General features: G+C 48.3%; 49 protein-coding genes, 1 tRNA gene, 3 rRNA genes, 2 pseudogenes and 1 riboswitch (1 of these 56 running past the window's edge). Of the genes and pseudogenes, 36 read left to right on the forward strand and 19 right to left on the reverse strand.

Going from position 1 to position 57,671, the window contains the following annotated elements; all coding sequences use genetic code 11:
- Positions 1 to 178 precede the first annotated feature (178 nt).
- The 13 genes from QMK20_RS00005 (at position 179) to QMK20_RS00065 (ending at position 14,102) form a co-directional block, all read left to right on the forward strand.
- Positions 179 to 1,736, forward strand: a 16S ribosomal RNA gene (locus tag QMK20_RS00005).
- A gap of 363 nt (positions 1,737 to 2,099) precedes the next feature.
- Positions 2,100 to 5,026, forward strand: a 23S ribosomal RNA gene (locus tag QMK20_RS00010).
- 154 nt (positions 5,027 to 5,180) lie between these two features.
- Positions 5,181 to 5,297 (forward strand): 5S ribosomal RNA (gene rrf / locus QMK20_RS00015).
- The 16S, 23S and 5S rRNA genes sit together here, the layout of an rRNA operon.
- A 347-nt stretch (positions 5,298 to 5,644) precedes the next feature.
- Positions 5,645 to 7,102 (forward strand): IMP dehydrogenase, encoded by a 1,458-nt coding sequence (gene guaB, locus QMK20_RS00020; protein ID WP_283654087.1) that lies wholly within the window; start codon positions 5,645 to 5,647, stop codon positions 7,100 to 7,102.
- 319 nt (positions 7,103 to 7,421) lie between these two features.
- Positions 7,422 to 8,810 carry a D-alanyl-D-alanine carboxypeptidase family protein gene (locus QMK20_RS00025; RefSeq protein ID WP_283654088.1) on the forward strand — a complete coding sequence of 463 codons (1,389 nt, stop codon included), beginning with the start codon at positions 7,422 to 7,424 and terminating at the stop codon, positions 8,808 to 8,810.
- Between the two features lie 142 nt (positions 8,811 to 8,952).
- A complete protein-coding gene (gene pdxS / locus QMK20_RS00030) occupies positions 8,953 to 9,834 on the forward strand; it encodes a pyridoxal 5'-phosphate synthase lyase subunit PdxS (protein ID WP_014279080.1) in 882 nt (293 codons plus the stop codon).
- A gap of 16 nt (positions 9,835 to 9,850) precedes the next feature.
- On the forward strand, positions 9,851 to 10,417 hold the full coding sequence (gene pdxT / locus QMK20_RS00035; RefSeq protein ID WP_283654089.1) for a pyridoxal 5'-phosphate synthase glutaminase subunit PdxT: 567 nt from the start codon (positions 9,851 to 9,853) through the stop codon (positions 10,415 to 10,417).
- Between the two features lie 36 nt (positions 10,418 to 10,453).
- Complete coding sequence (gene serS, locus QMK20_RS00040) at positions 10,454 to 11,737, forward strand: serine--tRNA ligase (protein ID WP_149096305.1); 1,284 nt, start codon at positions 10,454 to 10,456, stop codon at positions 11,735 to 11,737.
- Between the two features lie 90 nt (positions 11,738 to 11,827).
- A tRNA-Ser gene (locus QMK20_RS00045) sits at positions 11,828 to 11,916 on the forward strand.
- Between the two features lie 145 nt (positions 11,917 to 12,061).
- Positions 12,062 to 12,403: a hypothetical protein gene (locus QMK20_RS00050; RefSeq protein WP_283654090.1), complete on the forward strand. Its 342-nt coding sequence runs from the start codon at positions 12,062 to 12,064 to the stop codon at positions 12,401 to 12,403.
- 27 nt (positions 12,404 to 12,430) lie between these two features.
- Positions 12,431 to 12,601 (forward strand): hypothetical protein, encoded by a 171-nt coding sequence (locus QMK20_RS00055; RefSeq protein WP_283654091.1) that lies wholly within the window; start codon positions 12,431 to 12,433, stop codon positions 12,599 to 12,601.
- A 71-nt stretch (positions 12,602 to 12,672) separates the two neighbouring features.
- Positions 12,673 to 12,828 (forward strand): small acid-soluble spore protein P, encoded by a 156-nt coding sequence (locus tag QMK20_RS00060; protein WP_137061028.1) that lies wholly within the window; start codon positions 12,673 to 12,675, stop codon positions 12,826 to 12,828.
- A 197-nt stretch (positions 12,829 to 13,025) separates the two neighbouring features.
- A complete protein-coding gene (locus tag QMK20_RS00065; RefSeq protein ID WP_283654092.1) occupies positions 13,026 to 14,102 on the forward strand; it encodes a hypothetical protein in 1,077 nt (358 codons plus the stop codon).
- Between the two features lie 86 nt (positions 14,103 to 14,188).
- Here the strand turns inward: QMK20_RS00065 and QMK20_RS00070 are convergent, their stop codons facing one another.
- Positions 14,189 to 14,788 (reverse strand): GNAT family N-acetyltransferase, encoded by a 600-nt coding sequence (locus tag QMK20_RS00070; RefSeq protein ID WP_283654093.1) that lies wholly within the window; start codon positions 14,786 to 14,788, stop codon positions 14,189 to 14,191.
- 91 nt (positions 14,789 to 14,879) lie between these two features.
- Positions 14,880 to 15,380 (reverse strand): tRNA adenosine(34) deaminase TadA, encoded by a 501-nt coding sequence (gene tadA / locus QMK20_RS00075; protein WP_283654094.1) that lies wholly within the window; start codon positions 15,378 to 15,380, stop codon positions 14,880 to 14,882.
- A 328-nt stretch (positions 15,381 to 15,708) separates the two neighbouring features.
- On the opposite strand from tadA, the gene QMK20_RS00080 reads away from it, so the two are divergent.
- Together QMK20_RS00080 and rluF are read left to right on the forward strand one after the other, a co-directional pair.
- On the forward strand, positions 15,709 to 18,012 hold the full coding sequence (locus tag QMK20_RS00080; protein WP_283654095.1) for a PAS domain S-box protein: 2,304 nt from the start codon (positions 15,709 to 15,711) through the stop codon (positions 18,010 to 18,012).
- A gap of 24 nt (positions 18,013 to 18,036) precedes the next feature.
- Entirely contained in the window at positions 18,037 to 18,738 is a 702-nt protein-coding gene (rluF, locus tag QMK20_RS00085) for a 23S rRNA pseudouridine(2604) synthase RluF (protein ID WP_283654096.1), read from the forward strand.
- A 134-nt stretch (positions 18,739 to 18,872) separates the two neighbouring features.
- Here rluF and motB read toward each other — a convergent pair whose 3' ends face one another.
- Both motB and motA read right to left on the reverse strand, forming a co-directional pair.
- Positions 18,873 to 19,700, reverse strand: a complete 828-nt coding sequence (motB, locus tag QMK20_RS00090) for a flagellar motor protein MotB (protein WP_283654097.1) — start codon at positions 19,698 to 19,700, stop codon at positions 18,873 to 18,875.
- Complete coding sequence (motA, locus tag QMK20_RS00095) at positions 19,693 to 20,487, reverse strand: flagellar motor stator protein MotA (RefSeq protein WP_044646838.1); 795 nt, start codon at positions 20,485 to 20,487, stop codon at positions 19,693 to 19,695. The genes motB and motA overlap by 8 nt, the downstream gene beginning before the upstream one ends.
- 187 nt (positions 20,488 to 20,674) lie before the next feature.
- On the opposite strand from motA, the gene QMK20_RS00100 reads away from it, so the two are divergent.
- Both QMK20_RS00100 and QMK20_RS00105 read left to right on the forward strand, forming a co-directional pair.
- On the forward strand, positions 20,675 to 20,968 hold the full coding sequence (locus tag QMK20_RS00100; protein ID WP_283656162.1) for a hypothetical protein: 294 nt from the start codon (positions 20,675 to 20,677) through the stop codon (positions 20,966 to 20,968).
- 118 nt (positions 20,969 to 21,086) lie between these two features.
- Positions 21,087 to 21,386 (forward strand): 4a-hydroxytetrahydrobiopterin dehydratase, encoded by a 300-nt coding sequence (locus tag QMK20_RS00105; protein ID WP_007428083.1) that lies wholly within the window; start codon positions 21,087 to 21,089, stop codon positions 21,384 to 21,386.
- A gap of 75 nt (positions 21,387 to 21,461) precedes the next feature.
- On the opposite strand, the gene QMK20_RS00110 is transcribed toward QMK20_RS00105, so the two are convergent.
- The 4 genes from QMK20_RS00110 to QMK20_RS00125 all read right to left on the reverse strand — a co-directional run bounded on the left by QMK20_RS00110 (position 21,462) and on the right by QMK20_RS00125 (position 26,052).
- Positions 21,462 to 21,968 (reverse strand): GNAT family N-acetyltransferase, encoded by a 507-nt coding sequence (locus QMK20_RS00110; RefSeq protein ID WP_283654098.1) that lies wholly within the window; start codon positions 21,966 to 21,968, stop codon positions 21,462 to 21,464.
- Positions 21,969 to 22,272: 304 nt separating this feature from the next.
- A complete protein-coding gene (locus QMK20_RS00115) occupies positions 22,273 to 22,773 on the reverse strand; it encodes a C40 family peptidase (RefSeq protein WP_044646841.1) in 501 nt (166 codons plus the stop codon).
- 4 nt (positions 22,774 to 22,777) lie between these two features.
- A riboswitch (cyclic di-AMP (ydaO/yuaA leader) is annotated at positions 22,778 to 22,915 on the reverse strand.
- Positions 22,916 to 23,200: 285 nt separating this feature from the next.
- Positions 23,201 to 24,028, reverse strand: a complete 828-nt coding sequence (locus QMK20_RS00120) for a hypothetical protein (RefSeq protein WP_283654099.1) — start codon at positions 24,026 to 24,028, stop codon at positions 23,201 to 23,203.
- 11 nt (positions 24,029 to 24,039) lie between these two features.
- Positions 24,040 to 26,052, reverse strand: coding sequence for a M1 family metallopeptidase (locus tag QMK20_RS00125; RefSeq protein WP_283654100.1), 2,013 nt, complete (start codon positions 26,050 to 26,052; stop codon positions 24,040 to 24,042).
- Between the two features lie 124 nt (positions 26,053 to 26,176).
- On the opposite strand from QMK20_RS00125, the gene QMK20_RS00130 reads away from it, so the two are divergent.
- The 3 genes and pseudogenes from QMK20_RS00130 to QMK20_RS00140 all read left to right on the forward strand — a co-directional run bounded on the left by QMK20_RS00130 (position 26,177) and on the right by QMK20_RS00140 (position 27,872).
- Positions 26,177 to 26,683 (forward strand): YwhD family protein, encoded by a 507-nt coding sequence (locus tag QMK20_RS00130; protein ID WP_283654101.1) that lies wholly within the window; start codon positions 26,177 to 26,179, stop codon positions 26,681 to 26,683.
- 7 nt (positions 26,684 to 26,690) lie between these two features.
- Positions 26,691 to 26,867: pseudogene (locus tag QMK20_RS00135) on the forward strand (helix-turn-helix domain-containing protein); the annotation flags it as partial.
- Positions 26,868 to 27,365: 498 nt separating this feature from the next.
- Positions 27,366 to 27,872 carry a PTS sugar transporter subunit IIA gene (locus QMK20_RS00140; protein ID WP_283654102.1) on the forward strand — a complete coding sequence of 169 codons (507 nt, stop codon included), beginning with the start codon at positions 27,366 to 27,368 and terminating at the stop codon, positions 27,870 to 27,872.
- 118 nt (positions 27,873 to 27,990) lie between these two features.
- On the opposite strand, the gene QMK20_RS00145 is transcribed toward QMK20_RS00140, so the two are convergent.
- Positions 27,991 to 28,740 carry an MBL fold metallo-hydrolase gene (locus tag QMK20_RS00145; protein WP_283654103.1) on the reverse strand — a complete coding sequence of 250 codons (750 nt, stop codon included), beginning with the start codon at positions 28,738 to 28,740 and terminating at the stop codon, positions 27,991 to 27,993.
- A gap of 225 nt (positions 28,741 to 28,965) precedes the next feature.
- Between QMK20_RS00145 and QMK20_RS00150 the strand changes: the two genes are divergently transcribed.
- Positions 28,966 to 29,511, forward strand: coding sequence for a histidine phosphatase family protein (locus QMK20_RS00150; protein ID WP_283654104.1), 546 nt, complete (start codon positions 28,966 to 28,968; stop codon positions 29,509 to 29,511).
- Positions 29,512 to 29,547: 36 nt separating this feature from the next.
- Here the strand turns inward: QMK20_RS00150 and QMK20_RS00155 are convergent.
- Both QMK20_RS00155 and QMK20_RS00160 read right to left on the reverse strand, forming a co-directional pair.
- A pseudogene (locus QMK20_RS00155) lies at positions 29,548 to 29,862 on the reverse strand (WYL domain-containing protein); the annotation flags it as partial.
- A gap of 1 nt (position 29,863) precedes the next feature.
- Positions 29,864 to 30,256, reverse strand: a complete 393-nt coding sequence (locus tag QMK20_RS00160; RefSeq protein WP_283654105.1) for a VOC family protein — start codon at positions 30,254 to 30,256, stop codon at positions 29,864 to 29,866.
- A gap of 122 nt (positions 30,257 to 30,378) precedes the next feature.
- On the opposite strand from QMK20_RS00160, the gene QMK20_RS00165 reads away from it, so the two are divergent.
- Positions 30,379 to 30,513, forward strand: coding sequence for a hypothetical protein (locus tag QMK20_RS00165; RefSeq protein ID WP_283654106.1), 135 nt, complete (start codon positions 30,379 to 30,381; stop codon positions 30,511 to 30,513).
- Between the two features lie 357 nt (positions 30,514 to 30,870).
- A complete protein-coding gene (locus QMK20_RS00170; protein WP_283654107.1) occupies positions 30,871 to 31,368 on the forward strand; it encodes a transporter in 498 nt (165 codons plus the stop codon).
- A gap of 144 nt (positions 31,369 to 31,512) precedes the next feature.
- Here QMK20_RS00170 and QMK20_RS00175 read toward each other — a convergent pair whose 3' ends face one another.
- Complete coding sequence (locus tag QMK20_RS00175; protein ID WP_283654108.1) at positions 31,513 to 33,570, reverse strand: transglycosylase domain-containing protein; 2,058 nt, start codon at positions 33,568 to 33,570, stop codon at positions 31,513 to 31,515.
- Between the two features lie 317 nt (positions 33,571 to 33,887).
- Here QMK20_RS00175 and speE point away from each other — a divergent pair, with 317 nt between their 5' ends.
- Positions 33,888 to 34,715, forward strand: coding sequence for a polyamine aminopropyltransferase (gene speE, locus QMK20_RS00180; RefSeq protein WP_283656163.1), 828 nt, complete (start codon positions 33,888 to 33,890; stop codon positions 34,713 to 34,715).
- Between the two features lie 334 nt (positions 34,716 to 35,049).
- Positions 35,050 to 36,342, forward strand: a complete 1,293-nt coding sequence (locus tag QMK20_RS00185) for an MFS transporter (RefSeq protein WP_283654109.1) — start codon at positions 35,050 to 35,052, stop codon at positions 36,340 to 36,342.
- 180 nt (positions 36,343 to 36,522) lie between these two features.
- Here QMK20_RS00185 and QMK20_RS00190 read toward each other — a convergent pair whose 3' ends face one another.
- The 4 genes from QMK20_RS00190 to QMK20_RS00205 all read right to left on the reverse strand — a co-directional run bounded on the left by QMK20_RS00190 (position 36,523) and on the right by QMK20_RS00205 (position 41,368).
- Positions 36,523 to 37,104: an LOG family protein gene (locus tag QMK20_RS00190; protein WP_283654110.1), complete on the reverse strand. Its 582-nt coding sequence runs from the start codon at positions 37,102 to 37,104 to the stop codon at positions 36,523 to 36,525.
- Positions 37,105 to 37,116: 12 nt separating this feature from the next.
- On the reverse strand, positions 37,117 to 37,431 hold the full coding sequence (locus tag QMK20_RS00195) for a MazG nucleotide pyrophosphohydrolase domain-containing protein (protein WP_014279118.1): 315 nt from the start codon (positions 37,429 to 37,431) through the stop codon (positions 37,117 to 37,119).
- Between the two features lie 455 nt (positions 37,432 to 37,886).
- The gene (locus QMK20_RS00200) at positions 37,887 to 39,626 is read right to left on the reverse strand and encodes an ABC transporter ATP-binding protein (RefSeq protein ID WP_283654111.1); all 1,740 of its coding nucleotides are present in this window, start codon (positions 39,624 to 39,626) and stop codon (positions 37,887 to 37,889) included.
- Complete coding sequence (locus QMK20_RS00205) at positions 39,623 to 41,368, reverse strand: ABC transporter ATP-binding protein (RefSeq protein WP_283654112.1); 1,746 nt, start codon at positions 41,366 to 41,368, stop codon at positions 39,623 to 39,625. Before QMK20_RS00205 ends, QMK20_RS00200 begins: the two co-directional genes overlap by 4 nt.
- Before the next feature lie 150 nt (positions 41,369 to 41,518).
- Between QMK20_RS00205 and QMK20_RS00210 the strand changes: the two genes are divergently transcribed.
- The 3 genes from QMK20_RS00210 to argS all read left to right on the forward strand — a co-directional run bounded on the left by QMK20_RS00210 (position 41,519) and on the right by argS (position 44,620).
- Positions 41,519 to 42,409 (forward strand): LysR family transcriptional regulator, encoded by an 891-nt coding sequence (locus tag QMK20_RS00210; protein ID WP_283656164.1) that lies wholly within the window; start codon positions 41,519 to 41,521, stop codon positions 42,407 to 42,409.
- Between the two features lie 94 nt (positions 42,410 to 42,503).
- The gene (locus tag QMK20_RS00215; RefSeq protein ID WP_014279122.1) at positions 42,504 to 42,944 is read left to right on the forward strand and encodes a YwiB family protein; all 441 of its coding nucleotides are present in this window, start codon (positions 42,504 to 42,506) and stop codon (positions 42,942 to 42,944) included.
- Entirely contained in the window at positions 42,941 to 44,620 is a 1,680-nt protein-coding gene (gene argS / locus QMK20_RS00220; protein ID WP_283654113.1) for an arginine--tRNA ligase, read from the forward strand. The genes QMK20_RS00215 and argS overlap by 4 nt, the downstream gene beginning before the upstream one ends.
- An 84-nt stretch (positions 44,621 to 44,704) precedes the next feature.
- Here the strand turns inward: argS and QMK20_RS00225 are convergent, their stop codons facing one another.
- Positions 44,705 to 45,565 (reverse strand): hypothetical protein, encoded by an 861-nt coding sequence (locus QMK20_RS00225; RefSeq protein ID WP_283654114.1) that lies wholly within the window; start codon positions 45,563 to 45,565, stop codon positions 44,705 to 44,707.
- Positions 45,566 to 45,693: 128 nt separating this feature from the next.
- Entirely contained in the window at positions 45,694 to 46,587 is an 894-nt protein-coding gene (locus tag QMK20_RS00230; RefSeq protein ID WP_283654115.1) for a LysR family transcriptional regulator, read from the reverse strand.
- Between the two features lie 201 nt (positions 46,588 to 46,788).
- On the opposite strand from QMK20_RS00230, the gene QMK20_RS00235 reads away from it, so the two are divergent.
- The 4 genes from QMK20_RS00235 to QMK20_RS00250 are packed head-to-tail and all read left to right on the forward strand — an operon-like array spanning position 46,789 to position 51,969.
- A complete protein-coding gene (locus QMK20_RS00235; RefSeq protein WP_283654116.1) occupies positions 46,789 to 47,793 on the forward strand; it encodes an ABC transporter ATP-binding protein in 1,005 nt (334 codons plus the stop codon).
- A 21-nt stretch (positions 47,794 to 47,814) separates the two neighbouring features.
- Positions 47,815 to 48,885 (forward strand): ABC transporter substrate-binding protein, encoded by a 1,071-nt coding sequence (locus tag QMK20_RS00240; protein WP_283654117.1) that lies wholly within the window; start codon positions 47,815 to 47,817, stop codon positions 48,883 to 48,885.
- 4 nt (positions 48,886 to 48,889) lie between these two features.
- Positions 48,890 to 50,560: an ABC transporter permease gene (locus tag QMK20_RS00245; protein WP_283654118.1), complete on the forward strand. Its 1,671-nt coding sequence runs from the start codon at positions 48,890 to 48,892 to the stop codon at positions 50,558 to 50,560.
- Complete coding sequence (locus QMK20_RS00250; RefSeq protein ID WP_283654119.1) at positions 50,557 to 51,969, forward strand: MBL fold metallo-hydrolase; 1,413 nt, start codon at positions 50,557 to 50,559, stop codon at positions 51,967 to 51,969. Before QMK20_RS00245 ends, QMK20_RS00250 begins: the two co-directional genes overlap by 4 nt.
- A gap of 23 nt (positions 51,970 to 51,992) precedes the next feature.
- On the opposite strand, the gene QMK20_RS00255 is transcribed toward QMK20_RS00250, so the two are convergent.
- Positions 51,993 to 53,153: a S8 family peptidase gene (locus QMK20_RS00255; RefSeq protein ID WP_283654120.1), complete on the reverse strand. Its 1,161-nt coding sequence runs from the start codon at positions 53,151 to 53,153 to the stop codon at positions 51,993 to 51,995.
- 405 nt (positions 53,154 to 53,558) lie between these two features.
- Here QMK20_RS00255 and rpoE point away from each other — a divergent pair, with 405 nt between their 5' ends.
- From rpoE to fba, 4 genes are all read left to right on the forward strand, one after another.
- A complete protein-coding gene (gene rpoE, locus QMK20_RS00260) occupies positions 53,559 to 54,107 on the forward strand; it encodes a DNA-directed RNA polymerase subunit delta (RefSeq protein ID WP_044646873.1) in 549 nt (182 codons plus the stop codon).
- 401 nt (positions 54,108 to 54,508) lie between these two features.
- The gene (locus tag QMK20_RS00265; protein ID WP_014279132.1) at positions 54,509 to 56,110 is read left to right on the forward strand and encodes a CTP synthase; all 1,602 of its coding nucleotides are present in this window, start codon (positions 54,509 to 54,511) and stop codon (positions 56,108 to 56,110) included.
- Between the two features lie 213 nt (positions 56,111 to 56,323).
- A complete protein-coding gene (locus tag QMK20_RS00270) occupies positions 56,324 to 56,710 on the forward strand; it encodes a response regulator (RefSeq protein WP_283654121.1) in 387 nt (128 codons plus the stop codon).
- Positions 56,711 to 56,939: 229 nt separating this feature from the next.
- Positions 56,940 to 57,671, forward strand: partial view of a class II fructose-1,6-bisphosphate aldolase gene (gene fba, locus QMK20_RS00275; protein ID WP_044646876.1) — the 5' portion only. The gene runs 123 nt beyond the window's last position; 732 of the gene's 855 nt are visible here — the first part of the coding sequence; the start codon lies at positions 56,940 to 56,942; its stop codon lies off the right edge, out of view.

The following is a 57,671-nucleotide window of genomic DNA, read 5'->3' on the forward strand; positions in this document are numbered from 1 at the left end:
GTTTGATCTTTGAAAACTGAACAACGAGTGAGTACGGATTTTGCTTGCAAAATCCAACGCTGAGATTTTGGTACATGCCGTCAGGCTGTATAAAATGGAAGCGAACAATGAGATATTTTATCTCGTCAGTTTCAAAATGAGCATATCGCTCTTTCTATAAACCAGCTTTGGTTGGTCTTTAATGGAGAGTTTGATCCTGGCTCAGGACGAACGCTGGCGGCGTGCCTAATACATGCAAGTCGAGCGGGGTTGTTTTAAAAGCTTGCTTTTAAAACAACCTAGCGGCGGACGGGTGAGTAACACGTAGGCAACCTGCCTATCAGACTGGGATAACTACCGGAAACGGTAGCTAATACCGGATACATCCTTTCCCTGCATGGGGAGAGGAGGAAAGACGGAGCAATCTGTCGCTGATGGATGGGCCTGCGGCGCATTAGCTAGTTGGTGGGGTAAAGGCCTACCAAGGCGACGATGCGTAGCCGACCTGAGAGGGTGATCGGCCACACTGGGACTGAGACACGGCCCAGACTCCTACGGGAGGCAGCAGTAGGGAATCTTCCGCAATGGGCGAAAGCCTGACGGAGCAACGCCGCGTGAGTGATGAAGGTTTTCGGATCGTAAAGCTCTGTTGCCAGGGAAGAACGTCTTGTAGAGTAACTGCTACAAGAGTGACGGTACCTGAGAAGAAAGCCCCGGCTAACTACGTGCCAGCAGCCGCGGTAATACGTAGGGGGCAAGCGTTGTCCGGAATTATTGGGCGTAAAGCGCGCGCAGGCGGCTCTTTAAGTCTGGTGTTTAATCCCGAGGCTCAACTTCGGGTCGCACTGGAAACTGGGGAGCTTGAGTGCAGAAGAGGAGAGTGGAATTCCACGTGTAGCGGTGAAATGCGTAGATATGTGGAGGAACACCAGTGGCGAAGGCGACTCTCTGGGCTGTAACTGACGCTGAGGCGCGAAAGCGTGGGGAGCAAACAGGATTAGATACCCTGGTAGTCCACGCCGTAAACGATGAATGCTAGGTGTTAGGGGTTTCGATACCCTTGGTGCCGAAGTTAACACATTAAGCATTCCGCCTGGGGAGTACGGTCGCAAGACTGAAACTCAAAGGAATTGACGGGGACCCGCACAAGCAGTGGAGTATGTGGTTTAATTCGAAGCAACGCGAAGAACCTTACCAGGTCTTGACATCCCTCTGATCGGTCTAGAGATAGATCTTTCCTTCGGGACAGAGGAGACAGGTGGTGCATGGTTGTCGTCAGCTCGTGTCGTGAGATGTTGGGTTAAGTCCCGCAACGAGCGCAACCCTTATGCTTAGTTGCCAGCAGGTCAAGCTGGGCACTCTAAGCAGACTGCCGGTGACAAACCGGAGGAAGGTGGGGATGACGTCAAATCATCATGCCCCTTATGACCTGGGCTACACACGTACTACAATGGCCGGTACAACGGGAAGCGAAAGAGCGATCTGGAGCGAATCCTAGAAAAGCCGGTCTCAGTTCGGATTGCAGGCTGCAACTCGCCTGCATGAAGTCGGAATTGCTAGTAATCGCGGATCAGCATGCCGCGGTGAATACGTTCCCGGGTCTTGTACACACCGCCCGTCACACCACGAGAGTTTACAACACCCGAAGTCGGTGGGGTAACCCGCAAGGGAGCCAGCCGCCGAAGGTGGGGTAGATGATTGGGGTGAAGTCGTAACAAGGTAGCCGTATCGGAAGGTGCGGCTGGATCACCTCCTTTCTATGGAGAATCGTTTCCTGCAACGGAAACATTCAAATATGAAGCGTAAGCTTCAAAACTCAGGTTTAGGCCTGTTACTCACTCGTTGCTCAGTTTTGAGAGCTCAAACTCTCAATATACTGCATGAATATCATCCACTCGGTTGAGTTGGACCGATATTCACACAGGCTACAGTTTCGATGAAACTGTATTGCACCTTGAAAACTGGATACCGAAACGAAATTGCGTTTTAGAATATTCCTTTACTCTGATCTTGTGTAAACAAGTGAAATAAAGGTAGCAGGTAAGGAAAGATATTTTGCCTTTGGTAAACATCATTCTTTATCGAACATCGATATTTTCTTTCTTTGAAAGAAAAATCTAGGTTAAGCTACAAAGAGCACACGGAGGATGCCTAGGCGCCAGGAGCCGACGAAGGACGTGGCGAACAACGATAAAGCCTCGGGGAGCTGTAAGCAAGCTTTGATCCGGGGATGTCCGAATGGGGAAACCCGGCTGTCTTCATCGACAGTCACTTTCTGCTGAATACATAGGCAGAACAGAGGCATACCAGGGGAACTGAAACATCTAAGTACCCTGAGGAAGAGAAAACAATAGTGATTCCGTCAGTAGCGGCGAGCGAACGCGGATTAGCCCAAACCAAGGAGCTTGCTCCTTGGGGTTGTGGGACGTCTCACATGGAGTTACAAAGGAACCGGTTAGATGAAGAGGTCTGGAAAGACCCGCCAGAGAAGGTAAAAGCCCTGTAGTTCAAAACCCGTTCCCTCCGAGACGGATCCCGAGTAGTGCGGGGCACGTGAAACCCCGTATGAATCCGGCAGGACCATCTGCCAAGGCTAAATACTCCCTGGCGACCGATAGTGAAGCAGTACCGTGAGGAAAGGTGAAAAGCACCCCGGAAGGGGAGTGAAATAGATCCTGAAACCGTGTGCTTACAAGAAGTCAGAGCCCTATTGATGGGTGATGGCGTGCCTTTTGTAGAATGAACCGGCGAGTTACGTTCCCGTGCAAGGTTAAGGTGAAGAGCTGAAGCCGCAGCGAAAGCGAGTCTGAATAGGGCGAGTTAGTACGTGGACGTAGACCCGAAACCGGGTGATCTACCCCTGTCCAGGGTGAAGGTGCGGTAACACGCACTGGAGGCCCGAACCCACGCATGTTGAAAAATGCGGGGATGAGGTGGGGGTAGCGGAGAAATTCCAATCGAACCCGGAGATAGCTGGTTCTCCCCGAAATAGCTTTAGGGCTAGCCTCGGAATAAGAGTCGTGGAGGTAGAGCACTGATTGGGTGCGGGGCCCGCAAGGGTTACCAAGCTCAGTCAAACTCCGAATGCCATAGACTTGGTTCCGGGAGTCAGACAGTGAGTGCTAAGATCCATTGTCGAAAGGGAAACAGCCCAGACCATCAGCTAAGGTCCCCAAGTGTGTGTTAAGTGGGAAAGGATGTGGAGTTGCACAGACAACCAGGATGTTGGCTTAGAAGCAGCCACCATTGAAAGAGTGCGTAATAGCTCACTGGTCGAGTGACTCTGCGCCGAAAATGTAACGGGGCTAAACACGCCACCGAAGCTATGGCTTGATATTTAGGTATCAGGGGTAGGGGAGCGTTGAATGCGGGTTGAAGGTGTACCGTAAGGAGCGCTGGACTGCATTCAAGTGAGAATGCCGGTATGAGTAACGAAAAGATCTGTGAGAATCAGATCCGCCGAAAGCCTAAGGGTTCCTGAGGAAGGTTCGTCCGCTCAGGGTAAGTCGGGACCTAAGGCGAGGCCGATAGGCGTAGTCGAAGGACAACAGGTCGAAATTCCTGTACCACCGTAATCCGTTATGAGCGATGGGGTGACGCAGTAGGGTAGTGACGCGGACTGATGGATGTCCGTCTAAGCAGTGAGGCTGGTGTGTAGGCAAATCCGCACATCGTAAGGCTGGGCTGTGATGGGGAGCGAAAATTACAGTAGCGAAGGTCATGATCTCAGACTGCCAAGAAAAGCCTCTAGCCAGGAGAAGGTGCCCGTACCGCAAACCGACACAGGTAGGCGAGAAGAGAATTCTAAGGCGCGCGGAAGAACTCTCGTTAAGGAACTCGGCAAAATGACCCCGTAACTTCGGGAGAAGGGGTGCCTCGGTAGGGTGAATAGCCCGAGGGGGCCGCAGTGAAAAGGCCCAAGCGACTGTTTAGCAAAAACACAGGTCTGTGCGAAGCCGCAAGGCGAAGTATACGGGCTGACGCCTGCCCGGTGCTGGAAGGTTAAGGGGAGTGGTAAGTCCTTTGGGGCGAAGCTATGAACCGAAGCCCCAGTAAACGGCGGCCGTAACTATAACGGTCCTAAGGTAGCGAAATTCCTTGTCAGGTAAATTCTGACCCGCACGAATGGCGTAACGACTTGGGCGCTGTCTCAACGAGAGATCCGGTGAAATTTTAATACCTGTGAAGATGCAGGTTACCCGCGACAAGACGGAAAGACCCCATGGAGCTTTACTGCAGCTTGATATTGAATTTGGGTACGATCTGTACAGGATAGGTGGGAGCCTAAGAGACTTGAGCGCCAGCTTGAGAGGAGGCATCCTTGGGATACCACCCTGATCGTATCTAGGTTCTAACTTGGTACCGTGATCCGGTACGAGGACAGTGTCAGGTGGGCAGTTTGACTGGGGCGGTCGCCTCCTAAAGAGTAACGGAGGCGCCCCAAGGTTCCCTCAGAATGGTTGGAAATCATTCGAAGAGTGCAAAGGCAGAAGGGAGCTTGACTGCGAGACCTACAAGTCGAGCAGGGACGAAAGTCGGGCTTAGTGATCCGGTGGTACCGCATGGAAGGGCCATCGCTCAACGGATAAAAGCTACCCTGGGGATAACAGGCTTATCTCCCCCAAGAGTCCACATCGACGGGGAGGTTTGGCACCTCGATGTCGGCTCATCGCATCCTGGGGCTGAAGTAGGTCCCAAGGGTTGGGCTGTTCGCCCATTAAAGCGGTACGCGAGCTGGGTTCAGAACGTCGTGAGACAGTTCGGTCCCTATCTGTCGTGGGCGTAGGAAATTTGAGAGGAGCTGTCCTTAGTACGAGAGGACCGGGATGGACGTACCGCTGGTGTACCAGTTGTTCCGCCAGGAGCACCGCTGGGTAGCTATGTACGGAAGGGATAAGCGCTGAAAGCATCTAAGCGTGAAGCCCCCCTCAAGATGAGATTTCCCAAATAGTAAGACCCCTTGAAGACGACGAGGTAGATAGGTTGGGGGTGGAAGTGCAGTAATGCATGGAGCTGACCAATACTAATCGGTCGAGGGCTTATCCTAAGTATAAGACGCAATGGAGTTTCGGATCCAGTTTTCAGGGTGTAACACCTTGAAGGTATGTAGAAGATACATACGATAAGCGCATGGCTATTCATTTACACGATTAGTGATGAACTGAATATCCATACGGAAGAATTTGTTTTACAAATTCATGTTTGGTGGCGATAGCGGAGGGGTTCCACACGTACCCATCCCGAACACGACCGTTAAGCCCTCCAGCGCCGATGGTACTTGGACCGCAGGGTCCTGGGAGAGTAGGACGTCGCCAAGCAAAAGAAAGAAGGACCATGATCTCCTTGAGATTGTGGTTCTTTTTTTGTATATTACGTTCTAGAACCTTATATGTAATCTCTAATCTGCTATTTTCCAAGCGGGTTATTTTTTATAAAAGGGTCGACTTCATTTCTGGAAACGCTTAATTATAAAGGATGTCCTCCCTGCGAGTACACTTGTTTGTACAGGGGAATACTAAAAGTTATGGCTGCTGAGGAAGGCTTGACACCCCTATACCGCTTTGCTAAGATTGCAATAATATATTTTCAGAGAGCCTTGATTTGTCCATGTCGGACAGACAACAAGACCAATACAGACTAAACAATTTGAAGGAGGATCATTTTGGTGTGGGAAGATAAATTCGGTAAGGAAGGCCTTACCTTTGACGATGTTTTGCTGGTACCTCGCAAGTCGGTGGTTCTGCCGAAAGAAGTAAGTGTAGCGACCCGTTTGAGTGATAACGTAAAGCTGAATATTCCTTTGATGAGTGCTGGTATGGATACTGTTACTGAGGCAGTTTTGGCAATTGCTATGGCTCGTGAAGGCGGTATCGGTATTATTCATAAGAATATGTCGATCGAACAGCAAGCAGTAGAGGTAGATAGAGTAAAACGTTCAGAGAGCGGTGTTATCACCAATCCATTTTCATTGACTCCAGATCACTTGGTATCCGATGCTGAAGCTGTTATGGGTAAATATCGTATTTCTGGCGTACCTGTTGTAAACGAGGAAAATAAGCTGGTGGGTATTATTACGAACCGCGATCTTCGTTTTATTCACGATTTTAATCTTAAAATTAGTGAAGTTATGACGAAGGAAAATCTGGTAACTGCACCTGTAGGTACGACCTTGCAGGAAGCTGAAGGCATTTTGCAAAAGCATAAAATTGAAAAGCTTCCTTTGGTCGATGATGAAAATTACCTCAAAGGGCTTATCACTATTAAAGATATTGAGAAGGCTATTCAATTTCCAAACGCAGCGAAAGATGCACAAGGGCGTCTTCTGGTCGGTGCGGCTGTAGGTATTTCCAAAGATACGTTTGATCGGACTGAAGCACTCGTAAATGCAGGTGTGGATCTGATTGTTGTGGATTCTGCTCACGGTCATCATATTAACATTATTGAAGCGGTTCGCAAATTGCGTGATGCTTATCCTGATCTGACAATTGTAGCAGGTAATGTGGCTACTGGTGACGGAACGCGTGAACTGATTGAAGCGGGGGCTTCGGTTGTAAAAGTCGGCATTGGTCCAGGCTCTATCTGTACAACGCGCGTGATCGCCGGAATCGGTGTTCCGCAAGTAACAGCTATTTATGATTGTGCGACAGTAGCACGGGAATATAATATTCCGATTATTGCAGACGGTGGCATTAAATATTCCGGTGAAATTACGAAGGCCATTGCGGCGGGAGCTTCTGCGGTAATGCTGGGTAGTCTTTTTGCTGGTACGGAAGAAAGTCCAGGCGAATCCGAGATTTATCAAGGACGTCGTTTTAAAGTATATCGTGGTATGGGTTCCATGGCTGCGATGAAGCAAGGAAGTAAGGATCGTTATTTCCAAGATGATGATAAGAAATTGGTACCGGAAGGCATTGAAGGACGTGTCGCTTATAAAGGGCCACTTTCCGATACAGTTCATCAGCTGTTGGGCGGTCTTCGTTCCGGTATGGGATATTGCGGTACTGCTAATATCGAGGAGCTTCGTAATGATACGAGCTTTATCCGTATTACGGGTGCAGGCCTACGTGAAAGCCATCCGCATGATGTGCAAATTACGAAAGAAGCACCAAACTATTCATTATAAAGTTCGACTGTAGCAGACTTGACGACAGGCAGGGCGTATTTCGCTCTGCCTGTCTTTTTTTAGAGATACCCCTGTGATAGAATAGACAAGTGTCTGCCTTTTACAAATGGGTTGATGAAGTAAGGACACCTTAGGACATAAGGCTTACTTAGTACCTGCTCATTCCAGGATAAGAGCAGAGAATGTTGATCATTGGCTCCAACTGACGAAACAAAGCGGAAATTCAATACATTAATTACATTGGCCTAGTAGAGGCTTTATCCACCGTTTCGTTATATATAGCGGATCGGGTTGAGGTACGAGAGGAGTTTGTATTCATTTGAAAGCGAACAATCATAAACAAAATAAGAAACGCAGCATGATGAAAAAGAGCGTAACAGCAGTCATGGTGCTTAATATGATGTACATGTCAGCATTGCCGGTTGTGGGCAATCTTGATCCGTCTGTAGCTACGTTTGCCGCCGGAGCGACAACAGAGGCGGTCAATATTACGGGGACAGGCTCTGTTAAGCCACCTAGTCTGGCGCTGCGCTCGGCTATCTTGATTGAGCCTTCCACAGGGCAGGTATTGCTGTCTATGAACCCGGATGAGCCGCTCCCACCAGCAAGTATGACCAAAATGATGACAGAGTACCTCGTAGCGGAGCAGGTCAAGCAAGGGAAACTCAAATGGACGGATAAGGTTACGGTTCAAGAGAATGCTGCCAAGAGCATCGGATCACGTATTTTTCTAGCTCAGGGTGATCAACATACGGTAGAAGAGCTGTATATTGCCATGGCGGTAGGCTCTGCTAATGATGCAACGGTAGCTCTTGCCGAGCGTGTGTCTGGAACCGAGCAGGACTTTGTAAAATTGATGAATGAAACAGCTCAGAAAATGGGCATGAAAAATACGTATTTCATCAACTCTACAGGCTTAGACCGTGGCGATATGCCTAAAGGGTTTCAACCGGATACCGATCGTGAAACCGTAATGACAGCGAGAGATGCGGCTACACTGGCTGGTAACATTATTAAGGATCACCCAGACTATACACGGTTTACGACAATTCAATCGTACAAGTTCCGCCCGACGGACAAGGCGCCGATTATTAACTACAACTGGATGTTAGAAGCAAACAAGAATATAACCAATTTTAAAAAGTTTGCTTATCCTGGTCTGGATGGAATGAAAACAGGTCATACGGCTAATGCAGGCAACTGCTTTACTGGAACAGCTGAACGCAACGGAATGCGTCTCATTAGTGTAGTTATGGGGGCTGACTCCGATGCGCACCGTTTTACAGAGACTGCTAAAGTATTGAACTATGGTTTTGATAATTTTGAAGTGAAGCAGGTTGTGGCTCCAAAGACGGTAGTTAAGGGTGCCGAAAATGTGCCTGTCTCCAAAGGCACAGAAACTGAAGTACCTGTTGTGACCAAAGATGCGGTAAGCTTTGTCGTACCTAAGGGTGCGGGCAATCCTAAAGTGACGTTTACAACCAATATTACACCGGAAAGCTCGCTCGTAGCGCCTTTGAAGCAAGGGGCAAAAGTCGGAACGATTAGCTATACGTACAAAACGGATGGTGTGGAAAAAGGTCAGGTGAAAACCGTTGACCTGGTAACTACGACGGCTGTAGAAGAGGCTGGCTGGTTCCGTATGCTTTTCCGGGCAATTGGTAACTTCTTCGGTGATTTGTTCCAGGGCATTAAAAACCTGTTCTAATCGTCTGATTACCAGACCGATAGAGCTGAGGATTCTTGCTCTGCCTTACGTATTTTGCTGATTGAAATGATTGTGTATTTGGCGTCTGTGCGGTAAAATATTAAGTTAGAATCTAAACGTAACCCTTACAGGAGGAAACGACATGGAAACGGGAACTTCACGTGTAAAAAGAGGTATGGCAGAGATGCAAAAAGGCGGCGTAATCATGGATGTCATGAACGCTGAACAGGCTAAAATTGCAGAGGCGGCAGGAGCTACAGCGGTAATGGCTCTTGAACGGGTGCCTTCAGATATCCGTGCAGCTGGCGGGGTTGCCCGTATGGCTGACCCAACGATTGTGGAAGAGGTCATGAAGGTGGTCTCTATTCCCGTTATGGCTAAGGCTCGTATCGGCCATTTTGTGGAGGCGAAGGTGCTGGAATCTCTGGGTGTTGACTATCTCGACGAGAGCGAAGTGCTGACGCCTGCGGATGAAGTTTTCCATATCGATAAGCGGGAGTTTACCGTTCCATTCGTTTGCGGAGCCAAGGATCTGGGAGAAGCACTGCGTCGCATCGGCGAAGGGGCGTCCATGATTCGTACAAAGGGTGAGCCTGGAACCGGAAATATTGTCGAAGCTGTTCGTCATATGCGTTTTATTAATGGCCAAATTCGCAAGGTGCAAAACCTGTCGAAGGACGAGCTGTATGCAGAAGCGAAAAACCTTGGCGTTGCTTACGAATTGTTGCTGGAAGTGCATGAGCACGGCAAGCTGCCAGTGGTCAACTTTGCTGCGGGCGGTGTAGCAACACCTGCCGATGCGGCATTGATGATGCATTTGGGCGCTGATGGTGTCTTCGTCGGTTCTGGTATCTTCAAATCCGATAGCCCTGAGAAATTTGCACGTGCCATCGTGGAAGCGACTACTCATTATACGGACTACAAGCTGATTGCAGAAGTGTCCAAGAATCTAGGCGCTCCAATGAAGGGCATTGAAATTTCCAAGCTGGCACCGCATGAACGCATGCAGGATCGTGGTTGGTAAGAAGGAAGGGACAGGCATGAAAATAGGAGTTCTGTCGCTGCAAGGCGCTGTGGCTGAGCATATACGAAGCGTTGAACGTGCGGGTGCAGAAGGTGTGGCGGTGAAAAAGATCGAGCAGCTCGATGAGCTGTCCGGTCTTATCATTCCCGGCGGTGAAAGTACGACGATAGGCAAGCTGATGCGCAAGTATGACTTTATTGATGCTATACGCCAGTTTTCCGATCAAGGCAAGCCTATCTTCGGCACCTGTGCGGGGTTGATCGTGCTGGCCAAAACGGTTCAAGGACAGGAAGAAGCGCATCTGGGGCTGATGGATATTACGGTGTCACGTAATGCTTTTGGTCGCCAGCGGGAAAGCTTTGAAACAGACTTGGACATTAAAGGGATTGAGGAACCAGTTCGTGCTGTGTTTATACGCGCGCCATTAATACAGTCTGTTGGAACGGGAGTAGAAGTGCTGTCTGAGTATAACGGCGAGATCGTGGCGGCCCGTCAGGGTCATTTGCTGGCTTCATCCTTCCATCCGGAATTAACGGACGATTACCGATTGCATCAGTATTTTGTGGATATGGTCCGCGAATAGCGGAAAGTCAGGTTTGTAGTGTAGGAGGGGTTACCTGTGTTAGATATAAAGATTTTACGTAATGAGCTTGGTCGGGTTGAAAAAGCTTTGCAAAATAGGGGCAAATCTCTGGATCTGATAAATGGCTTTACGGATTTGGATGTGCGTCGTCGTGAGTTGCTTCAGGAAAGTGAAGCGCTCAAAAATCGCCGAAATGTCGTATCCGGTGAAGTAGCCAAGTTGAAGAAGAATAAAGAAAATGCGGATGATCTTATTGCTGAGATGCGTCAGGTTTCCGACCGTATTAAAGAATTGGATGAGCAAGTGCGCGAGCTGGAGGTCCAGATCGACGAACTGGTAATGTCCATTCCGAATATCCCCAATGAGTCGGTGCCTGTAGGTGCTTCGGAGGAGGATAATGTAGAGATTCGTCGCTGGTCGGAGCCACGCGAGTTTTCTTTTACGCCAAAAGCACATTGGGAGCTGGCACAGGAGCTGGATATTCTCGATTTTGAGGCGGCAGCAAAGGTGACGGGTTCCCGTTTTACGTTCTACAAAGGACTGGGGGCACGTCTGGAGCGTGCGCTGATTAACTTTATGATGGATCTGCATAGCAGTGAGCATGGTTATGAGGAAATGCTGCCTCCTTACATTGTGAATCGGGATAGCCTGTATGGCACGGGACAGCTTCCGAAGTTTGAAGAGGATTTGTTCAAGCTGCGCGATACCGAGTATTATCTCATTCCTACGGCTGAAGTTCCGGTAACGAACTATCACCGCGAAGAGATTATGAACGCGGATCAGCTTCCAAAAAATTATGTAGCATACAGCTCTTGCTTCCGCTCTGAGGCAGGATCGGCAGGAAGGGATACACGTGGCTTGATCCGCCAGCATCAGTTCAATAAGGTAGAGATGCTTAAGCTGGTTCACCCGGACACCTCCTATGAGGAACTGGAGAAAATGACGAACAATGCAGAGCGTGTTTTGCAACTGCTTGGACTTCCATATCGTGTGCTGGCACTGTGCACTGGGGATATGGGCTTCACGTCTGCCAAAACGTATGATCTGGAAGTGTGGCTGCCTGAAAGCGGCATGTACCGTGAGATTTCTTCTTGTTCCAATACAGAGGACTTCCAGGCGCGTCGTGCTAACATCCGGTTTCGGCCGGAGCCGAAAGCAAAGCCTGAATTTGTACATACACTGAACGGTTCAGGATTGGCTGTAGGACGCACAGTGGCTGCTATTTTGGAGAATTATCAGCAGGAGGACGGAAGCGTTGTAATCCCGGAAGTGCTGCGTTCATACATGCGAGGCGCAGAAGTTATTGCTCCCAAACAGTAAGCATTGCATTCGTTTAAAGTCTGTGGTAAAATAATTTTGTTGCGCCTGAGTTTATTTTAAATGGGAAGCAAATTTATCCAATTACCACCTGGAGAGGTACCGAAGCGGTCATAACGGGGCGGTCTTGAAAACCGTTAGAGTGCAAGCTCACATGGGTTCGAATCCCATCCTCTCCGCCATTATTATAAATGAGCCAAGCCATTCGAATACGATAGCTGATTCATTAGCCTTTATGTGCTGATGATTAGAGATCGTAAAGAATGGCTTTTTTGTTGTATAAAAAGCCTGTTTTTTTCACACGTTATCAGATGTGGAGGTGCTGGCATGAATCGAGAAATGACAGTAGATCAGCAAAAGCTGGTAGAAGCCTGGCAGGAACAACTGCCGAGCCTTTTGAATTCAGGGGATAAATCACAGGTACAAGCAGATGAAGCAGACAACCGGACTATACGAATCCATATTGAGGTAGAGGGCCGACAAATGTACTCCTTTGATTTTGCATGTACTTATGTAGATTCTCGGGAAGTGCAGGTTAGCTTGGTCGATGTAGAACGGGACGGACAGTCTGTGGATGAACGAACAGATATCATTCAGCAACTGGTGTCCGATTACACTCGACATATTCACCAGTGTGCTCAGACGTTACAGTCATTGACGCATTCGTAGTCATGAAGGAATGAGGGGGGAAGCTACATGAAAAAAGCCAAAAACGGACTGGATAAAAACCTGTCTAACATTGTGGATGATTTGGAGCAGCGTCCGGTTAACAGTCATCAGGCACAGCAAGTGCAGCAGGATCGTAATGACCGCCGTCATCAGGATGCACTTAACCATGATAAAACAGAAGACCTGCACCATCAATAGTCCTACTTTAAATGGTAATAAACGGATTTACTGAAGTATTTAAATATAGTCTGAGAACGGAGGATGCATAAATGAGCAAGCCTAAAGCCATTCCTGTTCCCGAGGCACAGGATGCCGGTGAAGGAAACGAAAAGCGTGAGCGCAATCATCAACAGGAGCCACTATCTGGTTCCAAAAAGGTGAAGCAGCGGAATCACGTAGACCATCACAACAGAGAAGGATCATAAGCAGTTAGACTTTTTGCCTAAAAATATAGTGAAGTACAGGACACCCTGGTTAAAGAACCAGGGTGTCTTTGTGCTTATTGTAAGAAAATTTTCCAATAAGTGTTTCATTGAATGTGAGTATGCGGTAAAATAGGGGGTGTGTATTTTTTTGTTAGTATTATAAAAGGGGTTAATTACGAGAGGAGAGAATCTACACAATGAGTAAAAAGTTATCCGTTTTGGTACTCACTATGGTGTTGCTTTTGACGGTAGCCCTGGTAGGCTGTAGCAAGAAGTTAGAACCGAAGGAAGCTGTTACGAACGGTACGGCTAATGCAATGAAACTGACTTCTTATGAATCCAAAAGTCAATTTACGGTTAAAGATCTGACGATCACATCTGCTTCTGTTCCAAGCGAGCAAAGTGCAATGGTAACCAGTATGCTGAAAAATGCAGACATTACGCTGGATGGTGTATATCAAAAAGAACCTTTACAATCTGAAATGACGCTGGGCATTCATTTGAAAGGTGACCTTTCCACCAGCTTCACGATTCCAATGGTTATGACCAAGGATAAATTGTACGTTAAAATTCCGAACGTTCCATTTTACCCGCTTCCACAGGACGTTATAGGCAAATTCCTGATCATTGATCCGCAGGAACTGGCTAAACAGTCTGGACAAGAATTTAACCCTGCATCAATGGATCAGGAAAAATCGCAGAAATTTGCGAATGAAGTCATTGCTGCTATTCTGGGTGAGTATGATCAAGCAACGTACTTCTTTGATATTGATCCTAAGGATGCTAAATTGCCACAAGGCATTAAAGCTAAACAAGTGGTTCAGTTTAAAATAACGAACGACAATGTGAAGCAAGCGACGAATACATTTATCACTAAGGCGCTTCCTAAAGTCCTTGATGTGATGTCTAAAGATGAGTATGCTGGTATGCTGCAAGTGAAAAAAGAAGAGTTGGCTGAAGCGAAGAAAGAACTGCAATCCAACACCAGCGAAGTTAGCAAAAAGCTGGATGAGTTAAAAAACTATTTGACTGTGAAACAGTTTGACATTAACACAGCCTTGAACAAGGATGATATTCCTGTGTATCAAGACCTGAATGCGAATGTAGAAATGAATGATCCGACCACAAAAGATAACGTAAAATTGTCTGTGACTGGCTACACGCAATACAGCAAAATCAATGAAAAAGCAACATTTAAAGTGGGTATTCCAACAGGGGACCAAGTCCTGACGATCGAACAATTTCAACAAAAAATGCAAACTGTTGCTCCTTAAGTAAAGGAATGACGTGATTGTAAAGGCATTATCCATATGATGCGATGTGAAAAAAACCGCTTGGCTTAGAGCCGGGCGGTTTTTTGTCATATATGGCTCTGAGCAGATGGTGTAGCGGTCCAGGTCTGCCACACGTTATCCTCGGCTAAAAGTCCGAACATTCGATGATCCTGCCATGTCCCTTGAATTTGTACCAGCTTGCGAGCAATACCTTCAGGCTGAAAGCCGCACTTTTGCAGTACACGCTGTGAGCGCTCGTTATGCAGTAGGGTACCGGCCTGAAGACGGTGAAGCGATAGGGCGCGGAAGGCAAATTGTATGGCCAGCTTCAAAGCTGCGGTCATATGCCCTTTGCCTTGTTCGTGCTGGTCTACCATGTAGCCGATATCGGCGAATTGTCCCACGCCGCGCACAAGATTAGAAATAGAGATATACCCGATGAGACGCTCGTCCTCCAAGAGAAAGATACCGAACGAATATCCCCGATCCTCCTCTGCTTGACGCAATTTCTGACGGATATATTCCTGCTGTTCTTCCAGCGTGAAAAATGAGTCGCCGTGAAGTGGCTCGTACGGCGCATGAGACTCCCTATTTGTAAGCCTGAGGGCAAGTAAGGCTTCACTATCCGTCAGGCTAAATGGTCGCAACAAGATACCTTGAGGCGTGTTGTACAGGCTCATAGGCATGAGCTGATCTCCTTCCATGGGAAATTAGCAATGAGACGTAAATAACGGCTGACCACTGATTGTGTATAAGTAAGCGATCTAGCTCCCCTCCTCAGGATGAAGACGGTGGAGAAGGTAGCTTGGCAGCGGCTCTTTTTTGCCGGAGCTGACGGAAAAAATCCGTCAGCAGCGAGGCGCATTCCTCTTGAAGAACGCCGCTGATCACCTCAGTGCAATGATTGAATCGAGGCTCCTGTAGGAGATTCATCAGCGTGCCCGCACAGCCTGCTTTCGGATCGGTGGTGCCGTAGATCAAATAGGGAACCCGTGATTGTACAATGGCTCCGGCGCACATGGGACACGGCTCCAGAGTGACATACAGCCTGCAATCCAGCAGGCGCCAGGCCCCCAGATGCTCGCTGGCCTGACGAATAGCGACCATTTCGGCATGTGCTGTCGGGTCAGTGTTCGTCTCACGCAAGTTGTAACCGCGTCCTATGATTTCATTATCTTTTACGATGACAGCTCCGATGGGCACTTCACCCAACGCTTCTGCCTTATACGCTTCTTGAATAGCTTCTTTCATCCAATAAGCGTGATCTATCGTGGTCACTGGTAAAAATGCTCCTTTCAAATGCGAATTATCCAACGAACAAATATTCCGTTGTTAACATGATGTGAATAATTTTGTGGATAACACGACACTTATCCACAGGTTTATCCACAGTTCATAATAAAAGCTGTGTATTTGTGGACGACTTGTGGATGATTATCTTATTATATTGTAGGCAAACGTTCGCATATTGACAACTGTATACAAGCTGTGTGTATTTATGTTTATCCGGGAAATGTAAATGCTGGTATCACAGGCGGTATTACGGTATCATTGAGTTAGCAATTGCCAGTAATCGCCAGCATACGGCAAGAGGTGAGAAATCAGTGTGTCGATAAAAATCAAAATTACGATCATTTTGTCGGGGTCCGTTCTGTTCATCCTTTTGTTAAATATTGCACTCAACTATTACACGACCCACGAAAATTTAAGAAGTGACAGCGAAACGAAAATGGTTCTGACGGCCAAGACTATTGGAGGTGCCATTGAACAAGCTCAACAAAGCTGGGAGGCTGTCGACAAGCAGCTTGGATATAATTTGTGGCTCTTTGCCACGCTGGCTGCCAGCAAGCTAGGTCCTGATATCGATCATATTACGCAGGAACAACTCGAACAGATGACCAAGCGCAGCGGGGATATTGATATTTCCTTGATGGTGCGTGATGGAAAGGGGTATAAGGTCGCCAAATCGTCGAATCCGAAAGAGATCATATCTGGCGATCCGTTGACTAGCTATTGGAAAAATGCAGTTGATCAATTATATGAGCATGGACAGGCTGGATTGGTGCATGGTCAACATCTGGAACATTTTTGGACTGGAGCATTTGACTATACAGGCTCAGATGCCACCCATATTAACAAGTGGGGATTTTATTATGACCAGAAGCGCAACTATATGATCCGAATCTCCTTTCAGGACAGTGAAGTGCAAAATTTTATACCGATTCTCAACCCCGATGAAATCGTAAAGCAAACCCAACAAGTGGATTACCGCATCATGGAGATAACAGGAATTAACCCCACAACCTTCGGTGGCGCTACGATGGACAATCATGGAAACGACCGAAAATATTATTACATGTACAATAAGCCTATCCGATTCGGCACTTATCAACTAGCGAGGGTGCAGGAGGATCGTTTGGCTGTTTCCAAGGCGATTTTCTCCGGGGAGAGTATTGTACAGGACTGCTATATTAAAGGCCAACGGGTCCTCGTCAGTTACATACCATTTTATCCGGCTAACCGTGATGCCTATGTCATTCGAATTGTTATGAATTATGATACGATCTCTTCCGTTATTTATAAGCAATTAATCAGTCTGATTGCCATTTCTATTGTTTTACTAGAGGTTGTGATCATTGGCAGTTATGTGCTGGCAAGCCTGTTTGTCCGTCCAATTCAGTCGATATTGGGAAAGGTGAACGAGATGGCCGACGGCCATTTTGACACACGGCTACAGGTTAAGGGTGGTCATGAACTTGCACAACTAGGTGAGCGCATCAATGCGATGGCCTATAACCTTGGGATGTATACACGGAGACTCGAACAGATGTATGAGGAGAACCGTTCTGTTAAGGAGCATTTAGAGTCTGTTATTAATCAGACCGCTGATGCGATTCATGTGACTGATCAGGAGGAGCGTGTCATCCGGGTCAATCATGCTTTTGAAGCCTTGTACGGCTGGACCAAAAAAGAATTGGTCGGGCGTAAACTCCAGTTCGTACCGCCACAGCAAGAGGAAGAGTACGAATTTCAGAAGGAAAGATTGCTTCAGGGAGAGAGTATGGTGTCTATTGAGTCCATTCGAATGCGTAAGGATGGAAGTACGGTAGAGATTAGTATGAGTACATCGCCCATTCTGGATGAAGAAGGCCAAATTCTGGGATTTATCAGCGTCTCGCGGGATATTACAGGCCGCAACCGGATGGAGGAATTGCTGCGCAGATCGGAGAAGCTGACGACGGTAGGACAACTGGCGGCAGGGGTGGCGCACGAAATTCGTAATCCGCTGACCACGCTGCGCGGGTTTCTCCAGTTACAGCAGCAAAATAAAGCGCTGAATCTGAAGCATAACGATATTATGCTGTCCGAGCTGGATCGTATTAATCTGATCGTTAGCGAATTTTTAATATTGGCGAAGCCGCAGGCTGTACATTTTCAGAAAAAAGATGTGCGCTATATTGTGAGTGATGTTATTTCCTTGCTCGATAGTCAGGCGCATCTGCTGGGCATTGTGTTCAATCTTGAAGTAACGGAAGAGCCTGCCTTCGTATATGCCGAAGAAAATCAGTTAAAGCAGGTATTCATTAATTTGCTTAAAAATAGTATGGAGGCCATGAGCAAGGGTGGTACGATAACGATTCATTTGTTCTTGGAGGGAGAAAGCGTTAAAATCTTCATACGGGACCAAGGGACGGGCATTCCAGCAGAGATGCTGTCCAAGCTGGGGGAACCTTTTTTCACAAACAAAGAAACAGGTACAGGACTCGGACTTATGGTCAGCCAGCGTATTATACAGAGTCATAAAGGCACACTGGATATTGAAAGCATAGAGGGAGAGGGAACGACAGCCCTTGTGCAGCTTCCAACTGCCGAGCCTGAGCAACTGGACGGGCAGCAGAAGGAAGCGTGACAGTAGAAATGGAGGGTACACAGGTTGCGCATTAACAAGTTTATCAGCGAAACCGGTTTTTGCTCACGCCGGGAGGCGGACAAGCTGGTAGAGAGCGGCCGCGTGACGATTAACGGCGAGGTGGCGGTGCTGGGCAGTCAGGCGGAGGAGGGCGACGATGTCCGTGTGAACGGCAAGCCACTCCGCGAGAAGTCTGGTCACGTATATATTGCTTTGAACAAGCCGGTGGGGATTACAAGCACGACAGAGAGCCACATTCAAGGGAATGTTGTCGACTTTGTGGGGCACTCGCAGCGGATTTTTCCAATCGGACGTCTGGATAAAGATTCGGAGGGTCTTATTTTACTTACCAATGACGGAGATATTGTGAATAAGATTTTACGGGCGGAAGGCAAGCATGAGAAGGAATATATCGTAACGGTGGATCGACCCGTCACACCATCTTTTGTGCAGGGGATGTCCACAGGTGTAAAAATACTCGGTCAGCGGACGCTCCCCTGCGAAGTGACGCGTGTATCTGAGTACGTATTCCGCATCATATTGACGGAAGGGAAAAACCGTCAGATCCGGCGCATGTGTGCTGCCTTCAGCTATGAGGTGAAGAAGCTGCAACGTCTGCGGATTATGAATATTCGATTAGGGTCGCTTCAGAGAGGCGCCTGGCGTGACCTGACAGAGACGGAGAAGCAGGAGCTAGGTGAGATGCTGAATTATACACTCAGCTAAACCTGAGGGCTTCTCACGGCTGATAGATGGCAGGGCAATGGATAGGACAAGAGGCAGAGTGGAATATCACAATGAAAAGGCACCAGCTGCATAAAAAATGCGGCGGTGCCTTTGTCTATATAACATATACATAATCAACCTTCATTCGAGCTTGAGGTAGGACTGATAACTTGTGTGCCGTTCTGATATTTACGTAGTACGGAAATTTCGACACGGCGGTTTTTGGAGCGTCCTTGACCATCCTGATTACTTGCTAGTGGACGATACTCACCATAACCGATGGATACAAATTTGGTTGGATCAAGCTGCGGATTGAGTAGCAAAATGCGCAAGAAATTCAGAGATCGTTTGGCACTCAAATCAAAGTTGGACGGAAACTGACTATTGGAAATCGGCACATTATCTGTATGACCTGATACGATAACATCATAGCCAGGAAACTGCTGGAGCATGCTGGAGATGGACTTGGCCAGCTTTCTCGCTTCCGGCTTTACCTCAGCCTGACCCGATGAAAACAAGGCGTTATCACTAATAGTTATCATGAGCTGGGATTGGTTCAGTTTTGTATTGAGCAGTGGAGTCAGGCCATTATTTTCAATATACTGATCCATTTGCTTTTTGAGCTTTTTCAAATCCTCTTCTTCCCGCTGGGCGAGTTGCTTTTGCAGTTCAGCCGTAGAAGTTGCTTTAGACTTTATAGGTTGTGTTACCTGTTCTTTATTTTTGCCCATATCTGCGGATTGTGACGATGGATTGGCGGCAGAGTGATCCAGTATGCCAGTGCCGCCACTAAAAGCCGCACTCATGGATTGAGCCATAGTTTCAAATTTTTTGGCGTCGAGTGCACTCATCCCGAATAAGACGATGAAAAGAGCTAGCAGAAGGGTCATCAAGTCGGAATAGGGCAACAGCCAGCTTTCGTCGGCATGCTCCTCGTGCGGTTCATGTCTTTTTTTACTCACCGGAATCCCCATCCTTCTTGGTCAGGGTAGCCCGTTCGGTTGGAGTCAGGAATATCGTCAGCTTCTGGCTGATCGCAATGGTGGATATACCTGATTGAATTGAGAGCAGGCCTTCGACCATCATCAATTTAAGCTCCACTTCTTTTTTGGATAACCGTTTCAGCTTATTGGACATTGGATGCCACAGGACATAACCTGTAAAAATACCAAGCAACGTCGCAATAAAGGCTGCCGCGATGGCATGAGACAGCTTGGCCATGTCACTAAGATCGGCCAGAGCGGCAATCAGACCTACGACGGCACCGAGTACCCCGAGCGTTGGAGCGTACATACCAGCCTGAGAGAAAATCAGCGCGCCGGAGCGGTGTCGATCCTCGGTAGCGTTAATGTCCTCCATTAGAACATCTCGCACGAATTCCTGATCATTACCATCAATAATCATACGCATACCACCACGCATAAAGGGATCGTCGATCTCCTCTACCTTGGATTCCAGCGCAAGCAGACCTTCGCGACGGGTAATGGATGCCCATTCGGTAAACGTGCCGATGAGCTCTTTACGGTCCAAAAGCTTTTGTTCCGTGAAAATAACCTTGAACAGCTTCGGAATGCGTTTGATTTCTTCCATCGGGAAGGCCATAAAAATACTTGCTGCCGTTCCGACAAAAATAATCATGTAAGCAGCGGGGTTGTTGACCAAGTTGATCACTGGCGCGCCTTTGAGAATCATCCCGACGACCAATGACACAATCCCGAGTACAAGTCCGATAATGGTTGAAATTTGCATGATACACCTCATCCATGAGAATAGATTTTGAATCCTTTCATGCCGCCGGGGTCGTCCTTGCCCCAGGCACGTCATTACAAGACGGATTATAGTATTTATCGACAAAACTCTCTTTTTTGTTAAGTACGAATTTCCGGTATAATAAGGTGATTATGTAATGAATGGTGGAAGAATTGGAGGAAATGGCATGGGAGTGAAGCACGGACGGGAGTATGAACAAATTTTGAACGATTTGACAGAGGCTGTGGGACGCATTCCAGATAGCTATGAATTTTTCGAAATGGAAGCAGAAGATTGGGACAGACTGGACCCGGCAGGGCGTCAGGAAGTCAATGAAGCGCTGGCTGAAGATCTGTTTTATGCACTGGGTAAAGAGCCCGTTATCGCTGTGGGCAGCGGCGTTGTCATCTATGAACCGGAGCAGCACCGTATCTATGTGCTCATTGGAGATGAGGAGCTGACGTCGGTACCTTTGATTTGAACAGGCCGTTTTATGGATTTATCAACGGGGCCGTGGTAATATGGACACCAATATATCGTAGTTTTGGTCGCATTCAAGCGGCTGAAAGGCTTCCGTATAAACAGGGAGGAGTCGTATCATGCCTTTTACACAAGAAGAGATTGAAGCACATCTGGAGAAGCTGGAGGGCTGGGAACTGGAGGAAGGACGATGGATTGTCCGGAAATATAATTTTTCCAGTTTTATGAAAGGGATTGCATTCGTGGATGAAGTTGCTGCTATATCGGAAGCATTTAATCATCATCCATTTATTACGATTGATTATAAGACCGTGACCCTGCGTTTAACCTCCTGGGATGACGGTGGCATTATGGCCGTGGATATTAAGGAAGCCCAACAATATAATGAAGCTTTTGAGAAAATGCGTAGCAGTCATTGAGCTAATCGTGGTCTGTCGTATGATAAAAGCGCCTTCGATATACAACAATGCAGTTGTATGCCGAAGGCGCTTTTATCATAGAACATGAGGCTGGTGGTCGGGATGATATACCATACAATGAAATGGCTTCTTGCCATCGGGAGTCTGACGTTCATAGGTATCCGTAAGCTCAAATCCGGCTGCCTTGTAAGCCCGGATGGCGCGCCCATTCCAAGTCAGGACCTCCAGATCAATTTCATTCTCAGGGTTGCGTCGTCTGGCTTCCTCGGCAATTGCACGGACAAATTCGGCGCCTCTGCCATGTCCACACAATCCGGGATGCATTCCCAGACCTAGCCGGGTCACGCCAATCATCGGGAAATATTGAGCAAATCCGGTTAGTATGTTCTCGTCATCCAGTACGGCTACATATTGCTCCTGGCGAAGCGAGGGGTTTCCAAATTCGACCTCAAGCGCCTTCATTTGTTCCCAAGGTAACCAGCCGTATATATTGTAGGGTGAATCATAGCGCCACTCACATATCGCAGCCGCCTGCTGCTCGTCCATCGGCACGATTCGGTAGTTAGATATTGAGGCCGGCATGTCTTCCCATCCTCCTTTTACAAGTACTTAAACCATTAACAACAGATTGTAGACAAGTTGCAGGGGATTGGCAAGCGTGTTTATTTCATACCCAAGTCGGGTATACATTCAATAAGAAGGCTTTACTGCTCATATACTCCCCCCCGTCGTGACGGTAAAACCGACGATGTTCGCAAAAACTGAAACCTTTTGAGGTGTCAGTTCGTCAGTAAAAATAACGTTTCTGATGTTGCGGACATAAAAAACCGCAATTCGATTCCGGCCAGAATCAAATTGCGGCTCAGGTTAGCTTGCTGTTCGTTAGTTATTCTACGTTGTCGTCATCAGGAGTTTCAGAAGCTACAGCGTGGTAAGCATCTGTGCTCATAATTCTTTTGGCACCGACATATCGGTTAGCGTAATAATTTTCGTTCAGTGAGCTAACAACTACACCACGTGAAGATGAGGAGTGAGCAAATTTCCCTTCACCCATGAAGATACCTACATGGGAAATGCCTCTACCTGTGGTGTTGAAGAACACCAGGTCTCCAGGTCTCATTTCATCGCGGGATACGGAAGATCCCATTTTGAATTGTGATCCGGATTGATGCGGCAGTTTAATTCCCAGTTTTTGATATACATACATTGTGAAGCCGGAGCAATCGAATCCGTCGAGTGTAGTGCCTCCGCTTCTGTAGCTCGTTCCTTTGGTATCTTGGATGACCTGGTCCATCTTGGAGTCTGCAAATGCACTGCCGCCACCGAATGTAAAAGATGTAAAGGCAATGGCAAGACCCATGGCTGCGATTGTTAGTTTCTTCTTCAAAAAAAAATACCCCTTCCAATGCCTGCGAGGTTAGCTTAAGGATTCGGTAGAAGGTTCCCCTATGACCACTCTGTTGCGAGATCAATTCACCCAAACTGGTTCCCCCGCTTCCTAGGTGCCAGGAATTAGGCTTAACTTAAGATGTGCACCTTGGAGAGCAGTATTCACGATAACGATGTTTTTAAGGTAAAGGTTACAATAAAGATTACAAAGTTGTTACTATCAGTTCACTGCGATTATTGTAACAAAGTTGGCTGGCTTTGGCAAATGTTTCATCGCAAAAAATTACAAAAAAATCTGCTCCCTTTATCGCGGGAACAGATTTTGTTAAGAGTATTCAGTTATGTGCCGTTTACATGGATAGGAGTGGATATAGATAGTTGCCTTTCGACAGCCAGAAATTGCTCAGGAGGAACGGAGTGGGGGTTCAACCTCTGTCGGAGATATCGGTATGCCATAGGCGGTACTGTGAACTGATGTGCCATAGCCTGACCAGACTGGTAACAAAATGATACGTTTGCTGGAGAATGAGTGCCAGCATGCCAGTCCAAATCATCGCCACCGTGCCGAATAGGCCAAGGACAAGCAGCACACCTGCGCCGAGCAGAAGCGAAATACCGATAGCCGGAAGGATTTGGCGAAAGAAGGCGAGCAGCGACGACAGTATGGCGTGACCACCTACGGTGCCTAGCTGCATGTACAGGATGCACTGGCGGATGAACCAGCCATAAGCGATCCAACCGATGGCATAGGGCAGCACATGCAGCAGATAGGCGGGAGATTGCAGCGCCCCGGCTACGATAGGGTAGAGCCTCGGCACCACCCAGAAAGCAGGGAGCAGCAAGAGCCCAAGCTCGATGACGTAATAGATCAGCGATGATAAACCATGACGTTTCATTCCACGGAAAAAAGACAGACTTTGCGGCTCGGTCGCATGGGTGTGCAGACTTTGGTATATTCCCGCCCGGATGAAGGGGGTAATCAGTATACGCAGCACCGTTGCCCCCAGTAGTATCCACAGATACATATGAACCTCCCGGTTGTCTGTCAGGGCAATCTGGCTCTCCATCCAAAACAAGGTCTGCCCCAGTTCATTTTGACCCTGATCAGGGTAGCGCAGTAGTAGGGGAATAACGGCGGATTGTACCACCCGATAGAGAAAAACGCCCCATAGCAGTCGATACAAAAATAGAATGATGACAATATAAAATTGTATGCGCACAAGCGCCCAGCCTTCTTTTATAACGGTACGCATCTATAGACACCTCACCATGACAGACTTCCAAGCAGTGTCTCCAGCAGCTTGGTTACACTTATGCTCCAACGGGTCTGGGTTTTTTCGTTCAGTTCGTCCTTCAGACTGTTATTGATATGCTTGTTCTCCAGCGCAATCGTGTACAGTGGATCAACAATCACATGGGAGACCGGAGATGCACTTTTGAGTCGATAGGTGGTGCTTTTGCCCATGCCGTCCCAAGCCTTGAATATCGTTGTACCGTCCTTGAAGGTAACTTGAACAGGGACCTTGGGATAATCTGCCCCTTTTTTGCTGAGTGTGATGGTTGCTTCGTATCCGTTGGCCAGCTTGCGGTTCGTAATGCGATCCACTGAAAAATCCGCCATCTGGCCGTCGTATACATATTGTTCAAAATAGTGGCTCCACGAACGTCCGGTGACTCTTTCGACGATACGCTGAAAATCCTGTGAGGATGGATGCTTGAATCGGTAGGTCTGGACGTAGGTACGCATAATTCGGTCCATTTTTTTTACGCCGACCTGGCGTTCAATGCCACGCAGCACCAGCTTACCCCGAGAATAGGCATTTTGTGCATATTTAATAGCTGAGCCGTACTTCCAGGACTCACGGTTTAACGGCTGCGGGGAAGATACCTGTCCAGACTGTAACGGCAAGTTGGGGATAAGTCCGTACTCTTGCTCCATGAGCCGTTCCTCTGCATAAGAGGTAAAGCCTTCATCCAGCCATGGTTCCTCGAATTCGTTGTTTGCCACCATTCCATAGAAATATTGATGCCCAATCTCATGAATGACTGTCCGCTCCAGACTATAGCCTGGATTCAGGTTATCAGCCGCTGCAGCCGTAATGAGTGTGGGATATTCCATGCCGCCCGCGCCGCTGCCTGCTTTGGGTGGTACAACGATGGACAGGGTCGAATATGGATAAGGCCCGTACCACTTGCTGTAATAGGAAAGAGCGGCCTTGGCTGCGCTCATATAGCGTCCCTTGAGCTCCTTGTGCGATGGGTCGAGATACAGTTTGATTTTGACACCCGGCACCTCGGCAGAGGAAAATGGCTCTTCTGCGGCTACAAAATTCGGTGAAGCGGCCCATGCAAAGTCGTGCACGTCATCGGCATAGAATTGATATATTTTTTGCCCATTTTGCCGGACTGCTCCACGGGTGGGGAATCCAGTTGCAGCCACGATGTATGTTTCAGGCACTCGAATCCGCACACTGTAAATTCCGAAATCGGCGTAAAATTCGGAGTTTCCATGATACTGATGCAGATTCCAGCCTTCCTCGGCGCGTCCACGCTGTCCTGCGGTTTCGTAGACGCTAAGTTTGGGAAACCATTGACCCGCCATGACAAAATCATCTGTTGCGCCCATACGTGCGAAGATGGCGGGTAGCTTTACCTCAAACTTCATATATAATGTAATGCTTTCACCACCTCGGACTGGCTTGGGGAGACGTACCTTCATGAGCGAGCGGTCGTTCACGTTACCGTCATCCGGCTGCACGTATTGAGTCCGGTGCAGGAGGGATAAACCGTCTTCCGTTTTAAGTTCAGTTAGTGTCATGGAGCCAAAGCCGTTCTTGGGCATGGTGTCGCCGCGCAGCTTGCCCCCGGATTCCTTCATGAAGGTGGTTTCCATGGAAGAGAAGGCATTGGGGTACAGATGCAGGTACAGATCGTTCACGGTTTTGGTGCCCGGATGCTTCCATGTAAGCGTCTCGGTGCCCCGCAAAACCTGTCCTTCTTCCAGAGACACGTCAATGTGGTATTCCACCACACGCTTGCTAAGAATCTCCGAAGCAGGCTGTGGAGGACTTTGGGGTACGTCAGGCAGGATGTTTGCCCCCAGAGGCTTGCCCATGTTTGGCGCAAGCGCAGACTCCGACTGGGAATCGTACGGCGGTTTGCCCAAGGATTGCGGATCGGACTTAGATTCAGGCTGCCAGGCAAACCATAACGTCCCTACGAGGAGACCGAGGGCTAGTGTAGACAATAAAACGATTTTGGTGCGTGCTGGGGTCATACAATGGATACCTCCCGTTGACAAGCATCTACAGCATGTATATGTTTGCTTTCGGGAGATTATTAGTTAAAATATTTATAGTGTAGAATGAGTGTCAAGACGGAAAATGGAGGCTTAGTGACGCATGAGTGAAAATCAGCCGGACGGCAAAAAACAGATTGCACTGAACATTGTCAGTGGCAAGAGTAAACATAAGGGCTTCGGCGCAGGTTCAATCGACCTGAACAGCATGTCCCCGGTCATTATTGACCGCGGCGAGGCCAAAATTGATGTCGGTGCTATGCATGCCAAAAGTAAAGTAGAACGCGGGATTAAGTTTTCTACCAATAAAGAGGATGTACCAAACGGACGCCAGGTTTGGCTGGTATGGGTAGCCGTGGACCGCACACCCGAAGGACGTGTGTACGGCGGCGCGACTGCCTGTGAGATGCTGATTGACGACGAAGCCAAACGCGGCTGGAAAATCCTCGCCGATCACGTCAACCGTATGGATTACGCGCTCAAGCGTCGTTTCATGCTGGAGGATCTCGGCAGTCAGGATAAAGCAGCACTCAAAAGCCTGCTGATTTCTCATAATGAGGAATGGTGGGACGCTTCGCCTGAGGAATTGAAGCAGGCGCTGGAAGGGTAAGCGGAAGATCAACCACAGAAGCAGTTTCTCCGTATTTGGAGGAACTGCTTTTTTAACGGAGCTGATGAGTTTATCGGGACTTAGCAGAAATTTAATCAATAAATTATATCGCGAGACAAATATAGAAACGACCCAATTGGAAACTTTGTTTAAGCTTTGTGATGCTTTCAATTGCAAGCTTTCATACCGATTAAGGCAGATAAATGATGCTATTGTATTTTGGGGATTAGGCCTTGTGGCTATTCTATTAGGTATGAAGTCAGATATGAAATTAAGAAATCATAAAGATGATAAGAACAAAAACGAAAATTTGTAAAAAGCACCGAGTAAATAATTCATCAATCGAAGTAACTACATAGGAGCATAAATATTTACCTTTGGTGAAATTGGGTTACATGTTAAAATGTTTTGAATATAATCAAAGAAAATGAATTTCTTAAAAGGATCTAACCCATGATTTGTTGGAGCATATCAAAGTAACAAAATCATAATTGTTGATATATGTGGTTATTTGACTGATAGCGCCTTGACATCCTGGAAAGGCATTCACTATAATTCAAATAGAAATCGGTTCCAAAATCCGGTTTTTATTTATATCTTTTGTGGAACCGGTTCCTAAAAGAGTGTAGTTAAGTCATGTTCACTGTTTATGAATGTAATCTGTAGATAAGGTGGCATCGTTATGTTTAAATGGTTGAAAAAGAAGGCGGCTCCTCGTATTGAAGAATTCGACATGATAGCACCAATTAAAGGACAAGTGGTTTCCCTTGAAGAGGTTCCAGATCCTGCGTTCTCTACAAAGGCTATGGGGGAAGGCGTCGCTATTCATCCGTCTGAAGGCAGAGTCACGGCTCCTTTTACGGGGAAAGTCGCTCATGTGATGGAGAAAAGCAAGCACGCCCTGGTAATTGAGCATGAATGTGGTGTACAAGTTTTGATACATGTCGGGATTAATACCGTCTCACTCAAAGGGCAGGGCTTTAACCCTCATGTCCAAACAGGAGATAACGTTAAAGCGGGGCAATTATTGATGGAGTTTGATCTGGACGCTATTCAACAGGATGGCTTGCCGGTAATTACTCCGGTAATTGTTCCAGACGGGCAAGAAATGATCAGTCATGTGGAAATATTGGAAGGCTCGTCTGCTTCTCCTGATGCACCTGTATTGAGAGTCTATTTGAAAGCCTAGTCAGCATTCAGCTTCCTACTGCGTAAGATCATTAGGTAAATTCTTGGGGTTTAACAGTAAAATATGTAGGATAAGACTAACTGGAATTTCTGGTTAGTCTTTTCTTTAGATAAGTAAGTCACAAACCGCATATTTCAGATATCCGCCGATTACAATTGCCTCCGTAAAGCCCTCCATGAAAGCAAATCACTTTTTTAATATCATAGGGGAGCAGATTTTTAAGAGAATCTTTCGCCATGTTAAAATCATGACAGTATTGTGGATCTGGCCCCTGTAGCTCGCCACTCACTACGTTCAGAGCATCTCCTGCAATCAAAGTTTGACTGGTCTTATGATAGAAGCTTAGGTGTCCCGGTGTATGACCAGCAGTATCTATAACTACGATCCCTCCACAAAAGGGCAATTCCTCCCCAGCAACGATCGTGGAGTTTACGGCAGCCTTCGGGGGATTTTCAAGTGTGCGCCGGAATGCATGTCTCCACTCTACCGGGACAGATTCGGGCATGGAGTTTACAGCTTGAGTTATCGCTTCTGGTGTCAGCTTTATAAGCTGCTTTTCTCCCTGTATATAGGGCTTTTCGATAGAACTGGAAAACACCTGAACTGGGGATGAACAAGTCCGAATTACATCTGCCAAACTGCCGATATGATCAAGGTCCTGGTGTGTAATGAATATGGAGGTAAGTTTATGTATGGTGAATCCGGTACTTAGAATAGCCTCTTGTAAAAGCGGTATTTGCCCGGGGTAAGTCGTGTCCACTAAAATCATATTATCTTCGTCCCACATTAAGGTGGGGTGAATGCTCTCTGTTCGTCCCATGATGGTAGAAGAAACCTGAAGTATCTGTATTCCCTTGTCCAATTGCATCGAATCCTCCTAAAAGAGTTGATGTAATACAAAGGAATCGTATCACGAAATTAAAATATGTAAACCTTAATTATAACATAAAAATAGTTATTTGTCAATATATAGAATTCTAAATTTGTGTGACAATGACTCTTGCAAAGAGTGCTTTTTTATTTTATTCAGGTTTAATCAGAGGTTCACAAAAGTAGAGAAGTGTAACTAACTTTACTGGTTAGGAGTGATTACGTGAAGAAGATTTACTTTGCGAGACATGCCAAAGCAACAGGACAGGAGCCAGATGCCCGACTCACCGATGAAGGTATCCAACAAGCTGAGCAATTGGCTGATTTTATGGAGAATGTAGGTGTGGAATATATCGTATCCAGCCCGTGGGAACGGGCCGTGCAAACCATTCAGCCTTTGGCTGAACGGAAACAGTTGCAGGTGTATACTGATCTACGTCTTCAGGAACGGGTGCTTAGCCGTGTGCATTTAGATCATTGGATGGACGTGCTGAAACAGACCTATCTGGACGAGGATTTGAAGCTGGAGGGAGGGGAATCATCCCGTGAAGCGGCAGATCGAGGAATACAGCTTGTTCAGGAGCTTATAGAACGGACAGAAAAAACGATCATCATTGTAACTCATGGGGCTCTGTTGTCACTTCTCATTCGACATTACGATTCGCAGTTTGGGTTTGAGGAGTGGAAAACACTTTCGAATCCGGACGTATATTTGCTTGAAATCAAAGAAGCAGAAGCCCAGATTCGCAGAGTGTGGACTACGGAGTGAAATTAGTGAAGTGCGTTTACCATAGAAACAATAAGCCTGGCAATACCATAATCCGTTCATTGTATAAATACCGAGTGGCTGGATCATCCTTTCTCGACGCGTGGCTGCTTCATAAACAATTGTAATGACGCGTTGTTCCAGCGCACTCTCCAGTAGCTCTCTTAGGAAAGGCACTTCTATGTCATGCGGGGGTATCCAGAAGACAAGCCGCTGCTGCAATTGTTCGATCTTTTGCTTAAGTTCACTGGATAGATAATGAAAGGACTTGTGCAATGCGGAATCCACTTCGTTTTTAAAGGGGAGAGATTTGTAATTCCGAATTTTGCGAATTGGTATATTAGCTTTAAGCATGTTACCCTTTTGCCAGATTCAATTGCCATGAAACTCCGTATCTGTCTTCAACCCACCCAAATAGTTGGCTTACGGGCGAGGCCTCAAGGGGCATTAGAACTTGACCTTCCTGCGATAGCTGATCAAACACTTGGTGAATTTCTTCTTCCGAATCACAGGTGACGAATAGCGATAGGGCCGGGGTAAAAGGGTGCTTGTCCTGATGATTTTGGTCAATAGCCATGAAGGTTTGTCCTTTGAGGGTGAATACAGCATGTAACACGGCTCCGTTCTCCTGATGAAGTACGCTGATGATGTCCGACGGCTTAAACACAGAGGTATAAAATTGTATGGCTTCTTCTGCTTGACCGGAGAACATAAAAAATGTTGTAATTTTTGGGTTGTAATTTTGCATCAGATCAGCTCCTTGGACTGGATGGTAGATGCTAATATTTTCCCGCTTTTCGAATAGAAATATTCAACCATAAAAGAAGCACTTCATGAGGATATACATATATGTGAAGGGAGGATAACAGAATGATGGACACAACAGAGAGGCTTGTGGAAATGTTCGGTTCAGGCAAGAAGCTGGATGCCAGCATCATTTCCGCCTATACGGATGTGGTTGTCCAATATGGGACTGGTACATCTTCCATGCGAATCGTATCGTGAACAACTGGCGGCCGAATTGGATAAAGCGATGGATCAAAGCTTTTCAATGAATTTTTACCTTTATTAAGCTTTAAATGCACTCAGGCAGATATCATTCCGCGATTGGTACATTGGGGGGAGCAATATGCTTATCGGTTGCTGGATCAGTATCATGAGCTGAGAAAACGAGTTGAGATTAAGATGGTGCATGAAATCGAGCTGGCGCATGTTCGGACAGGGAGTTAATTGGGTCAGGATAGAACTTTTGATGAAAAGGGACGAAATAGCGGAATGCGGCGACGGTATGGGGATTCGCCCAGTCCACGGGCTGATGTCCCGCATAGGATACATCAGCCTAGAACACAAGGAGTGAAACACATGTCTTTAATGCCACAGGTCCCTTTCGGAACGCAACCGGGAACTCCGGGCCCATTCACACCGTCAGGTCCCTCGCTTCCACAATTTCCTGGCACACAGGGTTCGTTCCCGTCACCGATGGGACCACCACCCGGGGGAGGGTCTTTTTCGCCACCGCCGCAGGGGCTTTTTGGCCCACCATCAGGGCCAGGGCCGCTTGGCCCTATAGGACCGGGATCCCAAGGTCCACTCGGACCCCAAGCTCAAGCGCCAACAGCCCCACCACCGCAATTTACGCCACCAAAGCCACTGGTCACGGCCTATGCTATTGACCCTTTAGCCATCTCCGGGTGTTTGTTCCGCAACACGTTTGTATGGCTGACGAATGGGGAGCGCTTCTGGCTGTATCCCATCTTTGTAGGCAGAACATCCGTAGCGGGATTTCGGTGGAATGGTCGTTTCTGGACTTATTATGGTGTAGACACCAACCGTATCGAGTCGTTTAGCTGCTTTTGGTAAGCATACCTTTGGGGAAAAGCGTACCGGAAGGGGAAGCTGCGGATAATCGTGGCAAGAGAGATATATGGGAGATATGAGGAAATAAAATGAAGTAAAAAAGGACTGAGAGAAGCGCTTATAGCGTTCCTTCAGTCTTTTTCGTGATTAATCCATCCACCATCGCTTGAAATTGCTCCACCATGATTTCTTTTCTGCCTGCCGCTCCGTTTGGTCAGTCTGTGCCGCTGTCGGTGGGTTATTCTGTCCTGACAGCGTTTCCTTCGGCTCCGTGCCGCTGACGAATACCTCCAGCCGCTTATCCGGACTGTCCGGCGCAGCCAGCTTGCCGCTGGCCGGATCAATGTAGGCGCTGACGACGCCGTCAGGAATGGGAAAGATTTTGGGCGGCACATTCTCCAGTGCTTTCTCCGTATACTGCGCGAAAATCGGTGCCGCCCGCCGGGCATCCTGCGTGCTGATGGCCTTGCCCTTGTCATAGCCGACCCAGACGGCGGTGGACAGCTCGGGTGTGAAGCCAACCATCCACGCATCGGTGTTGGTCGTGCCGCTCTTCCCGGCAACCGGGCGCTTGATCAGCTTCGCGACCCGGTTGCCGGTGCCGCCTTCCTCGAACACGCCTTCCATAAGGCGTGTGAGGACGTAGGCAGAGGCGGGCTTCACTACCTGCACCGGAGCGGTCTGCGGTGCTTCATAGAGCGACCGCCCGGCCGCATCGGTGATGCGCAGCACCGCAACCGGTGCGACCTTTTGCCCGCCGCTGCCGATGACCGAGAAGGCCGAGGCCATCTCGAACGGGCTGACAGGCGATACGCCCAGCGCGAGGGAAGGCACGGGCTTCAGCTCGCTCGTAATGCCCATTTTGCGGGCGAGGTCCATGACCTTGTCTGTCCCCACCTTCAAAATGGTGCTTACAGCATAAATATTATCGGACGCCGCAATCGCACGCCGCAGATCGATTTCGCCCAAATATTTGTCTCCAAAATTTTTGGGCTTGTAGGTTTTACGGTTGTTGTCGTAGTGGAACAACGTCGGTCGGCTTTCGAACTTGGACGTACTTGTCAATTCGCCAGAATCCAGTGCGCTCAGATACATAATCGGCTTAAAGGACGAGCCAGGCTGCCGGGTTGTGGCAAGCGCATGATTATACTGATTGCCGACATAGTTGGTCCCTCCAACCATGGCCTTCACATGCCCGCTGCGCGGGTCAATGGAGATCAACGCCGTTTCCAGTCCGTTGCTGTTCTTCATGCCCTCGTCTACAGCCGCCTCGGCTGCTTGCTGCATGTGCATGTCCAGCGTGGTATAAATGCTTAGGCCGCCATGCTCCAGCACACTTTCACTAATTCCCAGCTGGTTCGTTGCAAGCTGGCGGATGTAGTCGCGGAACCAGGGGGCTGTTTCTACCGTCCGGCGCTGGCTCTCGGGCCGCAGGGCAAGCATTTCCTCATAGGCCTTGGTAGCTTGGGCTGGAGTAATTTTGCCGGTGAGCGCCAAGGAATCCAACACAATTTTTTGCCGATCCTTGGCGTTTTTCATATGATTATACGGCGAATAATAGGTCGGTCCCTTCGGAATACCTGCCAGCAGGGCGCTTTCAGCCAAATCCAGATCTTTTGCGGACTTACCGAAATACATCTGCGAAGCCGCTTCAATGCCGTAGGCACCGTGACCATAATAGATTTCATTCAAATACATTTGCAGCAGCTCTTTCTTGGTGTACTTCATTTCAAGCTGCGCGGTATAGATGGCTTCCTTGGCCTTACGTGTCCATGTTTTCTCATGAGATAGATACAAATTGCGTGCAAGCTGCTGAGTCAGCGTGCTGGCTCCTTGCGACATATCCCAATGGGTCAGATTGACAAGCACGGCCCTGCCCAGGCCTTTGAAATCAAAGCCAAAATGATCGTAAAACTTCCGGTCTTCCACAGCCAGCGTAGCTGCAATCAGATCGGGTGAAATTTGATCCAGCTGGACAGGAATGGATTCCTTGCCTCCGGCAGAGAAGGTGGCAATGACTTGGCCCTGGCTATCGAGCAGACGCGAATTCCGGTCCGTATCCGCGAGCGGGAGACTGGTGGTATATAAATAGGCGAGCAGAATGCAGGCAGCGATGACCGTCAGAATGGTGAGTGACAGCAGTCCCTGAAACCATCGAAGCCAGAGCGGCTTGCGTTTGGGGAATTGCCCGGTTGTAGCGGCCATCTTGCCACCTCCTTCCATGGTTGATGTTCTCAGTATTGTCAATCCGAAAGCGTCTATTCATCAGATGCGTGTACGTGTGTATTTTATACGAGATCGAGTCTAAAAAGGCTTTTTCAGGTTATCCAAGTATCGCCTATAAGCAAAAGTGTGAAAGTACAGTGTGTTTGGTACAATAAATATAGCAAATCCGGCGTGTGCGTATTGCAGATATTAAGGAAGTCAATGTTTATATTGCCACGACCAGAACCGCCAGGGCGCGGCCTGAACGATAAAAGGATTGTCGGACACATAATTTGATGAGAAAGAAGGTTGAAATGATGGATTTGTGGTTTACAGAGAAGCAAACTCCCTCTTTCGGCATTACAGCAAAAATCAAACAAACGTATGTCTCTGAGAAAACGGAGTTTCAGGATCTGGCGATGATCGAGACAGAGGAATTCGGCAACATGCTTGTACTGGATGGTATGGTAATGACTACCGTGAAGGATGAATTCGTATATCACGAAATGGTAGCACATCCCGCTTTGAATACCCATCCGAATCCGAAAAAGGTTCTGGTTGTGGGCGGCGGCGATGGCGGAGTTATTCGTGAGGTTATCAAGCATCCTGAGGTGGAAAAGGCTGTGCTGGTTGAGATCGATGGCAAGGTGATCGAATATTCCAAACAATATTTGCCCGAAATCGCCGGGAAGCTGGATGAGCCCAACGTAGAAGTACTGGTTAATGATGGATACATGCACATTATTGAGCATAAAAATGAATACGACGTGATTATGGTCGATTCAACAGAGCCGGTCGGTCCGGCAGCACCGTTGTTCGAGCGCGGGTTTTACCAAGGTATTTTTGAAGCGCTGAAGGAAGATGGTATTTTCGTGGCGCAGTCGGACAACCCTTGGTTCAAGGCTGACTTGATTCAGAAGGTCAACAAAGATGTGAAGGAGATTTTCCCGATTGTACGTGTGTACGGTGCGAATATTCCAACCTATCCGAGTGGTCTCTGGACATTCACGCTGGGGAGCAAGAAGTATGATCCGCTGGAAATAGACGAGGCACAAATTCCAGAGATGGATACTCGGTATTACAGTCCCCGTTTACACAAAGCGGCGTTTGTATTGCCTAAATTTGTGGAGGATTTAACGAAGTAGAGAGCAAAACGAGCTAAATATACATCCCAATATCACCGTGTTATGACATAAAATAAATGTAACTGTATTTTAAGAAGCGTCGCAGTGCTCTTTTTCACCTATTTTTGGGTGGAAAAGAGCACTGTAGGCGCTTTTTTGTTCTGGATAAGGTTGGAAAATGGGCGTGAAAGCATATTGGACACCGAATTTCCTATAAAGATAAAAGAAGGGAATTTAAGGTTATGCGTAGAATATACAAAAAACTAGACATTTTACAGAATTGTAATATCAACAAGGGGAGGTCTGGTTATGGCAATACATAATTCGGTGATGTACCAAAGAGGGGGAAATTTTTTTGATCAGACGCTCTTTTTATTACCTGTGGGGGTCTCAGACGATCTCCAACGTAGCAGATATCATCTACATGTTGAGTGTAGTGGTATTGGTGTTCAGCTCAAGTAATTCTTTAATGACGACCATTTTGATTCCGCTCTTCCGATTGTCTGCCCAAGTGCTTAGCGGGCTCGTTGCACCGATAGTCCTCGGCCGATTTCGACTGACGCGTATTTTGCTATTTTCCCAATTTGGGCAGTTTGTCATCTTTACGCTGTTGCTGCTTTATTTGTGGATCACGCCTGATCAGAGGTCGTTTCTGTTCATTTTCGTGATGGTGTTTGGTATGTCATTTCTGGATGGCTGGACCAACCCGGCACGTAATGCGCTTGTACCCCGATTGGCAACCGGCGAAGGACTGATGCGTGCCAACGGCATGGTGGCGGTCAGTGATCAAGTGGTTAAATGTGCAGGCTGGGCGTTGAGTGGAATTATTGTGGCATGGCTCGGTTCCCTGAATACGCTTGTGATCGCATCCTGTTGTTATTTGGTGGCTGTAACTGTTACTTCATTCATTCGTGATCCGCTGGATCAAAAGGAATTAAGCCCCGAATCTTCAGAGTTTGCCACGAGCGGGTCAGAAACAGCAAAAGCAAAGGAAAAAGGCTCTCACTGGAAGGAGCTTGGGGAAGGCTGGCAGATCATTTGGCATAACCGCCGCATTCGTTCTTTGATGATCGTGGATAGTGTGGACACCATTGGAGGAACCTCCTGGCTTGGCGTATTTATTCTGGCGTATGTTACTCAGGTGCTGCATCAGGATGCAAGCTGGTGGGGCTTTATGAATGCCTCCTTTTTCTCTGGTACGATTCTGGGCGGACTGCTCGTCGTTGGCTTGGTCAAGCGGCTGCAAAGAAACAGCTTTCTGTACATGCTCGGAGCGTTGCTCGTATATGTGCTGATTACGGTGGTGTTTGCGCTCAATACGATCCCAGTCGCTGCGCTTGTTCTTTTTGCTGTATCCGGCTTACCGGTTCAAATGGCAGGAATTATTCGCCGTACCTTGTTGCAAACGAGTGCCCCGGCCGCTCAGCTCCCTAAAGTGATGGCGGGTATTGATGTGCTTACGAATCTCGCTTTCGGCCTATCCTTGTTATTCCTGGGCTGGTATGCAGACCGTTTCGGCATGGTGCAGGTGTATTTACTGGCTGCGGCTATGACAACCATTGCCGTTCTGATCGGTTGGTTCTATCGCCGTGATTTTCAGGAAAGTGAGCAAATTGATCATCCAACCGCTACGGGCGCTGGTATTTAAAATTGGCGTTCTCGTTAGACGTGACATCGTTCATTGGATGACTACATAGTTAAATGCAGGTGTATAACCTGTAATTTCTCTCAATTTCACAGGAACACCACTGGGATGATGTTGACGGTGGTGTTCCCTTCATATCATTTGGGACAGTATGTCTGTTGAGCCATATGTACCCTTCTAATGTCAGGTCCGTTTGCTCGTGATATATGTTTTGACGGCAGGAGGAGTGTAATTGGTAAATTGCCGCAGGATTCCTTGCGGAGTAGTATCCGTAAGTACCATCGCACGATATTTTTCCTGCATAAATTGTTCCTCAGCCATACGATCAAACAAGGAAATAAGAGGATCGTAATAATGGTTAATGTTTAAAAGACCACATGGCTTTTCGTGCAAGCCTAATTGTGCCCATGTAAAAATTTCGAAATATTCTTCCATCGTACCTGGGCCACCTGGTAAAGCAATAAACCCGTCCGCAATCTCTGCCATTTTAGATTTTCGTTCATGCATGGAATCAACAATGATTAGTTCGCTCAGGCTATTATGCGCGATTTCACGGCTTTGCAAAAAGTGAGGGAGCACACCGATGACGTGACCTCCTGCATGAAGTATCGCATCAGCTACTGCACCCATTAAACCAACGCTTGCTCCTCCATAAACCAAGCTTATCTCTTGTTCGGCAAGTGCCTTGCCCAGAGCAATAGCATGCTCTCGATAAATCGTAGACGCTCCATCACTGGAACCGCAGAAAACAGCAATGCTTTTCATATTAGATCCCCCTTATGAATATCTCTTTGCAAGTTTTTGCTGGTGTGTCCGAAATATGTCTTCCAAGGTGATGTCATACTTGTTGGCGATCACGATAAGATTACCCAGTACGTCTCCAAGTTCTTCAGTTAAATGTTTCTTGTTATCCTCGAATGAACCATCGATCTCATCAGGACGGTCTCTGCCGATTTCCAGGGCGCGAATGGCTCTCGCAACCTCTCCCGTTTCTTCTGCCAAGAAACCAATTCGGACGAATATATCTAAATCCGACCAGCTTCTCTCCTGGTAATACTGCTTTACCCATTGTTGAAATTCATTAATATCCATATCCAGCCTCCAAATATAAACCAATGTATAGGTGTCGGCTATACACAAAACCTCAAGGTTTAGATAAAACCGAAACGTTTGTTCGTGTTTTTTATTATATAATATGAAAGGGTATTTTTCAAAGAAAAATATATTTTTGGAGCGACCGTGGAACTTATAAAGAGGTACTTCAAAATAAACTAACGAGGATTAGTTATTAAGGAGCCAAAAAGGAGACAAGCTTATTTGGCTCCTTTTTCGTTGTTTAACCATTGGGCAGAATAGTGGAATTGATCAGGAGAGGAACGGGTCTGTTCATCACAACTAGTCTCATACTTTTTGAAGAGGGAGTCCCCGTTCTATTCGAGCCAGGTTGACAATACGTTGGATAAGGGCAATTTTTGCTCGTGTGTAGCCCTCACGGCGTTCAGCCAACCTCGCGTTTAAGTTCACCTGGACCGCATCCGGTCAGTCTGCTAGGCCGTAGTGAACTGGCTGTTATAGAGCGAGGCATAATGCCCCCCGCTTGCAAGCAGGCCCTCATGGGTTCCGCTTTCGACGACATCACCGTTTTTCATATATAAAATCAGATCCGCTTCGCGGATGGTCGATAGTCTGTGGGCGATCACAAAGCTGGTGCGTCCAGCAATCATTTTCATAAACGCCTTCTGAATACGCGCTTCTGTCAGGGTGTCTATACTGCTGGTCGCTTCATCCAGAATGAGCATAGGTGGATCGACGAGGATTACCCGAGCGATGGTGAGCAACTGCTTTTGACCTTGCGACAGGCTGTCGCCTGAACCGCTGATGACCGTATCGTAGCCATGTGGCAGCCGCTTGATGAAGCTATGTGCATTGGCAGCCGTCGCAGCCGCGATAATTTCTTCTTCGGTCGCTTCCGGCTTTCCGTAAGCGATATTGTCCCGAATCGTACCGCTGAACAGCCATGTATCCTGAAGCACCATGCCAAAATTAGTCCGCAGGCTGTCCCGGCTCATATCGTTGATATTCACCCCGTCGATGGATATCGAACCGCTGTCCACATCATAAAAGCGCATGAGCAGGTTAACGAGCGTTGTTTTACCAGCTCCGGTCTGCCCGACAATCGCAACACGGGTACCCGGCTTAACCTCCAGACTAAAGTTCGTAATGAGCGTACGCTCCGAGGTATAGGAGAATTTGACATGATCAAAAAGAATTGTGCCTTTGCTGCGTTCCAATTGTACGGCGTTCGATTTTTGCGGCTGCTCAGGGGGTGAGTCCAAAATAGCGAATATGCGCTGGGCAGAAGCCGTAGCCGCTTGGAATTGGGTCAGCACACCCGTAATTTCATTAAAAGGCTTGGCAAACAGATTCGTATAGATCAGAAAACTTGATAATCCCCCTACCGAAATCACACCCAAAATGATGGATATACAACCGATCATCGCCGTGACCGAGAAGGTCATGTTGTTCACCAGCCGGGTGGAGGGATTGGACAATGATCCATAAAACTGTGATTTCACCCCGGCTTGATACAATTGGTCATTTCTGGCGGCGAACTCCTCAAACGAACGGTTTTCATAATGAAAGGCTGTAACCACCCGCTGTCCGCCAATCATTTCCTCCACATAACCATTCAGACTCCCTAAAATTTGGGCCTGTTCGCGGAACATGCGTTGGGATCGTGTGGTAATAAACCGTGCCACGCCATACGTAACCGGGGCTGACACCAGCACGACCAGCGTCATGATCGGACTGATATACAGCATGAGCACAATCGAGCCTATAATCGTAATAACCCCGGTAATCAAAGTAGAGAAGCCTTGCAGCAATCCATCTGACACAGCGTCCATATCGTTCACAAAACGGCTGATGCTGTCACCTTGCGGGTGATTGTCGTGGAAGCTTAACGGCAGGATATTAAAATGATCAAATAACTCCCGCCGCATATCATTGACCGTCTGATAAGCAATACGGTTCGTTAAATAGGTGAGCAGCCAGCTAAACAAGCTGCCTACGGTATACACCATGCCTAATCCGGCAAGAATGTGCGCAATTCCTCTAAAATCCACCACTCCCTTATCTACCATATGGTCGATGGCCTGACCGATCATATAGGGACCGATCAGACTGGCAAGCACGCTGAGAATTGCGCTGACAATGACCCAAAATGCTGATTTTTTATATTGACCCACATAGGTTAACAATCTTCTCCAGGTTTCTTTACCGCTCATTGGTCTACCTCCTGCGTTGAGAGCTGGGAATGGTTAATTTCCTGATATACATCTGAGCTGCTCATCAACTGTTCGTGTGTGCCGACACCGACAATCCGCCCTTCATCAAACACAATAATTTTATCAGCATGCTGTACGCTGCTGACCCGTTGCGAGACAAGCAGGACGGTCATGCTGCTGCTATTTTCCCGTAACGATTTACGCAAGGCGGCATCGGTTGCAAAATCGAGTGCACTTGATGAATCATCCAAAATGAGGATTTGCGGATTCCCTGCAATAGCTCTGGCAATGGTTAGACGTTGCTTTTGACCTCCCGACAGATTAAGGCCCCCCCGGGCAATCGGAGCATCGTATTTTTCGGGCAGATTGGAAATGAACTCATCCGCTTGCGCGATGGCTGCGGCTCGGGCGACTTCCTCATCGGTGGCGTGTTCATGACCCCAACGAATATTATCCGCTATGGTGCCGGTAAACAGCAGCGCCTTCTGTGGAACAATCCCGATTTTCTGCCGCAATTGCTCAAGCTTATATTGGCGAACATCGATGCCATCGACCTGAACATGCCCCTTCACCGCATCATAGAACCGGGGAATGAGATTCCCAAATGTAGATTTCCCCGAACCCGTCGCTCCGATGATACCGACCGTTTCACCGGGGAAGATGTCTACGGTAACATCGCTCAGCGCCAATTGTCCCGTTTGGTTGTATCCGAAGGAGACGTGATCAAAAGCGATGGCCGGTACGGTGCCCTGCTCATCTGAACCAGCCCGGCCTGTAGCCGTAGTCACATCGGAGATCGAAGCTTGTGTATCCAGAACCTCCTGAATCCGTGCAGCCGAGGTTGCAGCCTTGGTGAACAGAATAATTAGATTGGTCACCACGATCAGAGCCAGCAAGATCTGCGTGATATAATTAATAAAAGCAATAATCTCCCCTTGAGTAAGAGATCCATATTGAATATGAATGCCGCCGACCCACAGAATCGCAATAATGGCTCCGTTGACCACCAGCAGTGTGGCGGGGCTGAGCAAAGCGGAAATGCGCCCAACACGGATGGCGGTTTGGGTCAGGTCATCCGAGGCTGTATTGAACTTGACCCGTTCGGTTCCTCTTTTGGCAAAGGCTCGTATGACTCTTACCCCTGTAAGATTTTCGCTTAGCACAAGAGCGATGTTGTCCAGCTTTTTCTGATACTGGCGGTACAGGGGCGAAGCCTTCGTGATCACCAGATACAGGATCAAAGCCAGAATTGGCGTAGCCGCTAACAGTACCAAAGCGAGGCGAAAGTCCAGGATCATCGACATGATAATAGCCCCAATGCAAATAAAAGGAGCGCGAATGACCAGACGAATCAGCATCGCCACAGCCGTCTGGAGCTGATTCACATCGTTCGTGATCCGATTGATGAGTGAGGGTGTACCAAACTTATCCAGATCGGCATAAGAGAACGATGAAATGTGCTTAAACATCGTATTGCGCAGCGTCGTTCCGAATCCTTGAGAGGCCCGGGCTGCGTAGAACTGGCACACCATTGAACTGCCAAAGCCCAGCACGGTCATAAGCAACATCAAAAGACCCATCTGCCAAACATAATGGGTATCTCCTTTGCCAACACCATGATTGATCATTAGGGCTACCATGGTGGGCAGCAATAATTCCAAAATCGCCTCAATCAGTTTAAACAGAGGTCCAAGAATACTTTCCTTCTTATAAGGCTTCAAAAAAACAGCAAATTTCAGCAAATAAACCATCACCTAACCTGAATATTGTATAAAGCCCGTTGACCCAATCTGATAACTGAATATGATTATGGCATATCCCAAACCATATGAATAATATTTAATATATATTAGAGGTATAGGTTTTACATATATCAGTACCGGAGGTCCATGATGGAATTGAGACATCTCAAGTATTTTTTGGCGATTGCAGAGGCGGGACAAATCACAGCGGCAGCTAAAAAGCTGCAAATCGCACAACCTCCCCTCAGTCAGCAGCTCATGCAGCTGGAGGAGGAGCTTGGTGTAAAGCTCATGCATCGAGGCTCGCGAAGCATTCATCTGACAGAGGCCGGAATCATTTTGCAGAACAGGGCCAAGCAGATTTTGGAGCTGACGGATGCCACGACGAGGGAAATAAACGATTTTGCTATGGGTATGAAGGGAACGCTCACGATTGGAACCGTCTCTTCTTCCGGCGCAGCTCTGATGAAAGACAGGCTTTCCGAATTTCACAAAACCTATGCGGGCGTAAAATTTGAAATTCATGAGGGAAACACGTTCATGATCCTCGATCTGTTGAACAAGGGGATTGTAGAGGTCGGTATCGTCAGAACGCCGTTCAACACCACCGATCTGGGGTGCAGATATGCAGCCTCCGAGCCGATGGTCGCGGTGATGACAGAAGAGCATGACTGGAACCCTGACCAGAAGACGATTCCACTGTCTGACTTGAAAAACAGACCGCTAATCATATACCGCCGCTTTGAGCAATTGATCCACGATGCCTGCATGAAGCATGGCTTTGAGCCGAATTTCTTTTGCAAAAACGATGATGCCCGCACTACGCTTCACTGGGCTAATGAAGGACTGGGTATCGGTATGATTTCGCGGTCCGCGCTGTCTCTAGGCAGCAATAACCAGTTAATTGTGAAGGAAATTATGTGTGAAGAATTGCATACTCGTGTGGCGGCTGTCTGGCTCAAGGATAAGTACATGTCTTCTCTGGCTTCCCGATTTATCGAAAGCTTTAGCCAAGCACCCGATGGAGTCACTCCACAGTAGCTGTTTTTTTTGTGGATGAAAGCATCTTTTTGTAAAATCTCATTTGAATTGCAAACGGGAACTGGATATAGTAGTACAGTAGGATAGCGATAGAATGGAGTTTGAACACATGCCACACAATGCAAAGGTCCAAATCCGTCTTCATAGTCATCACGACGGAGAAGATGTGGTGCAGGAGCTTCCCGGAGAAGCCATCATGCGTGGGAAGCATCTATATATAAGGTACGATGAGCCCCAAGAGGGACCTGAGGGCGGAACGACACGGAACACGGTCAAAATCGGACCGGATGAGTTGAAGCTGATCCGTCACGGCGAAGTGCAATCAGAGCAGTCGTTTGCTCTGGGACGAAGATTGCCTGGATTTTACCGATCGCCTTATTTAAGCCTGAACATGTCTGCGCATACGCAGAAGCTCGATATTCGAATGGACGGGTTTACCGGACATGTGAGCTGGACTTATGATCTGTACGTATTTGAGGATTTCTCGGGGCATTTTGCCATCAGTTTGCATATACAGGAGGAGCAACAATCATGACAAGCAATCCACTGGAACTCATTAATCTAAAGGTGACCTCAGCTATCGAGGTAGCGGTACTGGCTGCCGGAATCGTGAGCCGCGAAGAGCTGCCGACGATTACGCTGGAGGTGCCGAAGGACAAGTCGCACGGTGATTTGGCTACAAACGCTGCGATGCAGCTCACCCGCATTGCGAAGAAAAACCCGCGTCAAATTGCAGAAGATTTGATCGCAAATATGGACTTGGCTGCCGCTTCAATTGAAAGCGCGGAAATTGCCGGACCGGGCTTTATTAACTTCCGCCTGAACAAGAGCTATCTGTATGATGTCATTAAACAGGTGCAGGAGCAGGGAGCAGATTACGGACGTGTGCAGGAAGGTGCAGGCAAAAAGGTACAAATCGAGTTCGTCAGTGCGAACCCGACAGGTAGCCTGCACTTGGGCCATGCGCGCGGTGCGGCAGTAGGGGATGCCCTCTGCAATGTGCTTGATTTTGCTGGATACAAAGTAACTCGTGAATACTACATTAATGATGCGGGTAACCAGATTTACAACATGAGCCGCTCAATTGAGGCGCGTTATTTGCAAGAGCTGGGACAGCCTGCGGAGATGCCGGAGGACGGGTATCACGGTGAGGACATCATCGGCTTTGCCAAGGAACTGGTGGCCGAGAAGGGCGATTCCCTGCTGTCTTTGACACCAGGCGACCGCGCAGCTTATTTCCGTGACTATGGTCTGGAAAAGGAACTGAACAAGATCAAGCGCGATCTGGAACTGTTCCGTGTACCTTTTGACTCCTGGTTCAGCGAAACATCGCTGTATGAGAACGGTGAAGTGCTTAAAGCGCTGAACGAGCTGCGTGACCGTGAGGAGATTTACGAGAAGGACGGAGCCACATGGCTGAACACAACCAAGTACGGCGACGATAAAGACCGTGTCTTAATCAAAAATGACGGTACATACACGTACCTGACCCCGGATATCGCTTACCATCGCGACAAATATGCCCGTGGGTATGACACAATCATCAACATTTGGGGAGCGGATCACCACGGCTACATTCCACGGATGAAAGCAGCTATGGAAGCACTGGGCAACGACCCGGATAAGCTCAAAGTGCTGATTGCCCAAATGGTCAGCCTGTTCCAAAACGGGGAAAAGGTAAAAATGTCCAAGCGTACCGGCAAGGCCGTGACGATGGAAGACCTGATGGAAGAAGTGGGCGTAGACGCGATCCGTTACTTCTTCACGATGCGCAGCATGGATTCACATTTGGATTTTGACATGGATTTGGCGATTTCCACTTCCAATGAAAATCCGGTATTCTACGTGCAATATGCCCACGCGCGGGCGTGCAGCGTATACCGTCAAGCCGAGGAGCAAGGAATTGCCGTACTGCCGTTGGCAGAGGTTGATCTGTCCAAACTGACGGCTGAGCATGAGTACGACCTGTTGCGCAAAATCGGCGAGCTGCCGGAGGAAGTATCGGTAGCGGCTGCGAGCTTTGCGCCACACCGTATGATTCGCTACGTCTACGAGCTGGCATCGTTGTTCCACAGCTACTATAAAGCAGAGCGCGTTATCACTGAGGATGCCGCTCAAACGCAGGCCCGCTTGGCGCTGTTTGGCGCGGTCCGCACCACCATTGCCAATGTGCTGAAGCTGGTAGGCGTGTCTGCACCGGAACGCATGTAAGCAAACCACTTTAACGATAAAAGGAACCGTCCGTACCATCCCCAGCAGGGTGGCACGTTCGGTTCCTTTTTTGGTTCGAGCAGCTTAGTAGCGTTCCAGCACCAAATTCGTTTTCAGGGAATCGGCAGGAACCAGCCATCCTTTGGATTGCAGCAGATTGATCAGCTTGGTACGATTGCTGGCGGCAACGCTGTAGTCCGAGGTTTTGAAGGAGATTTCAATGATGGTATCTGTACCTGATCCGTTCGCACTGCGGATAGGCCAGACTTCAACGTCGGTATCCAATCCTTGAAAGCTTCCTCCATATTTGCTGACCTGTACAGGACCGCGTACTCTGGAGTCTGCCAGGGTTTGTTTGCCCCAATTGCTGGTTTTCCAGTTTTGCAGCTTGCCCGGAAGATTGTCCAATAGTTGCTTTAACGCCTGGTCCGGGTAAGGAAGAGTTAATCCTTTGGAAGCGTTCGTTTTTTTATCATTGGAAAAGCTCAGCGTCTGCTTGCTATAACCCCAATCCACCTCAGCATCGTAGTTATCGTCGGATGCACTGAAGCCTTCTTTATTCGCTTGGTTGAGAGCCGCGTTGATATCTCCGTTCGTGACCGTGTACCGCTTCTTGTAGGTTAATTCATAATTCTTTTTATCTTCTTTTTTGCGAAATCTGACATTCCAGCCCTCGTTGTTCAATTGCAGTTGATCCGTGTCAAAATATTCGACGCTCAATCGTTGCGCAGCTTCGCTAATTTGAAATTCGTTGGCTACGCTGCTTTTCAAAGAGCCGTCCGCATTGAGCACCTGAGCTGTATCCAGCAGCAGCTTTACCTCATAGCTTGGTGTGGCATTGGCGGCAGCCTGTGCAGGCTCGGCACCTTTCCATCCCGTTACAAGCAGCACTGCACTTAAGGTGAATACCGACAAAGCCTTTGTGATACGAAGACCAGTTTTCATTCAATCATCTCCTGTTCGTCCGAATGGGGGGTACACGCTACACTTTACGGGTGTAATGTCAGTCGTATGTCAAGGCAAGCTGGTACTCCGGTTAAAAAATAACATAATTTCTATATGACAGGTAAGATTTATTCTTGGTTCCCTAACAAATATTCAGCAAATTGGCGGATTAGGGCCGAGCGGTGGCGGTCCTTATTGCTAACCATATAAATGTACCGCTCCCCAAGTTGACCCGGAATGGGCCGTATGACCAGCATCCCGCGTTCAACCTCGGACTGCACAGCTATGCGGGAGACGAAAGAGACGTGCTCTCCCAGCATGACCGCCTGTTTGATCGCCTCCAGCGAATCCAGCTCCAAATAGGAGGGGAGGCGGCGTCCGCCATGCTCCAGCCATTTGTCGGTCATTTGGCGTGTGCTAGAATCCTTGCCGTGCAGCACGAAAGAGGAAGAAGCGATTCGCTCAGGTATTAAATCGGTTTCGCTTGCGAGCGGGTGATCAGGTGCGCAGATCAGTACCAGCTCATCCTCGCCCAAGGATTCCGATACCAGCGTGGGCACTTGAAACGGCTCTGTTGAAATAACGCCAAGGTCGATTTCGTGACGGGCAAGCATGTCCTTGATCACCGGAGCAGTTTTCACGGACAAGGCAATATGAATTCCCGGATGTTCACGGGCAAAACGGTGCAGCACCGCAGGAAGCACGTAGGTAGCTGGTACATAGCTTGCGCCGATTCGAATGCTCCCCCGCTGGAGTGTGTCGAACTCGCATACAACCCGCTCCGCCTCGGCGGCGAGCGCATTAATCTTGCCGGCATAGTGGAGCAGCGCGTGCCCGGCATCCGTCAGGATGATTTTGCCCATACGCGTGTCGAACAGCTTCACCCCCAAATCCTGCTCCAGATTTCTCATATGAAAGGTAATGGTCGGTTGTTTCAGGCCGAGAAGCTCGGCTACTGTGGTAATTTTATGGTGCTTGTCCAGCAACTCAACAATATGCAGCTTCAAAAGACTTAAATTCACTTGGAATACCTCGCTTTCAGGTTGATCGGAAACTCATGCCCGCTCCATGCGCGGCGGTATCAATCCCCTCTATATAGATTAAATCTATGAGTATTAACACAATTCATTGAAATAATTAATTTTGTTTTAACTTTCCAATAACACAGGCTGCGAATTCAAGCTTTACACTGGGGTCAGTCATAAGAACAGGCAGGTAATGCGATGAATCAGGATTTGTATATTCACGGGTTGAGTAAAACCTTCGGCCATATGACCGCATTGCACGAGACGAATCTGGTCGTACGGCGGGGACAATTCACGACACTGCTCGGTCCGTCCGGTTGCGGGAAAACAACGCTTCTGCGCATGATCGCAGGGCTGGAGACGCCCGATACCGGCACGATCACGATGGGAGAGGAAGTTCTTTTTTCGGCTGAACGCAAAAAGGATATTCCCGCGCATCTTCGTCATTTCGGCATGGTGTTTCAGGATTTCGCGCTGTGGCCGCATATGACGGTGTTTGAAAACGTGGCCTTCGGCCTGCGTGCGAACAAGCATGGAAAAGGCCCCGGTTCTGGTAGCGTGCGTGGCAAGGAGCTGCGAACAGCAGTATTGGAGGCGCTGGGCAAAGTCAGACTGTCGGGGATGGAGGATCGGTATCCTCATCAGCTGTCTGGTGGCCAGCAGCAGCGGGTCGCTTTTGCCCGCGCGGTCGCCATTCGGCCGAGGCTTGTCTTGTTTGACGAGCCGCTCAGTGCGCTGGACGCGGTGCTTCGCGAAGAGATGCGCATCGAAATGCTGTCGCTGGTGCGCGATCTGGGGCTGACTGCCCTGTACGTCACCCATGATCAGATCGAGGCCATGTCAATGTCCGATGAAGTGGTCGTCATGAGAAGCGGACATATTTTGCAGACCGGTACACCGGAGATGATCTACGGTCGCCCATCTCATCCAGAGGTGGCTAGGTTCATCGGTAAATCGAACTGGCTGGAGCCGGAACGGACGCTATTCCGTCCCGAGCATGTCCGCTGGGAACAGGATCAAGTAGACCAGCATTCTTTTACAGTGGAGATTCGTCATATCAGCTATGTTGGGGACCGTTATGAAATCCGTATACTGGCAGAGAACGGCGAGCTATGGACTGCATATCATTCCACCCGCTTGCCTATCGGGGAACAAAAGCAAATTTGGGTATCACCGCAACACATCCACCAACTCGATTCATAGGGAAAAGGGGTATAACACAAGATGATGAACAAGCACGTTTTTCGTACAGGTTGGAAAAAGGGCGCGATGCTCGCATTAACATTGACCTTTGGACTGGCTGTCGCAGGCTGTGGAACGGATACACCATCCAAGGATGGAGCGCAAGCCACCGGATCAGCAGGACAAGCCGGAGCGGCATCGACAGATCAGAAGCTGGTTGTCTACAGCGCAGGCCCTGACGGGCTGGCAAAAAAGCTGGTAGCGGGGTATGAGGCGCAAAACGGAGTGAAGGTCGAGCTGTTCCAGGGAACGACAGGTAAAATTTTGGCCCGCATGGAAGCTGAGAAGGCGAATCCGGTAGCAGACGTGGTGGTACTGGCATCTCTTCCGTCCGTGCAAGGCTTGAAAAAAGACGGCCTCACGCTCCCTTACCCGGATGCCAAAAACGCGGACAAGCTGAATCCCGATTGGTCTGACAAGGAAGGCAACTACTTCAGCACCAGTGCTTCCGCATTAGGTATCGCGTACAACACCAAGCTGGTGAAGACACCGCCGACTTCATGGGCCGATCTCGCGAAGCCGGAGTACAAGGACCAAATTAACATTCCTGATCCGTCGCTGTCTGGTTCGGCGCTGGATTTTATGACAGGCTACCTGAGTGCCAATGGCGATGGGGGCTGGACGTTGTTCGAGCAGTACAAGGCTAACGGCGTAGCGATGGCTGGAGCCAATCAGGAAGCGCTGGACCCGGTCATTACCGGAGCCAAAAGCATGGTCGCTGCTGCGGTTGATTACATGACTTACAAGGCCAAAGCCAAAGGCGAGCCGATCGACATTGTTTATCCGAAGGAAGGAACAGTCATCAGCCCGCGCCCTGCGGCGATTCTCAAATCGACGCAGCATGAGCAGAATGCCAAGGCATTCATTGACTATCTGCTGTCGGACGAGGCACAGAAGCTGGTAGCGGACGCTTCCTTGCTTCCGGGCCGCACGGATGTCAAAGCAGATAAGCGCGCCAATCTGGATGAGATTCCGTTGCTGAAAACCAATTGGGAATGGATGGGCGAGCATGGTCCTGACGTGACAGAGAAGTTCACGCAAATGTTCAAGTAAGCGGATGGGGGTCTCATCCGCCAAACAGATCAGAGCGTGGAGTCTAATACTTGCTCTGATCGCGCTTGCTTTACTGATCGTGCTGCCGTTACTACAAATTTTCATCCAAAGTGTGTATGTAGACGGACAATTACAATGGTCTGCGCCTTTCCAGACGTTGGCTGCATCCCGATTTGCGGGTGTGCTGTTCGGCTCGATCTGGCTAGGCATCTGTGTTATTGCCGGAACGACGGTGCTTGCACTTCCGCTCGCGTGGATCATGTCCAACACGCGTCTCGCTAGCTGGCGCTGGTTGGATGTGGTGCTATTGATTCCGTTTATGACCCCGCCCTATATCGGGTCCATGGGTTGGATTTTGTTTATGCAAAAAAACGGGTATTTGGAGCAGTTGTTTCCGAGCCTGCATTTCTTGACCCCGTTCTTTTTCAGCTTTGGCGGCATGGTGATGATCATGAGTCTGCATCTGTTTCCGTTCCTGTACCTGCTGCTGCGTGGTGCGCTGGTCAGGATTGGCGGCAGTCTGGAAGAAGCCGGAGCCGTTATGGGCGGTGGCTTTCTGTACAGGTTCCGCCGGATCATTTTACCGCTGCTGCTGTCGGCTTACGGAATGGGCGCACTGCTTATTTTCGTCAAAACGATTGCCGAGTTTGGAACCCCCGCCACCTTTGGACGACGTATCGGGTATGAAGTCATGACATCGGAAATTCACAAATACATTTCCAGTTGGCCGATTGATTTCGGCAAGGCGACATCAATGGCCTCGGTGCTTTTAACCGCCTGTCTCCTTGTGTGGTATGTGCAATCGGTAATCAACCGTAAGTATACATACAGGCTGGTAGGTGGTAAAGGTTCTCGTCCTTCCCGTCTTCGTGTATCTGTCTGGACTACGGGATTAAGTGTCACATTTATCCTATTGTTGCTAATTGCGTCCATTGGTATCCCTTATTTTTCAATTATCGCCGCTTCCACCATGAAGCTGCGGGGGATCGGCTTGGCTTGGGATAACTTTACGCTCGATTATTACAAGGAACTGCTGTCTTGGGGCTCAGAGAGCATGGAGGCGCTGCTGAACAGCGTATTTCTCTCTTTGGGTGCATCGACGATTGCCGTTGTGCTGGGCACATGGTTTGCGCTCGTTATTGGCGGCTCACGTACGAAGCTCCAGCGGACAGTGGATGCATTCAGCTTGCTTCCGAACACGGTTCCGGGGATTGTTATGGTAGTCGGCCTTATTTTATGGTGGAACTCGCCGTGGATGCCGATTCCGTTGTATAACACGTACGGTATGGTCATTCTGACGTATGTTGTCTTGTTTGTTCCTTATACAGTCCAGTATGTCAAAAGCGCCTTTACGCAGGTAGATACTGCTCTTTTTCAGGCAGGACAGGTGTTTGGCGGTGCCCCGTCTTATGTATTCCGACGGATTGTGCTGCCGCTGATTTTACCGGGGATGCTGGCAGGCTGGATGATGACCTTTACCATTGCTTCGCGCGAACTGGTCGGCTCGCTGCTGATTTTGCCGCCATCCGTCCAGACGTCTGCAACCTACATATTTGCCCAGTTTGAACAGGGGCAGGTGTCGCTTGGTATGGCAATGGCGGTCATATCGGTCGGTTTGACCACGCTGCTGCTGATCTTAATGGAAAGCTTAAACTCGCAAAGAAAGTGGAAATGATGATGACCAAGCTTCGAATTTGGGGCGGAGCGGGCGAACATGGCCGTTCCTGCTATGTTTTTGAAGGAAAGCAGCATCGCATCATGCTGGATTGTGGTGTGAAAAAGGAAGGAACCGGGCAGTATCCGGTTTTTCCGCCGCAGGAGGCGGAGAGGCTGACTGCTGTATTGCTGTCTCATGCACATGAAGATCATTCAATGGCGCTCCCCTTACTGTACAAAAATGGATACCGGGGAGAGGTCTGGACGACAAAGGCCACTGCGGAACAGTTAGGTTCCTATTTTCGCTCCTGGCATACTTATGTAGAATCGAGAGGCGGCAAATTGCCATACGACGAACGAGATATCGAATCTATTGCTTACCGTTATCTGGAGGATGAAGCGCCGTTAGGGGTGTGGCAGGAGGCTTGTCCGGATGTACGGATCATGTGGGGACGCAGTGGGCATTTGGCTGGCGCAGTGTGGTACGTGGTAGAAATGGAAGGGAAGCGGTTATTCTTTTCGGGAGACTACAGCCGCGAATCCGAGCTGCTCGCTGCCGACGTACCGGGCTTGGCCGTTTGGGGAGGTGCGCATGACCTGCCTGAATGGATGCTGGAGTCCGAGTTAGTGGATATCTCCATTATGGATAATGCCTATGGCATGGATATAGACCCGCAACCTGTGAAGCTGGAGCGGCTGCGGGCCGGTATGGAACAGATATTGTCTTCTGGTGGTCATGTGCTGCTTCCGGTACCCGCCTTTGGCCGGGGACAGGATTTGATCGTGTGGGTCAGCGAGCAGTTCCCGGAACAAGCAATGATTGTAGAGCCGGACATATGGCAGGGATTACAGCGTTTGAGCCGTTTGAAAGAATGGCTGCGCCTGGAAGCACCTGTGCGGATAGAACATGTGCTGCACAGTGGCAGGATCTTTGTGCCTCGTGATACTGCGGAGCGAGTACGGCTGCTGGAACAGAATGCTTCGGCTGTGATCGTAACCGGGGATGGCATGATGGATTCGCCACGGGCGCGGTGGTACTATCAGTATTTATCAGATCATCCGCCGAGTGCGGGGGATGGTGAAGCTAGCGGAAAAAGTAATCATAACGGTGTTATTTTGACGGGACATGCTTCAAGCGGTTCTTTTGGTAAACATCTGCTGGATTGTACGAATCAAAAAACGCGTCAGAAAACAGACCAGAATGACTGTTGTATAGTTCGGCATTTGATTTACAAGGTGCATCAGGGGGTATCGGATGTGAGGCAAATGTTGAAGGAGTTGCCTGGTAAACAGGTTGTGCTCGTTCATGCGCCCAAGCCGCAGACCGATCTTGTGCGTGACGAGCTGATAAGAGAAGGCTGGACCGAACAGGAAAGCTCTGTAAAAGCCATTCACTCTTTGGGACCGGGCGCAACGTTAAACGTTTAGAGGTAATTCATTTACTTCATCAGTTATTTCGTTCCCTCCTGCATCAGTCGGAAGGCATCGACTTCTCCAAGTTTCGTGGATATAGAGTTGCGCCCGGTGCTTTTACGAAGGCGCAGCGGCGTAGCGGTACGCTTGAGCAGTGCTTTGATTTCTCCAGGCTCCATTTCCGGTCTTAGTGAAAGGAGCAGGGCAATACTTCCAGTCACGTGGGAAGTAGCCATAGACGTGCCGCTCATTTCGTGATGCTTGCCGTGTATCCATGAGGAAATGATCTTTTCACCCGGTGCGTACACGTCTACAAATTGTCCCCGGTTGCTGAAAGGCGCGATGCGTCTGTATTTATCAGTAGCTCCGACCGAAATGGTCTGGGAATAACGGGCGGGGTAGTCAATACTCCGACGCTTACCCTCGTTTCCTGAGGAAGCTACGATCACGATACCGTTTTGGTACGCCTTGTTTACCATATCAAGCAGCGCTTTACTGCGTGATTTCATGCCGAAGCTCATATTGATGATATCGACACGATTCAATACACACCAGTCGATGCCAAGAATAATATCCGAGACGTAGGCGGCCCCGTTATGGTCAAACGCTTTTACAGGATGAATTAGCGCCTGTGGTGCTACACCAACCATACCCTCGTCATAGTTGGATGCCGCGATGGTACCGGCAATATGAGTGCCGTGACCGTTATCGTCATAGGGCAGCATGGTCCGATTAAGCAGATTGATGCCTCTGGCAAGAGAATGCCGTAGATCAGGATGTTGAAAATCCGCTCCTGTGTCGATCACACCAATCCTGATTCGGTTTCCTGTAGAGGAAGGCCAAGCCTTGTATGCGCGTACCTGTTTGACCCCCCACGGCATGGGCAGGTTTTTCTCCGTCCTCGGCATGTGGGCCGCTCCTCCATGTATCCTCATGCGCGTATCTTCTTCAACGGTAACACCGTTGTGATATTTGCCCAGCCTGTCTCCCCCTGAAAGCGGGGCGATCAGAGCGCGAATCAGACGCGCCGGTTGTACTTGCCGTAATCCCGCAAGCTCTGGTTTCAGCTTCCTGAGATAGGACAGGCATTCCCGGTATTGGTGAGGCTTATCGAACGTAATGATATGTTTGTGCCGTCCACTGCCGGACGGCTCCGAAATGCCCTCGTGCAAACGCTGCAAAAAACCCGGATAGTCCATTTGAGACAGTCCCCCTCCGATGAGCCATGCTGAGGTATTGTATGAGCAAGCGTCAGCAGCGGCATGGGAAACCTGCCCCTTTTTTATTGAAATAGGCCTGCTTGTCGTGTCAAAGTGATCGTGGACACATACGATACATGGAGGGCATAAGCTCTTGTGCAACAACTTTGGGGACTTCTCCCGGAGCGGGTACAGTCGAAAGACGGGGGGGACCCCGTCTTTTTAACGTGCGCCGCCTTGTTCAAGGCATACTACTGCAAATTGTACGGATACCCATGTTTAACTTGCAATTTGCTTCCAAATAGGTTTTACTTAGTTTTGATAATGGATATGTTAGTATTGCATGTATCGTGTATGCTCTGAAACATGTTCTTGTGAATTACGTGTGAGAGGAAGTGTCCCTAGGTGAGTACCCCACTCAACTTGAAGATTGACCCGGAGAAAGTCCACGAGACTCCAATGGTGGATTTGGCATTTATGGTATTGAAAGCGGCCAATACTCCATATTATTACCGTGACCTGATGAATGAAGTCGCCAAATTGCGCGGCATGTCCGACGAAGACATTAATGACGTTATCGCTCAGCTATATACTGAAATCAACATTGACGGGCGTTTCGCCTGTGTCGGTACGAATCTGTGGGGCTTGAAACGTTGGTATCCAGTGGATAAATCCGAAGATACTCTGACAGGCGCCAAACGTCCTCGTATCATTAATGACGAAGATGATGACGACGAAGAGGACTATCATGAGGAAGAAGAAACTTACAGCGCCGATGACGACTTCGATGCAGACAGTGAAGACGAGGATGGCGAAGAAGAGCTGTTCGACGGCGAAGATGATGATAGTGATGAAGACGTGGTTATAGACGATGAAGACCTCAGTGATGAGGAAGACACTGAAGATGAAAATGACGACGAGTCGACGGAAGAAGACGATGATTCGCTTCGTTAAGATCAGGCTGCAAGGGGAGATGTATTCTCCCCTTTTTCATGACCATTTTCTTGAAACTCCTTCTGATTTGAAGCTTTTATGTGGATTCCCTCCAATCTTGTTCAATGGGCAAATTAACACAGATAACTTCCTTGACAGCGGATTGGACACGGGGTAAACTATTGCTTGGGCTTATGATTGATTCACTTATATGTTTGCTTTTTGTATAAAAGTGCCCCGTACTACGGGAGTGCTTTTTTGTTTTTTTATAGGGTGTTTCCACTCATGAAAGAGGGCTAAGGGCGGCGGGCATGGAAAATGATTCCGCTGCCTTCTTCATGGATGATAATCCGTGTAAACGGGTTACGATAACATCATAATGTCGCCTGAATTTTGGACTTTATTTAGGAGGGTTTTAAACAGTGACAAAGTATATTTTTGTGACAGGCGGGGTTGTGTCTTCCTTGGGCAAAGGGATTACGGCAGCTTCACTGGGAAGGCTTCTGAAGAACAGGGGACTGAAGGTAACGATTCAAAAATTTGACCCTTACCTTAATGTCGATCCGGGGACCATGAGCCCTTACCAGCACGGTGAAGTGTTTGTAACGGATGACGGTGCGGAAACGGATCTCGACTTGGGACACTATGAGCGCTTTATTGATATTAATCTGTCCAAGAACAGCAATGTCACGACAGGCAAGGTATACTCCAGCGTAATCAGTAAAGAGCGTCGCGGAGAGTATTTGGGCGGTACGGTGCAAGTCATTCCTCATATTACGAATGAAATCAAGGAGCGCGTATATCGTGCAGGCCGTGAAGCGGGTTCGGACGTAATTATCACAGAAATCGGCGGTACCGTGGGCGATATCGAGAGCTTGCCATTTTTGGAAGCGATCCGTCAGCTCAAAAGTGAGGTTGGACGCGAGAATGTAATGTACATTCACGTAACCCTCATTCCTTATATTAAAGCTGCTGGTGAGGTTAAAACCAAACCAACTCAGCACAGTGTAAAAGAACTGCGCAGCATCGGCATTCAACCGAATGTCATTGTTTGCCGTACAGAGCATGAACTTTCCTCCGATATGAAGGCCAAAATCGCGCTGTTCTGCGATATTGATGCTAACGCAGTAGTAGAATGCCGCGATGCTTCGACTTTGTACGAGGTTCCATTGAATCTGCGTGAAGAAGGCTTGGACGAGATCGTAGTCAATCACCTCAAGCTGACAACACCTGCACCGGATATGACGGAGTGGGAAGGGCTTGTTGAACGGATCAGAAAGCTGGATAAAACGGTTGAAATCGCCATTGTTGGTAAATACGTTGCACTGCATGATGCTTATTTAAGTGTGGTCGAATCCCTTTCGCACGCCGGATTTGACGCCAATGCGGATGTGAAAATCCGTTGGGTGAACGCAGAAGAAGTAACGGACGAGAACGTAGCAGACATGCTGGGCGGCATTGGTGGTATTCTCGTACCGGGCGGCTTCGGCGATCGCGGAATTGAAGGTAAAATCAGCACCATCCGTTATGCTCGCGAACAGAAAATCCCGTTCTTTGGTATTTGCCTTGGTATGCAGGTATCTGTCATTGAGATTGCCCGTTCCCTGGCTGGTCTGGATGGAGCCAACAGCTCGGAGATCAATCCGGCTACGGATTACCCGGTCATCGACTTGCTGCCTGATCAAAAGGACATCGAAGATATGGGCGGCACCATGCGTCTCGGATTGTATCCGTGCAAGCTGACGGAAGGCTCGCTGGCTTCGGCTTGTTACAACGATGAGCTGGTATATGAAAGACACCGTCATCGGTATGAATTCAATAACGAATATCGTGAAGTTATTGAAAAGGCAGGTCTTCGCATTTCCGGTACTTCACCGGACGGACGTTTGGTGGAAATTGTGGAACTGCCTGAGCATCCATGGTTCCTGGCGGTACAATTCCATCCGGAATTCACTTCCCGTCCGAACCGTCCACAGCCGTTGTTCCGTGAATTTGTTAAGGCGGCATTGCAGCTTCAAGGCTAATGCTGTGGCCTGTAAGACCTCCTCAGGGAGGTCTTTTTTTATTCCACGCTTCCTGATTATGAAAGAATATTCCACAATTATGTATAAGAGAAGGATTTTCTTTTTGCAGGAGCGAATATAGTTTAGGGTATGGGACGGATATTGTACGTCATCGGACGCTGTTATGGCAATAGCTGCATGATCCTCGTTTTAAGATCTTAGGAGGTTAAAACATTGGAAAAGAAAAAAGTGTTAATCGTCGATGACCAGAATGGAATACGAATTTTGCTGATGGAAGTGTTCGGAAGTGAGGGTTACGAGACCTTTCAGGCAGCAAACGGAAAAATTGCACTTGAAATTGTTGAAAAGGAACCGCCTGATCTGGTTCTGCTCGATATGAAAATTCCGGGTATGGACGGACTTGAAATCTTGAAGCATCTAAAGACCATGAATCCCGATATCAAGGTTATTATGATGACAGCTTATGGAGAACTGGACATGATTAAAGAGGCGACGGAGCTGGGAGCACTCATGCACTTTACCAAGCCCTTTGATATTGATGAAATGCGAATCGCCGTAAACAAGCAACTCAGGAGTGACGAAGCGAATCACTTTAGTTGAAAACTCTGTTAACACAACAGGGTTTTTTGTTTGTGTTTATGGGAAATACTGAAAGTAAATCCTCTCCTTATACAATTCTATGAAAAAACGGCGTCCTGGGCGTGATTTTCGTATGTGTTGATGTGCAAAAGCTTGTTTAGTATTTAACATGGGTTGTGGTATAATAAGCCCGTATGTGATGTCGGCTAAAATATAGACAAACCCAAACACCCTTAGGAGGACTGTAACCATGCCATTGGTATCTATGACAGACATGTTGAACAAAGCACTTGAAGGAAAATACGCGGTAGGTCAATACAACATTAATAACCTGGAGTGGACTCAAGCTATTCTGGGCGCTGCTGAAGAAGAAAAATCCCCGGTAATCCTGGGCGTATCTGAAGGTGCAGCACGCCACATGGGCGGTTTCTACACTGTTGTTAAAATGGTAGAAGGTCTTATTCATGATATGAAAATTACGGTTCCGGTTGCGATCCATTTGGATCACGGTTCCAGCTTTGAAAAATGTAAAGAAGCTATCGATGCTGGTTTCACATCTGTTATGATCGATGATTCCCACAGCCCGATCGACACGAACATTGCAACAACGAAAAAAGTTGTTGAATATGCACATTCCAAAGGCGTTTCCGTTGAAGCTGAAGTTGGAATGGTTGGCGGTCAAGAGGATGATGTTGTAGGTGACGTAATGTACGCGAAGCTTGACGACTGTCTGCGTATCGTTAACGAAACAGGTATCGACACATTGGCTCCTGCACTGGGTTCCGTTCACGGACCTTACAAAGGCGAGCCAAACCTCGGATTCAAAGAAATGGAAGAGATCTGCGCTGCAATCAAACTTCCACTCGTTCTGCATGGTGGTACTGGTATCCCAACGCATGATATCAAAAAAGCAATCTCGCTGGGAACTTCCAAAATCAATGTAAACACAGAGAACCAAATCGTGTTCGCGAAAGTGGTTCGT

The organism is Paenibacillus sp. RC334 (assembly GCF_030034735.1).
GTDB lineage: Bacteria > Bacillota > Bacilli > Paenibacillales > Paenibacillaceae > Paenibacillus > Paenibacillus terrae_A.

What these genes read in the sequence shown, in the direction of transcription:
- pdxS (WP_014279080.1), top strand. Translation starts at nt 8,953, where the DNA reads ATGGAAACGGGAACTTCACGTGTAAAAAGAGGTATGGCAGAGATGCAA.
- pdxT (WP_283654089.1), top strand. Translation starts at nt 9,851, where the DNA reads ATGAAAATAGGAGTTCTGTCGCTGCAAGGCGCTGTGGCTGAGCATATA.
- QMK20_RS00050 (WP_283654090.1), top strand. Translation starts at nt 12,062, where the DNA reads ATGAATCGAGAAATGACAGTAGATCAGCAAAAGCTGGTAGAAGCCTGG.
- QMK20_RS00055 (WP_283654091.1), top strand. Translation starts at nt 12,431, where the DNA reads ATGAAAAAAGCCAAAAACGGACTGGATAAAAACCTGTCTAACATTGTG.
- QMK20_RS00060 (WP_137061028.1), top strand. Translation starts at nt 12,673, where the DNA reads ATGAGCAAGCCTAAAGCCATTCCTGTTCCCGAGGCACAGGATGCCGGT.
- QMK20_RS00065 (WP_283654092.1), top strand. Translation starts at nt 13,026, where the DNA reads ATGAGTAAAAAGTTATCCGTTTTGGTACTCACTATGGTGTTGCTTTTG.
- QMK20_RS00070 (WP_283654093.1), bottom strand. Translation starts at nt 14,788, where the DNA reads ATGCCTATGAGCCTGTACAACACGCCTCAAGGTATCTTGTTGCGACCA.
- motA (WP_044646838.1), bottom strand. Translation starts at nt 20,487, where the DNA reads ATGCAAATTTCAACCATTATCGGACTTGTACTCGGGATTGTGTCATTG.
- QMK20_RS00100 (WP_283656162.1), top strand. Translation starts at nt 20,675, where the DNA reads ATGGGAGTGAAGCACGGACGGGAGTATGAACAAATTTTGAACGATTTG.
- QMK20_RS00105 (WP_007428083.1), top strand. Translation starts at nt 21,087, where the DNA reads ATGCCTTTTACACAAGAAGAGATTGAAGCACATCTGGAGAAGCTGGAG.
- QMK20_RS00110 (WP_283654098.1), bottom strand. Translation starts at nt 21,968, where the DNA reads ATGCCGGCCTCAATATCTAACTACCGAATCGTGCCGATGGACGAGCAG.
- QMK20_RS00120 (WP_283654099.1), bottom strand. Translation starts at nt 24,028, where the DNA reads ATGCGTACCGTTATAAAAGAAGGCTGGGCGCTTGTGCGCATACAATTT.
- QMK20_RS00125 (WP_283654100.1), bottom strand. Translation starts at nt 26,052, where the DNA reads ATGACCCCAGCACGCACCAAAATCGTTTTATTGTCTACACTAGCCCTC.
- QMK20_RS00130 (WP_283654101.1), top strand. Translation starts at nt 26,177, where the DNA reads ATGAGTGAAAATCAGCCGGACGGCAAAAAACAGATTGCACTGAACATT.
- QMK20_RS00140 (WP_283654102.1), top strand. Translation starts at nt 27,366, where the DNA reads ATGTTTAAATGGTTGAAAAAGAAGGCGGCTCCTCGTATTGAAGAATTC.
- QMK20_RS00145 (WP_283654103.1), bottom strand. Translation starts at nt 28,740, where the DNA reads ATGCAATTGGACAAGGGAATACAGATACTTCAGGTTTCTTCTACCATC.
- QMK20_RS00160 (WP_283654105.1), bottom strand. Translation starts at nt 30,256, where the DNA reads ATGCAAAATTACAACCCAAAAATTACAACATTTTTTATGTTCTCCGGT.
- QMK20_RS00165 (WP_283654106.1), top strand. Translation starts at nt 30,379, where the DNA reads ATGATGGACACAACAGAGAGGCTTGTGGAAATGTTCGGTTCAGGCAAG.
- QMK20_RS00170 (WP_283654107.1), top strand. Translation starts at nt 30,871, where the DNA reads ATGTCTTTAATGCCACAGGTCCCTTTCGGAACGCAACCGGGAACTCCG.
- QMK20_RS00175 (WP_283654108.1), bottom strand. Translation starts at nt 33,570, where the DNA reads ATGGCCGCTACAACCGGGCAATTCCCCAAACGCAAGCCGCTCTGGCTT.
- speE (WP_283656163.1), top strand. Translation starts at nt 33,888, where the DNA reads ATGGATTTGTGGTTTACAGAGAAGCAAACTCCCTCTTTCGGCATTACA.
- QMK20_RS00190 (WP_283654110.1), bottom strand. Translation starts at nt 37,104, where the DNA reads ATGAAAAGCATTGCTGTTTTCTGCGGTTCCAGTGATGGAGCGTCTACG.
- QMK20_RS00195 (WP_014279118.1), bottom strand. Translation starts at nt 37,431, where the DNA reads ATGGATATTAATGAATTTCAACAATGGGTAAAGCAGTATTACCAGGAG.
- QMK20_RS00200 (WP_283654111.1), bottom strand. Translation starts at nt 39,626, where the DNA reads ATGAGCGGTAAAGAAACCTGGAGAAGATTGTTAACCTATGTGGGTCAA.
- QMK20_RS00210 (WP_283656164.1), top strand. Translation starts at nt 41,519, where the DNA reads ATGGAATTGAGACATCTCAAGTATTTTTTGGCGATTGCAGAGGCGGGA.
- QMK20_RS00215 (WP_014279122.1), top strand. Translation starts at nt 42,504, where the DNA reads ATGGAGTTTGAACACATGCCACACAATGCAAAGGTCCAAATCCGTCTT.
- argS (WP_283654113.1), top strand. Translation starts at nt 42,941, where the DNA reads ATGACAAGCAATCCACTGGAACTCATTAATCTAAAGGTGACCTCAGCT.
- QMK20_RS00225 (WP_283654114.1), bottom strand. Translation starts at nt 45,565, where the DNA reads ATGAAAACTGGTCTTCGTATCACAAAGGCTTTGTCGGTATTCACCTTA.
- QMK20_RS00235 (WP_283654116.1), top strand. Translation starts at nt 46,789, where the DNA reads ATGAATCAGGATTTGTATATTCACGGGTTGAGTAAAACCTTCGGCCAT.
- QMK20_RS00240 (WP_283654117.1), top strand. Translation starts at nt 47,815, where the DNA reads ATGATGAACAAGCACGTTTTTCGTACAGGTTGGAAAAAGGGCGCGATG.
- QMK20_RS00245 (WP_283654118.1), top strand. Translation starts at nt 48,890, where the DNA reads ATGGGGGTCTCATCCGCCAAACAGATCAGAGCGTGGAGTCTAATACTT.
- QMK20_RS00250 (WP_283654119.1), top strand. Translation starts at nt 50,557, where the DNA reads ATGATGATGACCAAGCTTCGAATTTGGGGCGGAGCGGGCGAACATGGC.
- QMK20_RS00255 (WP_283654120.1), bottom strand. Translation starts at nt 53,153, where the DNA reads ATGGACTATCCGGGTTTTTTGCAGCGTTTGCACGAGGGCATTTCGGAG.